We start from the raw sequence: 57671 nt of genomic DNA on the forward strand, positions 1-57671 counted from the left end.
CCCTGATACTGTATCTTCCCGTTGTTCGCCACATCGATGCCCGGCATACGTTTCAATACATCCCCTATGGTCCTGTCCTGCTTCTGGGCGAAGCTGCCTACATTATATGTGATGGTGTCGCCGTTCTCCCGTATCTGGTCCGCCTTTACGACCACCTCCTTCAGCTCGATCGCGCCATCCTCCATGGATATTGTGACGCGTTTCCCGTCGCAGACCAACGGAGCGGAGTAGTTCCTGTATCCCAGCATTGATGCGGAGATTGTCAGGTTCTCCGTGGAGCCGTCCTTCAGTTTGATTGAGAATGAGCCGTTCTCATCCGAGGATGCGAATCCGAGGAGCCGTCCGAAGCCGTTCTTGACCATCACGTTCGCGGCCGCCACCGGTTTACCGGATATAGCCTCTACAACATTCCCGTCTATCACAGTCTCCGCCATTGCAGCCAGCTGGCAGAGTATCATCATAATCAGTAGTATGCCCTTTCTCATATTGTTCAGTATCGGTTATTCGTGAGGGTAGTCGGTCTCCTCGAAATCGAATTTCAGTATAAAGGTCTTCTTCATTTTGCTGACATCCGGAGTCTTGTCACCCAACATGCCTGACGTTGCTATCTTGTAGGCAATGTTCTCATGGTAAGCCTTCCATTTTCTCTGAAGAGATTTTATCCTATTTGTAGACTCAAAGATAGGCTGGGGTCTGTAATCGAAATACTCGACATATCCCGGATTCTTGTCGCTCACCTCCAATGCGGAGAAAGAATAGTCATTATTGGAATCAGATGCATGAAGTATAAGTCCGGGGAGTCCCCACAGTTTCCACGGACCATCCGAAACCGGTATTTCCGGAGTGAACCAGACATTCCATTCCCTGCCCCTAAATTTAGTCGTGGCCATGATACATTCATAGCCCAATATGTTTGCAGTCGAGTCGGTCACATTCCATTCCGGTTTCTCCATATCCTCATCTATATTCCAGCTGCACAGGTCAAAGGAATCATGAGTACTGATTTTCCCTTCAGGATAATTCTTGAAGATTCTAACACGCCACAATTTACCTTTGACATTATAATATTCCTTACCCTTGTATAATGAACGTATATAATCATCGTTCACGTATTCCATAGAATCTATCCACTTCCTTTTAGCTTCATAAAAGGCGCTGTATGATTTTCCTGCCTTTAGGGTCATTGAGGATATTCGAATCTTGTTTTCCCTGTCAAGCGAGTCAGTTACCATTCTCCTTTCATATTTCACTGTGATCAGAGCCGGTTCCAGCTTTATCTCAGTCGCAATCTGGGCTGAGAGAATAAACGGGGAAATGATTGACAGTAAAAATAATAATCTGCAAAACATATTGTGAAATTCTTGTTGTCATTCTTATAGTGGGGTGGATTATAGGTTCATGAAATATATTATGAAGAATAGCATATTACTTAACCCTTTAATCTACCCCACTAATTTGTTACAGTAATCTAAATGACAGGAGTCGTTTAGATATTGCTACCTCCACAGTATTTGTCATATCGTTCAAGCCACTTCTCCCATTGGTCGTAACCGGGGTCATCAGGACTTTCACAAGGGGGAAGTTCAGCGGCTTCTTCCTGTATTTCCTGACATTTCACAGGGTCTATCCAGCCTCCGGTCAAGGAGATGAGCTGTAGTTTAGAAATCTCTTTCATACTGTTGTGTTTTAGGTTTGAAATTGAAAATTTATCGCATCATAACGCGTTGCGACTTACGTTTGTAGGTTGTTTTGCAACCTGCTTTTGAAAAATATATCAGTCACTATTTATTCATGAGGGTAATCGGTCTCTTCGAAATCGTATTTCAGTATAAAGGTCTTCTTCATTTTGCTGACATCCGGAGTCTTGTCACCCAACATGCCTGACGTCGCTATCCTGTAGGCAATGTTCTCCTGAGATGATTTCCATTTTCTCTGAAGAGATTTTATCCTTTTTGTAGACTCAAAGATAGGCTGGGGTCTGTAATCGAAATACTCGACATATCCCGGATTTCTGTCGCTCACTTCCAATGCAGAGAAAGTGTAGTCATTATTGGAATCTGATGCATGAAGAATAAGTCCGGGGAGTCCCCACAGTTTCCACGGACCATCCGAAACCGGTATTTCCGGAGTGAACCAGACATTCCACACCCTGCCCCTGAATTTGGTCGTGGCCATTATACATTCATAGCCCAATATGTTTGCAGTTGAGTCGGTCACATTCCATTCCGGCTTTTCCATATCCTCGTCTATATTCCATCTGCAGATGTCAAAGAAATCATGCACCCTAATTTTCCCTTCAGGATAATTCTTGAAAAGTTTAATGCTGGATGTCTTTCCTACAAAGTCATAATACTCCTTGCCATTGTATTGCGCACGGAAAAAATCATCATACCGATACTCAATTGAGTCAATCCATTTCCGTTTGGCATCATAGAATGCGCTATGATTTTTTCCAGCCTTCAGTGTTAGTATGGTAGTTCTGGCCTTGTTCCCTCTATCAAGGGTGTCCATTTCGACTTTCCTTTCATATTTCACTGTGACCATAGCCGGTTCCAGCTTTATCTCAGTCGCAATCTGGGCTGAGAGAATAAACGGGGAAATGATTGACAGTAAAAATAATAATCTGCAAAACATATTGTGAAATTCTTGTTGTCATTCTTATAGTGGGGTGGATTATAGGTTCATGAAATATATTATGAAGAATAGCATATTACTTAACCCTTTAATCTACCCCACTAATTTGTTACAGTAATCTAAATGACAGGAGTCGTTTAGATATTGCTACCTCCACAGTATTTGTCATATCGTTCAAGCCACTTCTCCCATTGGTCGTAACCGGGGTCATCAGGACTTTCACAAGGGGGAAGTTCAGCGGCTTCTTCCTGCACTTCCTGACATTTCACAGGGTCTATCCAGCCTCCGGTCAAGGAGATGAGCTGTAGTTTAGAAATCTCTTTCATTCTGTTGTGTTTTAGGTTTGAAATTGAAAATTTATCGCATCATAACGCGTTGCGACTTACGTTTGCAGGTTGTTTTGCAACCTGCTTTTGAAAAATGATATCATTTTAGAGTAGCTACTTTGTCAGTAATTATATATTCTAAATCAGAGGAAGTGTAAATGGATGACAATAATCTGTCATTCAAGATAATTCTGGGAAATCCTGAAATATTCATTCCTAAGATCAGTATATTGAAACTCTTTTTGATTTCAGAAATTTCGGTATTCCCTGTATTCAGATCTGATGATGGTAAGTTCGGAATTTTACCGCCACCCCATACCGATAATTCCCTGAAGAAACCATTCTTGTCAGACAGGTATTCTTGAATCCACCTGTCAATTACTTGGGAATCCTTTTTTGAGGTTGCCCCAAGCACTATATCCCATCGGAATCTCAATCCGGTTTTCAGTAATGGGATAAATTCTGCAACAACCTTACGGCAATGGTTACACCCCGGTGAGATTACGGTTGTCACCCTGATTGGAGAATTTTCATCCCCAAACCATATCGGTGATTCAATAGCCTTTATTGGAGTGCTTTCCAATGAAATTATCTCTTCCCGACGTTTTAGCCTCAGCAACGCCATCTCCTCAACGGCATGTTCATTATTTTTTGAACGATAGTCTGAGATAAGCCTTAATGTAAGTGCCGTAATCAGGAATATTCCGGACCAGAGTACACATACCTTTATATTTATGGAATACCGGGACATACCTATAAACATGGCAGCCTCTGCGGCAACACAGGCAGCAACAAGAATACACAACGGACATATCTTGCCGACCTTGAACTGACCATAGACTGAATATCCAATCATCGGAATTATTGCAGCAGCGGAGATGGAATATAAGGAACTTAGATTCCCGGATATTTCCATCAATACCGAGATTGAGGAGGCTGCCAATTGGGATAGGAAGAATACTAAAGACAGACAGCTCATCTTGAATCCTGCGACGGAACTGTAGGAAGATTTATCCACACGTTCACAATCTGTAGCAGTCGATATGTTGCATAGCCTGTCAATCATACCCCCTAAAGGCATATCCGATTTCATATAGAGACAGCAGCTTATTACGAAACCTAAAATCATAGGGATGTAATAGATTGCAGCCATCTTATCATGATGGAGAGAAATGGTTGCAAGTAGGGATATTCCCAATATGATCAGGATAAAAATCCCAAATTGCCAACCATTGGATTCTCTTGTCTGTCGGTCGTTCGTGTATATCACCACCCCATTCCAAAAACGTTCCACATCCGCTCTATCCTTTATAACCCATCGCTTGTTTTTCAGATTATAAGTTTTCAGCGAATGACTGGTATTATCCCATTTGGCGATAATCAGGATTTCCTGTTTGTCATGTTTCAGATGCAGAAGGAATGGAGAGCCGATTTTCTCCAGATATTCCCAATCACATTGACCGGCATTACAGTCTAACCCGACATATTGTAGGGTCTGGATGACGGAGAGAAGGGTCGGATATATAGGAGAGGACTCCAGGAATATCCTGAGACCGTTATTGTCAACACCTTTCAGAAATAGGCTGCTATATTTGATCAATGTTTGAGACAGCATGAGATTTTAAACGTTAATTTTATAAATCCAGATAACCATGAATTACATATCCTTTAATACGGAGTCTGATTTCGATGGTACCTGTTGTTTCATATAAGAATTTGGTGAAGTCTTGTTCTGATGTAAAAGATGCAATACATCCACCATTAGTATCGTACACATCATATAAATATATCTCTTCAGAAGATATTGAGGAAATGTCTACACTTTCATGAGTTATGATGCATACTCCTGGTTTAGATGGCAGACGATGTCTTACCGGACCGTCGTCTACATGTTCCGGGTCTGAGTCAGAGTCTGAGTCAGAGTCTGGACTTTGTGTAACACTCACAACATAGGTCGTGTCGTCAGATGCATGTGCGATTGATGTTGATAATAACATCGCAATGAAGATTGGGAAAGTAAGGAAACCGTTCATAAATGATGTTTTTTGTTTTTCGCAAAATTATTTCATTATTTTCGATATTGCGTAAAAAAGATGTTCAGTTTTTGTTCGAATTTTAAAATTCGAACAAAAACTGAACATTAAATTAAGCTGTATATATCTTATAATAAACGAATTATATCATCAATTATATCTGTGCCTGTTTTCTCATCAAATACCTTGAGTGCAAGGGATTCTCGACGGTAAACGATTGTTGCTTTCGCTCGTCCAACTAATGTAGCAATATTTGTGGGAGAGATTCCACATTTGATTAAAAGTGCAGTATGAATATCTGAAGGTTTTAATTTTCCTACGGTCAAAAGATTTAGCCTTTGTTTGAAGTTTGGAGAAACTTGTAGAATGATTTCCTCAAGTTCTGCCCAAATGGGATTTTTATCCGAAATAACTTTTCCGTTTTTGATATAACTCTGAATCTTATTATAGATTTCTGACTCTAATATGACGGAAGATATAGGAGATGGTTTATAATTGTTACGAATGGATAGAAGCTCATTTCTTAGTTTTATTCTTAAATCCGGTATATCGCCTGAAATTATAGAAAAGTTATTATCTTTATGGGAAATGCTATGTGTATTGCTATTTAAATCATTACTTATACTGAGTTTGGGTAAATATATACATTTATTTCCGAATCCCTTTTCAGCGGAGGCATTTTGAAGATCTGAACTCAGTATCTGTAGCTTATCAAGTGCATAAATTAGATTTAATCGTTGGGAATTATCCTTGTTTTTCATGTATAACAAAGAAATAGACAGGATTCCCGTGATAAGTAAAAAGATAATTATTCCAATTTGCAGTTTGTTATTATACTCTTCAGTCTTGATACGTTCGCGTTGGTGAAGTTGATAATTATAGAATGAGTTTTGCATTAAAGCCTCATTATTCCCATTTTTATTAAGAAGAGAGTTGATAATTACAGAGTAATCATATATATATTTTTGTGCAGAGTCCGGATGAATGTGTCCCTTAAATTCTTTTGAAAGAATTATATGGTATCCTGTATGACGGTTTAGGGAATCTTTGCTTTTGATAAGTTCTGAAGCATACATGATAGCTGTGTCAGCAATACCGGCTTTCTTATAGATATATCCGGCATACGCTAAAGCTACATTTCTTGATATAGAATCAATATTTTTCAACGTAGGGCGAATCAATGTTAATGCAGAGTCAATCTGATTTTTATTATATTTTGTTGCAGCCAGATACATGCATTGCCTTATAGAATCATCCGGGGAAACTCTTTTGGCAATCTTTATTGCTTTCTTGAAAGCAGATTCTGCGGAATCAAACTTCTTTGCATGTAGATTAATCGAACCTAACAGTTCCGTGTCATACATGAGATTTATTGAATCATTAGACAAAGAGTCTGACTTAATAACCTCTGTTACGTATGGAATGGCTTGTTCATACAATCTGAGAGAATTTAACACACCGCTGATTTGACTGAGGATATTATCTCTTATTGAATTATTCATAGATTCGGTTGAAACTAAATCCAATGCATTTTGATAATAGCTTAATGCAGTAGGCATATCCCCCAAGTCATGATATACACGACCTCCGTAATACAATGCTTCTGCGTATCTGCCTAAATGCCGGTTCTTGGATTCATAATTGATAACCTTTAAAATAAGAGAGTCGGAAGTATGAGTTACAAATGCCTTATCGCTGCATTTAACTAATAAGAAATCAAACAAATATTTGTCAGCATCAGACAGTTCTGAATACGGAATGGAATAAATTGAATCTAATGCTTTTTGGGGATTTTTATTAACCAGGTCTGCTACTTCCGTAAGTCTGTTGTCTGGTTGGGTATTCGTGCAACAGAATAATATTGAAGAGAGAACCAATAATAAAAATATACGGGTAATCATCGTATTGATATATATTTAAAGTTATTATGATTATAATAAAGGTAACATTGAAGTTGCAATAATTGAGGAAGATATTTTGTTGGCAACTTACCCTACAAAGATAGGGTAAAAAATTCAAATATACATCAAATGAATATGGTAAAAAATTAACTCTATACTGCCTTGTATATTTCTTTATTTTTTGGAAAACCATAATCAAAATCAGGTACAATTTTGGGGGCGTCATGGGGCAATCGGAGGGAAAATTCCGTGTTTTTTCAAGTTTTTTCTCCCCTCTTCGGCTCATTTATTGGTCAAAAGGTGATTTTTTGGGACGATTTGGGACATTTGATAAAATTTTTTCAAAAAAAATTTGCATTTCTTTTTTTCTCATATTAATTTTGCACTCGAAAACGATAAAACTCTTTTTAGTTTTTTAGTTTTCTAAAAACAAAATGGAAAATTCTCGCTTTCGAGCAGTAGAAATGCACAAATATTTCTTATTTGACGGGTACTGAAACAAATGGATAATTAGGTGTAAATTAAAAATTAGGGAACTGATAAAATCAATTAATTAAAGCGCAAGTTGACGGGACGTCGTGAGACGCTCCGTCAATGATTTTTATATACTTACCTCTCCTTTGATTGCGGGCCACGGATCGTAGTCCTCAAGCGTGAAATCCTCATAACGGAACTTGAATATATCCGTCACCTCCGGATTTATCTTCATCACCGGCAATTTTCTCGGCTCACGTTCAAGCTGCGTCCTGACCTGATCGAGATGATTGAGATAGATATGGGCGTCGCCAAGAGTATGGATAAATTCTCCCGGCTGTAGTCCGCACACCTGCGCCACCATCATGGTGAGCAATGCGTAGCTGGCGATATTGAAGGGCACACCAAGAAAACTGTCGCCGCTGCGCTGGTAGAGCTGCAACGATAGTTTGCCGTCGTTGACGTAGAATTGGAATAGGCTATGGCAGGGGGGCAGGTTCATGTTGTCGAGATCCGCAACGTTCCAGCTACTCACGATTATACGCCGTGAATCGGGATTGGTCTTTATCGTATGTATCGCCTCCGAGATCTGGTCGATGAATCCTCCGTCATAGTCGGGCCATGAACGCCACTGGAAACCGTAGATATGCCCTAAATTGCCATCGGGATCCGCCCATTCGTTCCAGATTCGCACACCGTGGTCCTGAAGATACTTCACGTTGGTATCGCCTGCCAGAAACCAAAGCAGCTCATAGATGACGCTCTTGAGATGCACTTTCTTTGTGGTCAGAATTGGGAAACCTTCCGACAGGTCAAAACGCATCTGATAGCCGAACGTGGAGATCGTGCCTGTCCCGGTCCGGTCGCTCTTCTTGTGCCCCTCATCAAGGATATGACGGAGCAGTTCGAGATATTGTTTCATTTATTTTGTTATTTTTAATCTTCACCTTTACAAAACAGGGAGCACTAATAACCCCACTAACAAACAGGGATCACTCATACCCCTCTCTTCACTTTGCGCACCATGGGGGTGACACGCATGTTACGGTTTACCTGAAAACGTATTGCGTCGTTCGGACAGACTTTCACGCAGTCGAAACATCTCACGCACCGGGAATTGTCGACGTGCCTGCCCACTACCTTTATGCATTGCGAGCGGCATATCTCCTCGCACTTCATGCAGTTGACGCATTTGTCGGGATCAATCTCGATATGATAGAGAGTGTTGTCGCCGAAGCATCCCAATGCCGTCCCTATAGGGCATACCATGGTGCAGAATCCGCGCCCCGTCAGCAGGGAGAAGACCACGAGCAGCAGCAGGGAGACTATCCCGGCAATAATGCCCACGGGGACCCCCACCCCCAGCGTCAGCCATACCGCAGCCATCCTCGACGGATGAAACGCTCCACAGATATTCTGCATGATGTGCCACGGCTCTATCGCAAACGACACCAACGTCACTCCCGCCACAAGGCAGAACAGATAGATGACGAGGAGATGATACCTGAACTGAACCGGCTTCCTATAAGAGTAGGGACGACGCAGCGGACGGATGTATCTGCGTAGGAATATGATAAGATCCTGCAATATCCCCACCGGACATACGGCTGAACAATAGACCCTCCCGAAAAGGAACGTTATGCCAAACCATACCACAATCGCACCGAGTCCGGATGCCAGCAACGATGGGACAATCTGCACTTCCGGCACTATCCTTGCCATCGGATGTATCGTCTCGCTTATCGCGAGATATGCCACCGCACCGATGAAGAACAGGGTGGCAAGAAAAATCCTTATTGTGCGGAGGTCTTTCATATTACAGCCATGTTTATTTTGATTTGACAAAAACGGGGAGCCTGTATGAACACAGTCCCCCCGTAGATATGATTCTATCCGACGTGGCGGCAGAGGATCAGCGACGGTTGTTGCCGCGCTGCTTCTGCTGCTCACGCATCATAGCCTGCTGCTGACGCTGCATCTCTTCAAGGCGTGCCATGAATCCGCTCTTCTTCTTCGGCTTCTTGGCATTCTCTGCCATGGTGCGGCGCACGTCTTCCTCCTTGATCACGAAACGGAAGGCGTAGGTCTGCACGATTGTGATCAGGAGCGAGAGGAAGTAGTAGTAGGAAAGTCCGGCAGCATAGTTGTTGAAGAAGACCATGAACATGACGGGCATCAGATACATCATCCATTTCATGCCTGGCATCTGACCGGGGGTGTTCTGCATGTTGACACGCGTATAGATGATGTTGGTGACGGTCATGAGAAGACAGAAGAGGGAGATGTGGTTGCCGAAATATTCGGTCACGAGCGGGATGTTGCCGCTCCATGAGATTATGGCGTCAGGCGCGGCAAGGTCTTTCACCCATAGGAAGCTCTGTCCGCGCAGCTCTATCGCAGAGGGGAAGAAGGAGAACATAGCGAAAAGGAGCGGCATCTGGAGCATCATCGGGAGGCAGCCTGCCATCGGGTTGGCACCCGCCTTGTTGTAGAGTGCCATCGTCTTCTGCTGGCGTATCATGGCATTCTCGTTGCCGGGATATTTCTCGTTGATTTCCTTGATATCGGGGGCGAGGATACGCATCTTTGCCTGTCCCTTGTAGCTCTTGTAGGTGAGCGGGAAGAGGACGAGCTTGATGAGTATCGTCATTATCAGGATGATTATGCCGTAGTTGGAGATGAACGAGCCGAGGAGATTGAATATCGGGATGACTATGCCAGTGTTGATCCAACGGAAAATTGACCATCCGAGTGGGATCAGCTTGGTGAGGTTGAGGTCTTCGTCTGCCACTGTCTTCTTGTCGAGCGACGAGAGAAGCGGATAGAGGTTAGGACCGATGAAGAGAGAGAACTGTGCCGGCACCTCTGCACGCCAGTCGTAGTCGTTGACCACTGCCTGGGTGTCGAAACGTTTCAGCAGATAGGGGTCGTTCTTCAGGAATGTCGACTGGAAGTCGGCTGTATTGAATGCTCTCTCGCTGACAAGCACTGTAGAGAAGAACTGATTCTTGAATCCGATCCAGCGTATCTTTGCCTGACGCTCTTCGCTGTCGTTCTTGCTCTCAGAAAGATTCTCCACGGAGCCACCTGCAAACTTGTAGTAGAGTGCGGAATTTCTCTCCTCAAACATCTTTCCTTTCTCCTGACGGATAAGGTCCTGATGCCAGTTGATCTGAAGGTTGCGGTTGTTGCTCTCCACCACCTGTGCCATCCCCTGCTGCACAATCTTGATACCAACTACGTAGCTGTCGCCCTTCGGCAAGGTGTATTCTATACCCCAGAATGCACCGTCAGCCACGGGGAGCGACATGAGGATGGTGCTGTCGTTGACCACCTTCGGAGTGAAGTAGAGATCGGCAGAGCTTACCGACTGCGGGAGGGGTAGCTGGAAATCAAATGTATTGGAGCCGTTCTCGAAGATAACCACTCTCTCCTTGCGCTTGAGGCTTTCGTCGGGAGTGTATTCCGTGTCGTATTTCTTCAGCTCGGCACGCGTGATAGAGCCTGATTTTGCGCTCAATTGCAGTTTAAGCACATCATTTTCCAGATTGATGATGGAGTCTGTGCCGGAGAGGAAACGGGAGAACTTGCCGTAGCGTCCCATTGATAGTGAGGCTGTGCGCACCATCTCGATAGCCTTGCGCTGTTCCTGCACCGACATCTTCTTCAGGTCGGCACGGCATATATCCTTCCAGCTGAGGAGTTTGCCATCTACGGCAACTGTCCCACTCACGGAGTCGCCTACGGCAGTGAGATTGATCGCGCCGTCGGAGAGACGGGCTGCGTGGGTGCTGTCGGCAAGCACCACCTGCTCGCCATGTTCAATGATATTTTTCACAAGCCATTCCTGCTCCGTGTCTGACAACGAGTCGACCGAACTTACCTGTGGAGCGGTAGCCTGAACGCTTCCGGAATCTTCCGGTTCCGATTCCGGAGTGTTTCGTGGCGTCAGCCACATGAAACCGAAAAACACTACTGCCATAAGCAGTAATCCTGTGACGGTGTTTTTATCCATTATTCTTTATCTGTTGATGTTTTTGAGTTAATTCCAAGCTGTCATAGTTGCTGAAGTGGCAAAATCTGACTTCTCCCGCCGACATGCGCACTCATCCACAATACTACATTTGCGTTTAAGTTACAAAATTAGTCAGAAATAACGGATTTTCACACCTCCCCACCCTAAAAAATCTATTTTTCCACAAAAAATACGTAAAATCCAATCTCTCCTCCGCTTCTGATTCATATCTATTGTCGCAGAGTCGCCCAAGAAGTCGTATAAACTGATTCCGAAATGTTAAAACGCCATACTTTCTTGTGAATTTCATCAGTCTTTTTAATTGAAGTTGTCTAAACCTCATTATGCTGGAATCCCAACATACATTCAAAGACTTCTAAATTCACTAAAAATTCTGAAATTTCCCATATTTTAATGACAGAATTTAGGGTGAGACACATCATATTTGCGAATGGGGAAGCATTTAATACAAATCGAAATACATTTGATACAATTTTGAAAGTGTCTTTCATTTGAATTGTATAATTTTGCAATATTTTCAAACCCATTAGCATCCGTTTAGACAATACTTCTTAATTTTTCCACGACGAATATATTTATAACAGCCACGTAATCTCAATAAACTATGATGAAAAGAACCTTTTTGATTATAAGCATCGTATTTGCTTATTCATGGATTCCCACAATCGCTGAGATTCATGATGCAGTCCCTGGCTACGACCGACTTGTATATTGGTGTGAGATGTCGAAAGGGAAAACTTCCAATGATGAATATATACATGCCTACAGGGCGTCAATGGATTCGCTCGATGTGGCGGTCAACTCTCCGGAGGGATTCCAAATGACGTCAGATCCTGATGCCGAATCCCGATTGATATTCTCTCCAGATCCGCAATATCGGTCTGACCATTACGATGGTCAGGTCGGCACAAGCCTGCTCGGTCCCGTTTTTGAATCCGATGTAAAGGATGCCCTAATAGTCTATCCGTTGGCAATAGATTTCATCGGCATGTCACCCGACTACATGATGGAGACCGAACTGATCGCAGCCACCGGCAATGATTCCATCAATATTACCCCGCTGATCAACATGCTCCGTAATCCAGATAATACCAACTCCGACAAAACCTTAGTCTATGAGTATGAAGTAAAGAATCCTCTGTGGAGCGACCATAACCACTGCGTGGCATTGGCTTTGAGAAATAAAAACCACTATGCCTTCCCGATAAAAATATTCCTCAATGACGAGGGACTCAAAAATAAAGAGAAGTATATTGAGGTTGCGCTTAACAGCGTAAGATATGGCGACCAACCGAAAGCAGAATGGATCGAGAGTGAGAATCTGGTTCGTCCTGATGAAGGGGTATTTCCAATGAAAAAGCCTGTAAAATGCCACCACCACAAATAACAGTTTGACAATGAAGATATTATCAGTAATTACACTTATCATAGGAATCGTTTCCGTTATTTTTGTATCTTGCAACAATACTAAAAAGGGCAACGGTACAGATTTAACCACTTTATATGAGATTGATTATTCACATTCTGATCAGGCTAATACAATACCAACAATTGTTGATTCCGTGGAATTCATTCCATTGCATGGCTCAATAGAGAATCCCATATCCGGCATTGACGAACTACAGGTGACCGACAAAGGGATATATATTCTTGACAAAAGGAAAAACAAGTTACATGCATATTCTAAGGATGGGAATCAGCTATTCACATTACACTCAATGGGACATGCGCAACAAGAGTATCTTGAGATTGCTTGCATCGCGGTTACAGACTCATCGGTATTTATTGTTGACAACTTCGGGAAAAAGATAAATGAGTATGGCTCCGACAACGGCATGTTCAAAAGAAGCTATAATGCCCCTATTATCATCGGGGCTATTCGCCCATTGGGTAACGGAGGTTTCATTCTTGCAGAGTTGCCAATGGAGGGAGTGAACCAAATAGAGAACTCAGACGGTAATCGGCTATACATCGCTGACAGTTCTTTCAGCATAAAGCATTCAATCTATCCGTATGATAACCATAGAGACAAGATTGGAATGAGACGATTCCTTTCTGATAATGATTCGGTTATTATATATTCATCAACCGGATACAACGGATTCTCAAAGATCTCTGCCAAAGACGGAAACTTTATCGGCAATGTGTCGGTTAACACTGCCCGACCATTCAATAATATAGAGATAGCAGAAATGGATAAATCAAAGGCAAGGGATTATGTGGTAGAAAGGCGGTGGCAATTTCTAACTACAACGCCTATGATGGCAGGAAAGTATATATGCCTTTCGGTAAAGGATGAAGATACGGCAGAGCCTTGTATATACGATGAAAAATCAGGCAAACTGTATTTTAATGACAATATATCAATGCATAATAATATGATTGCTCCTGATGATGCGTATGGAAACAGTTTTTATATTGTATATAATTTCGGAGGAGAGTTTCTGGATGATCAGTTAGATATGGGGTTTAATCGTCCTCCGCTCGTTGCCGATTCAATTATCCGTAATGACGGCGCAGTTTTGTTGCGATATAGAATGAAGATTGACTAACAACCTAAAGTCATCATGTATCTTGGAATGGTAAAGTATCCTGTTCAGAAAAGAGACAGTGTGTTGGCAGTCATTGCGGAAAATTTGGATTTTGAAGGAACTGTTCTATCGTGAAGTCCTCAAATGATTAAACTGAATTTATCAATTTAATTCAATGACTTTTTTATAACCACAATAACCTAAACAAATATTAGATTATGAATAAGAAACAAATTCTATTGTCATCTATGGAAACAGTTGCCTTGACAGCCGCAGGATATCTTGGCATAAAATCATTCAGCCAGAATAAGGATGCCTATTGTTCTCTGCTTATAGAGAATATCGAAGCGCTGACAGATGGTGATGATTTGCCTGAAATAATCATAATTTGTAGTGCTGAATTAGATAGGAGGTGCTTTACTCAAGGTAATCGGATTGCCATGTGTGGGGAATATATGTATTACCGTTGCCAATATGTCGGTAATCCCACATTTGCATGCATCAATCCTCCACGTGGTAATAAAAAATAATTTCTATTACAAAACGGGGTACTATGAATTCTCGATTATATTATCGTATTTCTATTATTATGATGATTACTCTTATTGCAAATTCTTGTAATAAGAGTAATCGTCCGGATTCAATACCAATCATTAACCTTGATGAAGCCACAGATATTACGGTAGATAGCATAATGGACAAACTTGAGGTTATTCCTCTTGAATTAGGCAATAACCATTATCCATCCGGATTCAATAGCATGTGGAGAACCAATGATAAGATTATCTTAATTGATAGCAGAAATGTGGTTTTCGTATATACGTCAGACGGGAAATATTTATCAGATTCTACCAATAAAATAGGGAATGGTGCCGGCGAATATTCAATTGCCACAGCCATATCATATAACAAGCATAGTGACTGTATCGAGGTGGCGACACCTACACAGTTACTGTTTTATGATTTTAAATTTAATCTGATAAAAGCATCCTTATTGCCTACAAGAAGACCGGGGAATGGAACAGATGGTGTATTTTTCGGATTTATTCATGATATTTCCAATCATGAGCATCTGCTTATCCCAGAAAGCGTGATGGAAGATAGTCGGAAAATTATGGTATATGATTCTGAATCAGGCACAGTAATCAAAAATTTTGAGTATGATGACTATATACTGGCAGACATGACAATGCAGACAAACTGTTTCCATGATATGCCTTCGGGAGAAATTGCTTTTTTCCCTCCGGGAATAACGAACTATTCTTTTTTGTTCAATCCGGGTACTCAAACGCTTAACAAACAGCATTATCTGGATTATGGAGAAAAGGGAATTAATAAATCTGATTTGGGAAACCATTATTCAAATTTAGAAAAACTTCGTTTAGAAGTAATCAGTTCAGAAAAAACAATACCTCTTAAGACAATGCTTTGCGGAGACAACTTGGTTATTGTCTTAAAAAGAGGCGACACCCTAAAAGATTTTATAACATTTATTTGGAATGTTGAAATCGGGAAAGGTTATGTCTTGAATGCTTACTTCAACGAAAAAATATCTTTCCCCATAATTGATTATTCTGACGACTCCGGTTTGTACAGTATAGTTGACTCTGAAAATATTGGGAGTCTCACTTCTGTCATCAGTCCCTCCAAAGTTACGATAGCGGATTCTCCAATTAGTGAGGGAAGCATCGTGTTGATAAGATATGTATTGAAAAGCCATATTTAAAAAAGACAGAATTTATATGTACCGAAAGAGATAACAAAATATAAGGAAAGATAACCTAAACAAATATTAGATTATGAACAAGAAACAAATTCTATTGTCATCTATGGAAACATGTTCACCCATGTTGCAATATCTCGAGAACTCCGGCACATGCCATGCTCATGGTTATAACTATTGTTACTAATGAATTATCGCCAATGAAAAATATCATAGTGATTATCGTGTCTGCATTGCCAATTGTAATGCAGACCTCATGCAAGGAGTCTGTAAGGAATTCATGTATTCAGATCGATCTATCTTCTGTCCCCATGGATCCGAGTGAAATTGATTTGGATATACTTACCCGTGAGGTGTCTCTTGATAATGACTCCATCATAATCGGTAATATCGTTGATTTGGTTGCCACGGATTCCGTGTGGTTCATTCTTGACGAAAATGGATCGATTATAAGATATCCGTTGGCAGATGGCATCTCTCCAAAAAGAATCAACTCAAGAGGTCATGGATTTGGCGAGTATATCGCTCCTGTCGCACTTACATCAGACAAGGACACTCTGTACGTATTGGACATTGCCACCGCTTCCATCCTTAAATACGACACAGATCTAAAACCCTTGGAGAACGTGCAATTGGATCATCCTGCTCAAAACATACTCATCTGCGGTGACAACATCCTATCCGACAACCTTGATCTGAAGTCTAATTCAAATATGGTGATAATGTCAGATAGGAAAGGGAACCATATTGACAATCTGATTCCGATTGCAGATGTCGGTGAACTTGATTCATACCGGGTTGGAAACACGTTCATGGAACGTATGCAGGATGATGTATTCGTGCTTGATTCAAAGGGCAATACATTATACATGTATGAAGATGGAGTGATGCATCCGGCATACAGATATGACTTTGGGAAACGTATGATCCCGGAAGGGAAACCTCTTGATGTCGGCAACTTATCCCAATATGCGGTTTCCACTCATTGTTTCATATCCGGCGACATGGTTCTGTTGAGCTATCTTCTGGATAATCAGCGGCAATACTGCTACTATGATGTCAAAACGGGACAGATTAAGAATGGCACAGTCAACGCCACATCGGAAGGGTTCCCCTTCTTTCCAAGATGGCAACACGGCAATGAATTGATAGGCTATCTTGAATCGGAATCCGGAGAAAAGAATGGAAGCCTTCTATTCTATACTCTAAAATGATACTTTCTCTTATCCCTCAGCAAGGATGACAACCATAATTCCAAACAATATGAGAACCATATTTCCAATGTCGCTGAAGACTTCATTCGTATTCGCAGTGATGCTTATTTTGTCTTCATGTATGACTACAAAAACAGAAGATAAGGATATATCTCTTAAGGATACTTCGGAGCATATCGTAAAGGTAAGTGATTTAATCTCCAAATATGAATGGATTCATCTCGACAGCATTCCCAATGCTTCAATCGGAAATGCAGCCCGCATCATTGAACATAATGGAAGAATTTATATTCTTGATCTGACTTCAAGAAAGGAGGTGCTTACATTTGGGGCTGACGGTAAATTCTTGAATACTATTGGCGTTCAGGGGAATGGGCACGGGGAATATCCCGACATACTTGACTTTGCCGTCAATACCACAAACGGAGACATCGCGATTCTTTCACCGGCTTCGACTGTATATGTTTATAACGAAGTGGGAAACTTTATCAGAAGCGTCAAGTTGACCGAGTCTTTGCTTTGGCATATCATATTTACCCAGGGGCATTATATCTGTTCTACAGATCATTGCACTTATACAGAGGGGGATGATGCCTTCCTGATATATACATTCACCTCGGATTTCAAACCCGAAGGTAAGTATATTCCGGTCCTTCCCCAACAAATGCCAAGCACGGCGATGTTTGAGGGATTGCTGTCATCGCAAGGAGATACCGGATATTATATGGATATGTTCACCCATTCCCTCTATGAAATAAATAACAGCGGCATTCCGGATCTTCTGTTCACTTTCTCTTTGCCTGATGCCATGCCAAACTCCGTATTTGGAGAGAGTATGGAATTCTACATGCAGCAGACCAAGCATGACTGGATAAAAACCTTCATCCCTCTTCAGGATTCATTCCTGCTGACGTATGTGGTCAACGGTAATCTATGTATGGCTGAGATTTCAAATGAAGGTAAAATCAAGGTCAGCGGTCTTATTGGCGGCATACTGCCCAAAATGTTTCCGGCTGCCCATGGTTCCATACTGTCACCTGTCACAAGGGAGGAATATCAGACTGAATGGCTCGGTATCCCTGAGGAAGAGTTGACAATAAAAGATATGGAAGGGAATCTTTTGCTTCTAAGATGGCATCTGAATGAAACCACACCTTTCTAAAGGCAAGTCTGTGAATACAATTGTAAAATACTTTTAAAGATGGCTTATTCAAGTGAATAAGCCATCTTTCGTAATGCAGCCGCGAGATTTCGTGGATTCTCTTCCCGCGCTTTCAATTTTTCCCAACTTATCGGCTTACCAAAGATTATACGGAACCGCTTCCCGCCTGCTTTGCAGAGTTCACCGGGGAGCAATGCCTGTTCGACGTTGACCTTCAGTCCGAGTTTCTTGCGCCATTTCGCCGTGCGGTAGAACACCATGGAATTCATCCCTTCGAATTTCACGGGCACGACATCGCGCCGCGATTCTATGGATTTCGCCACGAATGATTTCTGCCATTCAAGGTCGGAGATAGTGCCGTCCGGTTGCAGACGCGACACGAGCCCTGCCGGGAATTGCAATATGTGCATCTCCGACTCCAATGCCTCCTTGATAGCGCGTGTCCTGTCTCGCCCCTGGCGTCCGTATTTGTTGACAGGGATAAACATGTCGCGCAACGGCTCCACATTCATTAGCATGTCGTTGACAAGGAAGCGTATGCCGTCGTCGCCATATCTCTCACCAAGCACGGCTATGAGCGCGATGCCGTCAAGTCCGCCCAACGGATGGTTAGAGGCAAACATCAGACGACGGTGCCCTTCAAGATTCTCCAGACCTTTCACCTCAACCGTCACTCCGAGATGCTCCAGGATCTTGCGTGCAAACGCCGACCCGCGTGCCGGGAAAGCGGCACGCAGCATCTCGTTAAGTTCCTTCTGGCGTATCAGTCTCTCCAGTCCGGAGATCAGAAATCCGGGCACAATCCTCCCGACATTCCTCGGAAGGCGCGACCGCAGAATGCCGTGAAGATCTATCTCTATCGGTTTATCCATTTACGCTGTCTTCCTCGTCCCAGAATTCATCTTCCCAATCCTCATCATCAATCGGGAAGTCTGTATCCTCATTGTCATCCTGATGGAAGATGAACTCATCCTCTTCCTCCACACGATGACGCACGTCGAGATTACGATGGGTCATGGTGCTCTTCACCTGATTCTCCTCAGAATTAATCTCGCGCCAGAGTATATCCTTCAGCTCAGTCAAGCCCTGCCCCGTCACTGCCGATATGAACACTGTCGGGATACCTTCCGGGAGCTCGGCGGCAATCTCCTCACGCAGTTCATCGTCAAGCATGTCGCACTTTGATATGGCGAGCACCCGGCTCTTATCTGCCAATTCCGGATTAAACTCCTTCAGCTCATTTAGAAGAATCTCGTAATCCTTCTTTATGTCGTCGCTGTCGGCGGGAATGAGAAAGAGCAGCACGGCATTCCTCTCTATATGCCTCAGGAAACGGAGTCCGAGACCCTTGCCCTCGCTGGCACCCTCTATGATGCCGGGAATATCCGCCATCACAAATGATTTGTCGCCACGGTAGTTGACAATGCCAAGACTCGGCTCCATCGTCGTGAAGGGATAGTCGGCAATCTTGGGCTTTGCCGCCGACATTGCGGAGAGCAGCGTGGATTTTCCGGCATTCGGGAATCCCACAAGACCCACGTCGCCAAGCAGCTTCAGCTCCAGCACCACCGCCTTCTCAATGGCGGGCTGTCCGGGCTGGGCATAACGTGGGGCGCGGTTGGTGGATGTGGCGAAATGCCAGTTGCCCAGACCACCCTTTCCTCCACGAAGAAGTTTTATCTCCTCGCCGTCTTCCGTTATCTCACATAAAAATTCACCCGTCTCCGCATCAAATACGGCAGTGCCCACAGGCACCTCAATTATGCGGTCCTCCCCATCCTTGCCGAAGGAGCGTCCCGCGCCGCCGCTCTGTCCGTCGGTAGCGAAGACATGACGCTGGTAGCGCAAAGGGAGGAGCGTCCACATGTGGCGGTTCCCTTTAAGTATAATATGACCGCCACGTCCGCCGTCGCCGCCATCGGGTCCGCCTTTTGGCACGTACTTCGCCCTATGGAAATGACGGCTTCCTGCGCCACCCTTTCCTGACCGGCAAAGAATCTTCACATAATCTATAAAATTAGATTCTGCCATGTTTTATTTCGTTTTTGGTTATGTTTCCGTTTATTACGTTCTTATTTGAACCCCACACGACGTTTCATCAGATCGTTGGCATAGCGATAATCGTCGGGCGAGCCTATATCAATCCACGTCCCCTCTATCGGATAGCACCCCACCTCTCCGCCGTCGGCAATCAATGATGTTATAAAATCCGGAGCATCAAGATATTCTCCCGCCACTATACGGCTGAGCAGACTGCTTTTCATAAGATAAACGCCACCGTTGGCAAAATAGTTGTAGGTGGGTTTCTCTTCCAATCCCTTCACCCGCTTCCCCTCCATCTTCATAATCGCGAAGGGGACAGAGACGGTGTAGGGCACCGCCGCCATCGTGAGGTCAGCCCCACTTCTTACGTGATGCAGATACATCTCCTCGAAATCAAGGGTGGTGAGAAGGTCGGAGTTCATCAGCAACACGTTGTCGCTGTGTATCCCGTCAATCAGAGCCATGCTACCCATCGTGCCGAGACGCTTTGGCTCACGGATGCAAGTCACCTTCGCACGCCCCGTGCGCTGACGGAAATGCGACTCTATTTTATGCGCCAGATAGTTGACAGTCACGAATATCCGCTCCACGCCGCAACGTTCCAGCTCATCGACGTTATAGTCTATTATCGCCTTCTCACCTACGGTCAGCAGCGGCTTTGGTGTGTCTTGCGTAAGCGGGCGCAACCTCTCCCCCTTTCCTCCTGCCATAAGCACTGCATCAATGGGCAGACGCGTCTTTATGGCGCTCAGATCAACGATGTCGATTATATGCCCGCACCTCACCACGGGGAGCAGCGTCAGACGCCGGCGTCTCCCCTCCGCAATGCGAAGGCACCAGTCTTCTCCCGGGGTGAGATAAAGATAATCCCTATGCATCACGCTCTCCACGGAGTCAGATATATCGGCGCCGGCTATAAGCGCGCGCCTCACGTCTCCGTCAGTGACCGTGCCCACAAGATTGCCGGCATCATCAATTGCAAACAGCGTCATCGACTCCCCAGACAATCTGTTGATGGCGGCAAGAGCGTCGCGCACGTTTGACCTAACGCTGACAGCATGACGACGAAGCAGAGCGGCACATGATGCCGAAACCTCGCCATATATACTATCCGGCAACTTCCGGTTTCGATTCCCGTTATCCATTATTTATCTTGTTGATATTGTTTTAAAGTCTCCTTCAATTCCGTCTCCACCATCACCCTCAATTCCTGCGGTGCAAGCACCTTAACAGCCACCCCGAGTCCGAGTATCTCATGCACCAACTCATAGTTGAGTTGCAGCCTATAGGAGAAAATCGAATAGCTATCGTGCACCTCCTCCTGCTGCGACACGTGGAGCGGCAATGCCCGGAAATATTTAGCCTGAGTGGGTGTGGCCTTGAGACGCACGTTCTTCACCGGGGCAAGGGAGGTGGTGACGCCCACTATATTGCCGAAATAATCATCCGGATTAAAATCTGCCGGCATATCGAAATAGTCGCGCATTATCCTCATATCGGTCATACGGTCAAGGGCATACGTGCGTATCGCCTCCCCTTTCTCCTTAAAGCCGATCATGTACCACCTCTGCTTATACCTCTTCACGAGATAAGGGCGAAACACAATCCCTCTCTCTGCCCTGGAGCGGTTGAATCCTGCATAGGTGAACACAACTTTCCGACAATAGCGTATCGCCTCAAGCACCTGTGGCAAAAATTGCCTCGCCGACGGCACGTCCTCAATCTCCACACGCTCTATAGGCACGTGGGTATCCTTGAGGGCACTGCTGACCGTATATGAATCAAGCATCCAGTTGGTGAACGCACGTCCCTGACGTGAGGTGTCGGAGTCTATGTAGTAACGTCCGCGACTGTCGCAGCAGATGTCAAGATGGAAATTCTCCTCTATGGCACGACGGTAATGATGAAACGTGCGTTCCGGCAGAGGTGTGCCGTCGGAAAGATGCGACTTCACCCATAGCGCATTCAGTTCCTCACGGGTGAGCCGCTCGTAGCGCGACAGGGTGTCGACTATCCATACGTATCTGCTTATAAGGTCGCGTGCCATAATACTAAATATTTGATTTACATTCCTCTATCAACCTTATATACTTATCCACCACCACCTGCGGTGAGAATCTGCGTCTCACCTCATATTGCATCACCTTGCGCATCAGCTCCATCTCCACCTCGTCAACAACTTTGCTGCACGCCCACAATATGCCAACAGAAAGGTTCATCGCCGCCTGACGCATATCAGATGAATATGGCGCGATATAGCCGGTCTGCAGATGATCAATAATATCGCTCTGCCCCCCCCGGTTAAAACTTACAGGTATGCACCCGTAAGCCTGTGCCTCCACAAGAGTGCCAGGCAATGTCTCGTAGCTTGACGACGACACGACTATATCAACCTCCTCATACACCTTGCGTATGGCATCCTCCCCACTCACAACGCCGAGATGACGATGGCTTATCGCTATCTCTCTGAACAAGGAAGCATCCTTGATGCCTCCGAACGTGACCAATTCCAACTCATCCGCTATTTCGGAATACATCTCTTTCAGCACCCGAGTCATATCTATAAGCACAGGGAAACCCTTTATAGGATCGTCAAGACGGGCGGCACCGAATCCTATACGTATCTTTCTACCCTTCAGCGGGGGATGGTTCACCTCCTTGATACGGTCAATGGGGAAGACGTTGGGTATGACGTATACGCCCTTATTATATCTCAACAGTGAGCTCTCCTTTGACCGATTATAAAGCCAGTTGCTCACTGCCACAAATTTCATGTAGGGATACGTGTCGTAGATCCGGTTCTTGTCTGCCCATACCATCGCCGACTCTATTTTGTCGGGACTCAGTCTGCCAAGCAACGGACAATAGTTGCAAATGGAATGGTAGCCCGTGCATCCCCCTGCATGATGACATAGGCTGGTCATGCACCACATATCATGCATCGTCCATATCAACGGCTTGTTCAGACGCTTCATCCGCTCTATACCAGAGAGGGAGAGCATCCCCTGATTGACCCAGTTGAGCAACACCGCATCCGCCTCCTTCACCAACGGATGACGCCACAATGGAAGCCCCTTCGCACCGGTATCTATCTTAAACAGTGTGTCGCGCCGGAAGCCGTTAAGAATAAAAATCTTAAGTCGTTCTACGAGAAATTTCCATTTTATCTTAAGCGATCCGGCAGCCTTCACCACATAGGGAGAATCCGTCAGTTTCTCGACCACCAGCATACGGGCATCTATACCGGCATCACGCATAGCCTGCATAAGACGCATGCTGACCATAGCTGCCCCTCCCGTGCGATCACTTTTATTTATTATCACTATTTTCATCGTAGAAGTCTTGTATTCAGAATTATTACTATCTGTAAGTCGCGGCGACGTATTCCGTTTAACACTTGGTCTGTATTTTCTCGTAAGTCACGTATCTGTAGGCAATGCCATCCGGTGTATGCTCAATCTCACCGACCTCTTCGGGACGCCATTGCCCGGAGTCGGGAGGGAACAGCAACCATGCATCAGCATCGTCACAGGAGGCATCAATCTCCGTCAGATATATCCTTGTGGCGTATGGCAGGAATATCCTGTAGATCTGTTCGCCACCCATCACAAATGGAGTTTCCCCTTCCGTCAGATGCAATGCTGCCTCGGGAGAATCCACAACCTCCGCTCCGGGAGCGTCAAGACCGGCGTTTCTGCTCATCACAATGTTTCTTCTGCCGGGGAGCGGCTTCTTGGAGAGCGAATCCCAAGTCTTTCGTCCCATTATTATGGGATGACCCATTGTAAGACTGCGAAAACGCTTCAGGTCAGACGATATACGCCAGATAAGGTCACCCTCTCGCCCAATCTCTCCGTTTCTTCCTGCCGCAACTATTATATTCAAATCCATATCTATATTGTTTCCATCACTGATAATGCCCCATTTAATAAAAATCAGGGTCCAAATTCATCGGCAAAAATAGCCAATTCTACCCAAACCGCCAAATCCTCTTGCCAAGTTCTAAAATTTTAGTTAAATTTGCCACAAACAAATTATCACACCATCTCCGATGAACTATACAATTATTGACTTCATCAGTCTATTAGGCGCCGTCTGCCTCTTCCTTTATGGTATGAAGGTGATGAGCGAGGGTCTTCAGAAAGTTGCAGGCGACCGTCTGCGTAATATCCTGGGGATCATGACAAAAAACAGAGTCACCGGCATTCTTACCGGCATCGTAATCACAGCTCTGATACAAAGTTCGAGCGCATCCACCGTTATGGTCGTCAGCTTTGTCAACGCAGGCCTAATGAGCCTCGCCCAATCCATGGCGGTCATTTTCGGCGCAAATGTAGGCACAACCGTCACGACGTGGATCATCTCCGCTTTCTCTTTTGAGGTCAGCATATCCGACTATAGCATCCTGCTTCTCGCTGTCGGTGTCCCGATGCTGTTCATGAAAAAGAGCACCTACAAATCGTTCGGTGAGTTCCTGATTGGCTTCTGCTTCCTCTTCATGGGTCTTGACCTCATCAGCAAATACGTGCCTGACCTGAAAGCAAATCCCGAAATGCTCAGTTTCGTGACAAACTATACTACCCTCGGATATGGTTCCGTACTAATCTTCTTCTTCATTGGCATAATACTCACAATGGTGGCACAAAGCTCGGCAGCCACATTCGCTATAACCCTTATAATGTGTTCTCAGGGATGGATATCATTCTCTCTCGGATGCGCGATAATCCTTGGCGGCAATATCGGTACGACCATCACTCCTATCCTTGCGTCACTCAGCGGTAATCTTGCCGCAAAACGCACCGCTATGGGGCATGTGCTATTCAATGTGATAGGATCCATTATCGTGCTGTGTATCTTCCATCCGTTTATGGAACTGGTGGCAAACATCACCCAATGGTGCAACGGCATAAATCCACTCGACATCGATGCCATGCAGGAGTCTGCCATGGCAGACTCCACCCTGCTTGATCCCAAAGGCGGACTCACTTCAAAAGCCCAGGCATCCGTAGCCTTCGGACTCGCGATGTTCCCCACCGTATTCAATGCCTGCAACCTTATGATCATGATATGGTTCACCAAGCTATACGTGAAGATAGTATGCTGGATAATGCCCGCCAAGAATAAGGATATGGAGGAGGAATTCTCTCTCAAATATATCGGACGCGGAATGCTTTCTGCCTCCGAGTTAAATATAACCCAGGCACAGAAGGAGATCGTAGTCTACGGCGAGCGCGTATCCCGTATGCTTAAAATGGCAAAGGATATCCTGCATCTTCCGGAAAAAGATTCCGCATACTCAGAGACCTACAACCGTCTTGAGAAATATGAGGAGATCTCCGACAGAATGGAGATTGAGATCGGCAACTATCTCAACCATGTGTCGGAAGGACGTCTCAGCCCCGAAGGCAAAATGCGTATAGCCGGCATGCTACGCGTGGTGAGCGAGATCGAATCAATCGCCGATGGATGCTTCAACGTGGCAAAGACGGTGGCTCGCCAGCATCAGAACCATGTCAAGTTCACTCCGGGAGTGTTCAATGAAATCGACAATATGTTTGTGCTTGTGGACGATGCCTTCGCCAACATGATGCAGATATTGAAAGAGATGGAGACCCCCGACGACTCTCTCATCATAAAGGCCTATAACAAGGAGCGGGAAATCAACAATCTCCGCAACAATCTCCGAGACTCCAACATATTTAACATCAATAATAAGGAATACGGCTATCAGGAGGGTATCTTCTTCATGGATCTAATCAATGAGGCTGAAAAACTCGGCGACTACATGCTTAATGTGGTTGAAGGCGTGAAACATCAGTTCCGGCCCGCCACAGAAGCCTGACCTATTGACCAAATGAATGCGGAACCACTGCTCCGCCATTTATAACTAAAAAAACAGGACAGTATGAATTCTCATCGCTATTGCGTAATCATGTGTGGCGGTGTCGGCTCCAGATTCTGGCCTTTCAGCCGCAACGACCGCCCGAAACAATTTTTAGATTTCTTCGGCACAGGCAAAAGCCTGCTGCAACTCACTGTCGACAGGATATCGTCAGTGGTGAAACAGGAGAACATAATCCTCGTCACCAACCGTCAATATGCCGACATAATCCGCGAACAACTCCCGGCAATCCGAGAGTCGAACATACTCCTTGAACCATCCCGACGCAACACCGCACCATGTATCTGCTGGGCGGCACGACATATCTGCGCACTTGATCCACACGCCTCTATAGTCACCCTACCGTCAGATCATCTCGTGCTGAAGGAGAAGGAGTTTGAGAAGGCTATCAGAGAAGGGTTTGAGTTTGTTGAAAACGGCGACCGCCTACTGACTCTCGGCATACAGCCTACCGGTCCGAACACCGGATACGGCTACATACAGCAAGGTGCGCCCGAGGCATCCTATCCCGGCATAAAGAAGGTGAAATCTTTCACGGAGAAGCCCGACCTGAAGATGGCAGAGATGTTTCTGGCAAGCGGGGAATTTTTCTGGAACTCCGGAATCTTTCTATGGTCGGCAGAAAGCATACTGAAAGCCTTCGAGAAATATGACCCCGACACCTACCAGCTATTCACTCCTAATCAAGAGGGAGTCTACGGCACGCCTGCTGAGCCGGCATTCATCGACAGCATATTCCCGAATGCCACATCTATCTCCATCGACTATGCTATTATGGAGAAAGCCGACAACGTGTTTGTAAAGACTGTAGATCTCGGATGGAGTGACCTCGGCACATGGAAAGCCCTCTATGAGGCATCCCCGAGAAATTCCGATGGCAACGTGACACAGAACTGCAAGGTGCTCGCCAACGGATGCTCCGGTACAATGTTTGCCGCCAACGGCGACAAGATAATTGTAGCCGCCGGGTTGAAAGACTATATTGTGGCAGACACAGAGAATGCCCTACTGATATATCCTATAGCTGACGAACAGAAAATACGATTAATCGTAAATGAGGTAAAATCCAAATTCGGAGATGACTTTGTATAAGGAATATGTGATAAGGTTGCTTACACACCCTAAATATTACATATTATTTTAATAAAAATGTTTAAACATCGCAAAAAACAGAACGAATCTTTGTCGTTCTGTTTTTTTTAGCTACATTTGCGTTCAGAAAGCAGTTATTTAAACTTATGTTTGAGATTGTGTAAAAATCTGGCACATATCAAGATTCACACATGATGCTCAAAAGTCAATCAGTTTTTACAATTTTGAAATGAAACGCGACTTATTTCGAAGATATGTATGGCTCGTAGACACGATACGACATGCAGAAAAAATACAATTCGAGGAGATTGCCGAATGTTGGCTATCTTCCGCTCTCAACGAGGACAATTCCCCCTTGGCCCTCCGCACGTTTCATAACCATAGGCATGCCATCGAACAACTTTTCGGAATACGAATTGAATGTGATCGTAGCGACCACCACAGGTATTACATCTGCGGAGATCCCTATTCCAACTCCACGCTGCTGAAGATATGGATGCTTCAACGGCTCGGCTATTCCGACCTTGACAATGATCTGCGAAAATTAGGCAAAAGAATTTACCTTGATGCCCTTCCGGAGGATAAATTCGGACTATATGACGTGGTGGAGGCGATGCACAACAACAACGTGCTGAACTTCGTGTTGAGACGACCTGACGAGAATGGCAAATTCTCTATCTTCTTCGCCCCTTACGGCATAAAATTCGTCAACAACAGATGGTACGTGATCGGCACGAACGTCGAGACCGGAGTATTGACCGAACTGCCTCTCGACTTGCTTGCGTCTGCATCAATTACTCAGGCATCCTTCTCCCTTCCTGATGATTTTGAAATTAAAGAGGGGTGATTTTATCCCAATAGGACCGTATTTTTTTTATTCTCCGTTATTTCTCGGTTGCGAGACTTAAATAAATATGTTACTTTTGCGTATGATTTCTATTATACGCATTTTTTTCATATCCATTCTATTGCTCACTGCCGCATGCAGAAACAATTCATTTTCATTGGAGTTTGAGCTTTCGCCCGAGATAAACGCCAATTACAAGATTGCATACTATGCATCCGACAGCAGAGGCGGAATGTTGATCGAGACGGTAGCTCCCGTGGTCGGGGGTAAAGCCGTAGTGAAAGGACGGACCGTAAGACCATCCATCGTGTATATCTCCGGAACCGGAAAAATCCCTATGGCAATATATGCCCAACGCGGACATGACATAAAAATCACAGGGAAAAGCCCTAACCCCTATTCATGGGATGTGGATGGCAACGATATAAATAAAGAACTGTCGGCATGGCGGCAACAGAATGCCGAGATCCTGGCATCTGACAATATGGCGAAAAGGAATGAGGCTGTCGGTGAGTTCGTCATGAAGGATCCATCATCGCCCCTGTCAGCACTCTTGTTGCTCACCGAATTTTCAAGAAAAGAGAATGAACATCTTTTCAGAAGGCTATGGCTCGCTCTTGAGGATGACGCCCGCCATCCGAAATGGACCGACATGATCGGACGTGCTGACCAACCGGATAATTACGTGAAGACGCCGGGGAAACTTAAGACAATGGCGGTAAGGTCATTGCATCATGGAATAGACACAATACGGACAGAGTCCGTGAACGCCACCCTACTTTTCTTCTGGAATTCAGGATTCGGGCAACGAAAAGAGTATGTAGATTCAATAAGAAAACTCGCCGCTGAATATCCCGACTCCACGACAAGAGTGATTGCCGACATCTGTCTTGAAGCTGATTCCATAGCATGGAAATCACCTCTTCGTAGCGACTCGATTAAAGCCGTGATAAGAGGATGGATGCCTGCCGGGCTCGCCGACAGCCGGCTGATTTCTCTTAATGTGACGCGTTCCCCTTTCTTCATAGTATTCTCCCCCGACGGCAACCAACGCTATCGTGGATCGGATCCTGCCGACGCACTGTCTTCATTTCGGGAAGTGTACCCTCCCTCCAAAAAGCATAAATGAGCCAATATCCCCAATCACCTGAATCTTATCCTGATGCTCACAAAAGTATATTCCGCCTCAATACAGGGCATTGATGCATTTCCCGTCACTATAGAGACCGACGGAGGTGCCGGATCGATTTTCTCCATTGTCGGTCTGCCCGACACTGCTGTGAAAGAGAGTCATCTGAGAATGGTCTCCGCCATCACCCACAGTGGCGTAAAATTCCCCCGACGTGGAACGACAATCAATCTCGCGCCCGCCGATATAAAAAAGGAGGGTGCCGCGTTCGACCTCCCTATGGCAATCGGGGTTCTGTCTGCGCATAATATGATTCCATCCGAGCATCTCGCCGATTATATGGTGATGGGGGAACTCTCGCTCGACGGCTCTGTGCTCCCGGTCAAAGGTGCTCTTCCCATGGCGGTGAAAGCCCGTGAACTGGGATTCAAGCGACTTATCGTGCCTGTTGAGAATGTCACGGAAGCGGCTGTCGTGAATAAGATTGAGGTATATGGGGTAAAGAATCTCATGGAAGCGATATCCCTCATTTCCGACAATTCCGACATGCAACCCGTAAGAATCAACACACGTGAGCTGTTCGCGGCAGGAATACAGTCATTTGACCTTGACTTCTCAGAGGTGAAAGGACAAGAGAGCGTCAAGAGGGCTTTCGAAGTGGCTTGTGCCGGCGGACACAACCTCCTTATGATTGGTTCGCCGGGATCAGGGAAATCAATGATGGCAAAGCGGATACCTTCGATACTGCCGCCACTCAGTCTTGCAGAAGCCCTTGAGACCACCAAGATACATTCGGTGGCAGGGAAGCTCGCACGCGGATCAATGCTCATGACGAGCCGTCCGTTCCGCACGCCCCACCATACGGTCTCCCCGGTGGCTCTCGTCGGAGGTGGGGCATCACCTATGCCGGGAGAAATATCTCTCGCCCACAATGGGGTCCTGTTTCTCGATGAATTCCCGGAATTCCCTCGTCACGTTCTTGAAGTGCTGCGCCAGCCTATCGAAGACCGTATAATCACCGTGTCGCGTGCGAAATATACCGTCAACTATCCGGCATCGTTCATGCTCGTGGCTTCAATGAATCCATGTCCATGCGGGTATTACGGTCATCCCACGAAACGATGCACGTGTGCGCCAGGGGCAGTAAGCCGATACATGAACCGAATTTCCGGTCCGTTGCTCGACAGAATCGATCTTCAGATAGAGATACAGCCTGTGGCGTTTGACGATATGGCAGACAAGACTCCGGCAGAGAGTAGCGAGGAGATACGCAAGAGAGTAGTAGCGGCGAGAAGCATTCAGCAACTCCGGTTTCAAGGTGAGAAAGGGATACACTGCAATGCACAGATGAACTCCCGCCTGCTCCATAAGTATGCATGGCCCGATGAGGAGGGACTCGCCAAACTGAAGGAGCGCATGACTCGGCTCAACATGAGTGCACGTGCCTTTGACCGCATCCTTAGGGTGGCGCGTACAATCGCCGACCTCGACAACTCGGAGAATGTGCTTGCCCGCCACATCGCGGAGGCAATCGGCTACCGCTCTCTCGACCGTGCCTCCTACGGCTCAGCATTCTGAAATCAAAATGCCGAATCGGTATCAGCCCCCCAAAAAAACAGTCAAAATCCACATATTATTAATATATGAGGCAAATAAAACAGGGATTGAAAAAATTTATTGAATTTTTATTTCCCTAAATTTTTTCTTAATAAAAAAAGTTTCTAACTTTGCGCGACAATCTATTGACAGATTGCCAGTGTTTTTTAAACCTAAATCTAACCAAACACATGCTACAGTCAACAAATGTAAAGACTATAGAGAAGGTAGTGATCCGTTTCGCCGGTGATTCCGGCGACGGCATGCAGCTCGCCGGAAATATCTTCTCAAACGTCTCGGCAGGCGAAGGTAATCTAATCTCCACCTTTCCCGACTATCCGGCAGAAATCCGTGCCCCGCAAGGCTCCCTAAGTGGCGTTTCCGGATACCAAGTGAGCGTTGGCAAAAACGTCCATACTCCCGGCGACAGTGCCGACGTGCTCGTAGCGATGAACCCCGCTGCCCTGAAAACTAATCTGAAATATCTGAAACCGGATGGAATCATAATCTGCGACGGAGATTCTTTCACGCCTGCTAATCTTAAGAAGGCTCTCTATCAGACAGAAGATCCGATCACAGAATTGGGCATCAATCCAGACAGAATCATGCTCGTGCCCATGACCACTCTGCTGAAGCATACTCTTGCTGACTCCGGGATGGACATCAAGGCCATCATGAAGTGCAAGAACATGCTTGCCCTCGGTCTGCTATGCTGGCTCCTCGACCGTCCGGTTGATAAGGTGCTCGCCAAACTGAAAGCTAAGTTTGCTAAGAAGCCCGCAGTATATGAGGCTAATGAGAAGGTGATACATGCCGGTTGGGACTATGGTCACAACACTCACGCATCCATGCCGACATACCGCATAGAGACCGAAGCAACTGTGCCCGGCACATATACCGACATCAACGGTAACACCGCAACCGCATGGGGTCTTATCCTCGCATCAGAGAAAAGCGGACGCCCGTTGTTCCTCGGATCTTACCCAATCACTCCCGCTACCGACATCCTTCACGAACTTGCAAAACGCAAGGATCTCGGCGTGAAAGCATGCCAGATGGAGGATGAGATCGCAGGCGTATGCTCTGCAATAGGTGCATCATACGGCGGTCATCTTGCCGTCACCACTACTTCCGGTCCGGGTCTCGCACTCAAGAGCGAGGGTATCGGTCTTGCAGTAATGGCTGAGTTGCCGCTTGTCGTAATCGACGTGCAGCGTGGTGGTCCGTCAACAGGTCTGCCAACAAAGACTGAACAGACCGACCTCATGCAGGCTCTATACGGACGCAACGGCGAAAGCCCGCTTTGTGTAGTGGCTGCCGCAAGCCCGACCGATTGCTTCACTATGGCTTTCGAGGCTGCAAGAATCGCAATCGAGCACATGACTCCGGTGATTCTTCTCACCGATGCGTTCATCGCCAACGGTTCTTCTGCATGGAGAATACCGGAAGAGTCTGATTTCCCGGAAATCAAACCCAACTTCGTGTCAAAAGAACAGCTTGAGAATGGCTGGAAACCATTTGACAGGGATATGGAGACTTTAGCCCGCTACTGGGCTATCCCCGGCACGGAGAAAGGTATGCACCGTGTAGGCGGTCTGGAGAAGGATTTCAAGACTTCCGTAATTTCCACAGATGGTCCTAACCATGAGCACATGGTAAAGGTGCGTAAGGAGAAGATCGCACGCATAGCAAACGATATTCCCGAACTTCAAATTCAAGGCAATCCCGATGCCGACACAATATTGGTGGGCTGGGGCGGAACCTACGGACATATACTGACCGCCGCCACCGAACTCAATGCCGAGGGCATTCCGACAGCTGTAACCCATTTCCGCTACATCAACCCGCTGCCCAAGAACGCATTGTCCGAACTCAAGAAATACAAACGCGTGATTGTAGCTGAGCTCAACACCGGTATGTTTGCCGACTATCTACAGCAGCACCTTCCCAACAAGGAGATTCTGCGCATAAACAAAATCGAGGGACAGCCATTCCTCGTAAAAGAGATTGCAGACGGAGTGAAAAAACATATAGCTGAAGCATAAACCTTATGGAAGAGAACATGACAAAGACTTTCGCGGCAAGCGATTTCAAAAATGAACAGACAGCACGCTGGTGCCCCGGATGTGGCGACCATGCCATCCTGAATGTGCTCCACAAGGCTATGGCTGAAATCGGAGTGGCTCCCAAAGACACCGCTGTGATATCCGGTATCGGATGCTCGTCACGCCTACCTTATTATATGAATACTTACGGTATGCATACAATCCACGGGCGTGCGGCAGCTATATCCACAGGTCTGAAGACAGCACGTCCTGACCTTACCGTATGGCAGATCTCGGGCGATGGCGATGGTCTCGCTATCGGCGGCAACCATTTCATTCATGCATTGCGCAGGAACATCGACATAAATATACTCCTTTTCAACAATAAGATCTATGGTCTGACAAAAGGACAGTATTCTCCCACCTCCGACAGAGGTTTCGTATCGAAATCCTCACCTTACGGTACAACGGAAGATCCGTTCATCCCGGCTGAGCTGGTGTTTGGCTCACGTGGCAAATTCTTCGCACGCGGTTTCGACATATCACTCGACACCACACGTGAAATCATGGTGGCAGCCGCACGACACAAGGGCACAGCAGTGGTGGAGGTGCTTCAGAACTGCGTAATCTTCAACCACGGCATCCACACATGGCTTTCAGATAAAGAGGTACGCGCCGAAAGGACAATCACTCTCCATCACGGCGAGAAGATGCTCTTCGGAAAGAATAATGAGAAAGGTCTGGTGCGCGACGGCTTCAACATCAAGGCAGTCGTGATAGGCGAGGATGGATACACGATCGACGATGTGCTCGTGCATGACGCCCATGCAGTCGATGACATCCTACACCGCCAGCTTGCCCTCATGGACGGACATGACCTGCCTCTGGCACTCGGCGTAATCCGCGACGTGGAGGCTCCGACATACGAACACGACGTAGAGGCACAGGTGGAGGAAGTGAAAGCCAAGAAAGGCTTCACCTCACTGAAAGATATGGTGCTCAAGACCTGCGAGACTTGGACCGTCTGAACAATATCAACAGCATAAATAGTAAAAAAGGCGCATTGAATGCGCCTTTTTTTGCACATAATCCAAATTTACGTGCAATTTTTAGCGAAAAATTTCATCAATTGAAAAATTTTCGCTTACTTTGCAATCTGAAATAAGGAAAAATAAATATTAACAACAAATTTAATTTTGCAATTATGGCAGATATCGAGTCAAGAGTAAAGGCTATCATCGTAGACAAACTCACAGTAGACGAGAACGAAGTTACACCCGCAGCAGAGTTCAGCAAAGACCTCGGTGCAGATTCACTTGACACAGTAGAGCTCATCATGGAGTTCGAGAAAGAATTCGGCATCACAATTCCCGATGAGGACGCAGAGAAGATCACAACTGTAGGTGACGCCATCACATATATCGAGCAGCACGCTAACTAATTAACCCTATCCCCACACCAACTTCCCGATATGGAATTAAAAAGAGTTGTAGTAACCGGACTCGGCGCGCTCACTCCCATTGGCAATGATGCCAAGACAGCATGGGAAAATGCTGTCAACGGCGTAAGCGGAGCGGGGCCTATCACGCATTTCGATGCGTCGAAATTCAAGACTCAGTTTGCATGTGAGGTAAAAGGCTTTAATCCTGCCGATCATTTTGACCGCAAGAAAGCCCGCACCCTCGACCTCTACGCAATGTATGCCCTTGTGGCAGCCGACGAGGCAATCAATGATGCAAAGCTTGAAAATGAAAATGTAGACAAAAACCGCGTAGGTGTGATATTTGCTGCCGGCATCGGTGGTCTCCACACTTTCGAAGAGGAGGCCGGATATTTTGCCCTCCACGGTGAGGAGCAGGGTCCTAAATACAACCCTTTCTTCATTCCTAAAATGATTGCCGACATCGCTGCCGGACATATCTCCATAGAGCACAGCTTCCGCGGTCCTAACTTCGGCACCGTTTCTGCTTGTGCCTCTTCAAACAATGCACTCGTAGATGCTTTCAATCTGATACGTCTCGGAATGGCTGACGCTATTGTGGCAGGTGGCGCGGAAGCTGCCGTATTCCCTGCCGGGGTAGGTGGTTTCAACTCAATGAAAGCACTTTCCACCCGCAACGATGACCCTGCAAGTGCGTCTCGCCCATTCTCCGGCTCAAGAGATGGCTTCGTAATCGGAGAAGGTGCTGCTGCTCTCGTGCTTGAGGAACTTGAGCACGCAAAGGCTCGCGGCGCTCACATCTATGCAGAAGTCGCCGGCGGCGGCATGAGTGCGGATGCTTATCACATCACTGCCACTCATCCCGAAGGTCTCGGTGCAAAACTTGTGATGGAGAATGCACTCAAGGATGCTGGAATGAAACCGGAAGATATTGATTATATCAATCTTCACGGCACTTCCACTCCCGTAGGCGATATCAGCGAGGCTAAGGCTATCAAAGAAGTGTTTGGTGACCACGCTTACAAAGTGAGTCTCAGCTCCACTAAATCAATGACCGGACACCTTCTCGGTGCAGCCGGCGCTATCGAGGCTCTTTTCAGCGTGAAAGCGATTACTGATGGTATCGTGCCCCCGACTATCAACCATGTAGAGGGTGACAATGATCCTGAAGTGGACTATGACCTTGATTTCACTTTCAACAAAGCGAAAAAACGCGAAATCAATGCCGTTCTTTCAAATACGTTCGGCTTCGGAGGTCATAACGCAGCCATCATTTTTAAGAAGTATAAAGAATAATTATAATTTATCTTTATATCAAAAAGGCGTTTCCGATGAAACGCCTTTTTCTTTTCTGTGACGTATAATCTATGACGTATAATTTGCGGGGAAATAGTGAAAAATTGTTATTTGAATAGCATTTTTTTTGTTTTCTCACATACAGAGATTAACTTTGCATCTTCATTAATGGTCAAATGATGACGTTGTTAGCAATTTCTCATCATGGGCCACTAAACAGTACATACCGATATGTCATATAATCTAAGGAAAGCCAACGCTTTATTCTGTTGCGTATTAATCTCCGCAATAGCTTTTATCTTCTCGTCATGCAGCGACGATGATCCTGTCGTAAGGACTGAATCCGATCTTGTCGGAGTATGGACCAATTCCCCTGACCACTATCTATATATAAAGTCTGACACGAAAATTTATAGCCTTTATCTACAGGAATATGAAGGGGAGACTGTAGGCATGATCGAGCCGGACGGCTATGTGTATGAACCTGCATACAATTTCATTGTATATATGGACCGAAACAGTGAGCCAGACGTATACCAGCTCATAAGCCTTGACGAAGATGAGATGGTGTGGTGCTGGGTCGATAATCTTATGGACGAGAAGTATGAGGATATGTCAAAGACAGAGATCCTGGGACAGCTAATCATGGAAGCTGACAAGGGATTCACCTTAGACATGTCGAAGACCGTCACCTATAAGAGGGTGCCTGATGAGGAATTTCAGGCAATGCTCGACAAATTCGGTCTTGAAATCTGATTTTACAACCGAGAATATATGAAATCGCCCCCATCCTACGACTGAAGGATGGGGGCGACCTATATTCACGAGAATCCAATATTTTAAACGAATCTTACAATCGGACGGATTTTTTAGAATCTCAGAAATATTTCTGTTCCTCTCCGGTCATGACAGAAAGAAGATTGTTGGCAAGACTGCTTGCCCCGATACGGAACAGATCGCGGTTGAGCCATTCATCGCCCAGAACCTCCTTTACAATCGCATAGTAGTGCACAGCCTCTTCTGTGGTGCGGATACCACCCGCAGCCTTGAAACCAACCTTTCTGCCGGTCTGCTCATAATATTCCTTGATGCACTCACACATTACATAAGCCGCCTCAAGCGATGCGCCGGGATAAATCTTGCCCGTGGAAGTCTTGATGAAATCCGCGTCGCTCCACATTGCAAGTATCGACGCCTCCTTGATTGCCTTAGCGGTCTTCAACGCTCCCGTTTCAAGAATCACCTTTAGTTTCGCATCCTTGGCGGTATGCTTCAATTCTATCAGCTCATCACAGAGTTCCTCATAATTCTTATCGCGAAGATAGCCAAGATTCATCACCACGTCAACCTCATTGGCACCTCCTGCCACGGCAAGTGCCACGTCTGCCACCTTCACAGCCGTGAATGTCTGACTTGAGGGGAAACCACCCGCCACAACTGCCACGTCAACACCTGTGACGTCAAGATTTGAGCTGACCACCTCTGCGAAATTACTATAGACACATATCGCAGCCACGCTATCGTATTGCGGATAATCATTGTCGAAATCGTTTACACGGCGAGTGAATGCAGCGACGCTCTCCTGGCTGTCTTCTGTGCTCAATGTCGTGAGATCTATCGAACTGAAAAGAAACTTATAGACATCGGGGGTGGCATACGTCGCAGATTTCTCAACTATCTTGCTGACTTCAGCTGCTACCGATGCATCGTCTGCGACAACCTTGCTGTCGCTCAATGTTTTCTCATATCTATCCATATTTTCTGTTTTTATGGTACCAAATATATTTTCTTAACACACGAATCACACTATCGTTTATACCGGTGGGGTCAACACCATCTTATTTCCGGCGCGGGGCTATGCGGTCCGGATTCTGCTTCAGGAACTGTTCCCATGATTTCGCACCCTTCTCCACCTTAGGCTTACCCGTCTCATAAAAATGGGTCAATGCCGCCGCAAGTGCATCTGTGGCATCAAGAAGACGCGGCATATTCTCCTGAGGTATCCTAAGGATATGGCGGAGCATGTTGGCAACCTGTTCCTTTGACGCCGACCCGCTTCCCGTGACAGATTGCTTTATTGAAAGAGGGGCATACTCGCAGATAGGTATGTCGCGCGACAATGCCGCTGCCATAGCCACTCCCTGCGCACGTCCAAGCTTGAGCATTGACTGCACATTCTTTCCAAAGAAGGGAGCCTCTATGGCAAGCTCATCCGGCAGATATTGCTCCACAAGACCCGTGACACGTTCAAATATCCTTGCCAAACGCAGGTAATGGCTCTCAAACTTACTGAGCTGTATCACTCCCATCACTATCACCGATGGTTGCTTTCCGTTTATGCCGAGCACTCCATACCCCATGACGTTGGTGCCAGGGTCTATACCCATTATCACCCTTTCGAAATCATGTTCCGGTCTGATCTTACGGGTTATTGTGTGAGTTGACTGAGTTTCCACTCCTGAGCCGGTTTTAAGCCCGCTGGAACTATTTTCATTCATAGGACAAGACTTCCATCAACGTGATGAAAAAAGCGGCGTGTGGACCAAATTTTGCATTGAATCTTCCCAACACCTCCGGCAGACGGATGTCATGCCAGTCATGAGCCTCTTTTTCTGTGTAAAATTCAGCCTGAAGTGCGATACTCAGACCATGCTCCGGTCCGGGTTTCTCTCCCCCTGCCTCAACCACGGTCTGCAGACGTGGATTGCACGCCGACCCCTCAGACGGAAAAAGAAGAGGCAACGCCTCCGTTCTTATCCATCCGAGAAAATTCTCCTTCATATAGGGGGCAATGACAAATGTAATATTATAGATATACATATTTTCTGATTTAAATAAATTCCCTGCAAATCCTGCTTGAACATAAAAAAACGGCATGCTTTCACAAACACGCCGCCAAAACAAAATTATGAAAAACATTCAACGCTATGCTGCAAGCAGCATTTCCTGAGCCTCTTGTCGGATTCGAACCAACGACCCCGAGATTACAAATCACGTGCTCTGGCCAACTGAGCTAAAGAGGCAAGTGGATGAGCGATCTGCATCGCACAGCTCAACCCGCTACCCTTGCTTCGGTCAAGATCTGGGGGATTTACGGGGAGCACGTCGTGCAGGACTCACCCACTGCAAAGTTAGACATTATTTCGATACTGACCAAACATTTTTCCATATTTTATTTGCTAAAAAACATAAAAGGCTGATACATCTCTTTGTATCAACCTTTTCCATTTTCTTATTTTTTACGCATTTTTTAGCTATTGTTGCCACATTTCAATGAGGATCGAGGATTATCTGCGTATGACGGGACGCTCCCCCTTTTCCGTCGGATGTCCGGATGCAGTGCGGGGCCAGCCATTTTCGTCCCAATATATCCGATCGAGATATACCTTACGCCCTACTTCATAGTCTGCCTTATCCCAACCATGATAGAGCATCCATTGCTGTCCGGCATCATCTGTCACGAAGTTGGCATTGTGTCCGGGACCCGCCACCTTGTCATCACCCTCATGCATAAGGGAGAATCCATTATCAAGTGCCGGACGTCCATCCTTGTCAACATACGGCCCGAAGAGTTGCTTGGAACGAGCCACAACCACGTGATACGTGCTCCTGTCCTCGTCACAACAGCTGCCTGCCGAACCGACAAGATAGTAATATCCGTCATGCTTCAAGATATTGGTGCCTTCCGTAAGCGTTCCGGCTATACGCACCGGAGCGGCACCCGGTTTGACACGGAGCCCGTCTTCGGTAAGTTCTATGCCGTAGATACCCCTGAAGCTACCCCAGAAGAGATATTTCTTCCCGTCATCCTCAATGTAAAACGGATCTATACTGTTCTGCACCCCGATCTCTTTGCTGATAAACATCTTCCCCATGTCGGTGAATGGTCCTTCCGGTGAATCTGACGTGGCTACTCCTATGCCACATTCCCATTCCCCTCCCCATCTTGACTTGGAATAATAGAGCACATATTTATCGCCGATCTTCTGGATGTCGGGTGCCCATATCATTCCGTCGGGCACCATCTGCGGACGTGTCTCTTCAGTAAATGCCGTCCCCACGAATTTCCAGTCTACAAGATTGTCCGACTTAAAAATAGGCAGGTTTCTCGTGTTCTCGGTAGCATAGAGATAGTATGTTCCCTTTCCGTCGCGTATCACCGTCGGGTCGGGTGCACTTACTGATATGACAGGATTCGTGTAGTGCTTAGGTTTCTTTGCCGATACAGGCAATACCGCTCCGGCAATTAATACTGCTGAAATAATTCTGATTTTAGATCTGTCCATAATGTTCTCTTTTTTTTATTTTATGAAGGATAAAATTAAAAAATATAAGACGACAGGATTAGGGACAAGTAAAATTAGAGATAATTATAATAAGCAATAGTTAAAAGCAAGAGAGAGGGAAAAGACGCCTTGGGTCTCTTCCCCCTCCCTATTTGCAGATCACTTCACCCTTTCTATGACCACGCCGTCGATAAGGGCGTGGTTAGTGTGAAGGTTCATGTTCTCATCTTCCGGATTCAGCACAAGTTTTATTTCGTGTGTGCCCGGCGCAAGCATCACTCTTACGCTGTTGGTCATTCCCCAATCATTCCAGTTGCCGACACCTCGGTGGGGCATGACGATTGTGCCCACATCTTTGCCATCTACATAAAGACTTCTGACGGCTGCCTTATTCTCTGTATTTACAGGTCCGTTTCCATTGGCATAACGGAATGAGAGCGCATACTCTCCACCGGGCAGTTCTGCATCACCGGTCTTTATAGTCATGACCACCGGGGCTGACGAATGATCCGTCTCCACGAATCCATTTCCACGATACCCCTCAACCTTATTGTTTTCGGGCGCGTATGACACTTCAGGAGATGCCACTGAAAGCTTCTCCCCCGCCATGTCGAAGAATCCATGCAGACGATTGCTACGCGGCTCTGAGGCGAAGCTTTGTGTGCCGTTTGACGACACGCCTATTACCTGCCATTCCCCCTCTTCCGTTGCCGGCCATGAAGTCTGGCGAGTGCGTCCCACCTCCTTGCCGTCACGTAGCACAATGTATCCGGCGATATACTCTATCGGGTTCCATTCAAGTATATTCAAGACCGGCACGCCTGCCTTTGCCAGTCGGCTGTCGGTGGAGAGCCAAGTCTGAGGCGTGAGCGGTGCCTTGGAATTATTCACCTTATTAATCTTCATCGGAGAGATCGGCTCGTCTGCCATTGTCACGACAATATCCACATTCCCCTTCAGTTTCTTCGCAGGGATAAGAGTGCCGTTCTTTATGTCAAACTCCTTTCCGTCTACAGTCATTGACTTCACCTTATCTCCATACCCTTTCACAGTCACGTTGAGCCGTGCTCCACGATAAGGGAAATCCGACAATGTGCGATCGGCTGCAAGAGCTTTCGGCACAAACGGATATATTCTGAGACCATCCTTCTCGAAGTTCAGTCCGAAAAGGATGCGGTTGGTGAGCGCGAGATTTCCGGCAAGACTCCAGAGCATGTTGGAGGAGTTCAGCTCGGTGAATATATCGCCATTATCAAGATTGAAATTCTCCTTATTAGTTGCGAAAAGAGCAGCCGGGCGTATGACGCTTCCGATACCCTCCATCACACCCTGTTCGTTACCGGCCTTCGCCTGTGCGAGTGTCCAGTAAGATGCCACGAAGGGCCACAGGGCATTATTATGGTAATTGGGCATGTCGGCAATCTGCGGATAGAATATCGCCGGACCAAACTTCGTGGTCGGGTTATTCTCCGAGATTGATTTCTGACGGTCGGCGGGCGCAATGTCATAAAGTATGGCAAGAGCCTCACCGAGAGTCTCGGCACGCGGATTGAGAATCTTATTGTCGCGTCCGTAAGTGTACATACCGTAGTAGCCCTTGTCAGGCATCCAGAAAGTTTTGTCGATTGCAGCCGACAATGTCTCCGACTCCTTCTTATATTCGGCACTCTCCACCTTCTTACCGAGTTCGGCAGCCATCTCCGACGCGCAATTGAGGGCAGCCGCATACAGCACGTTTGTGCCCATCGCCTCGCTCTGGGATATGTCTGCCACCTGCATCCATTTCGGATAGCTCTGCTCTCTCCAGTCGATAAATGATGTCTCACCCTTCACAAGCCCCTTGTCGCTCATGACTGTCTTGGCATCCTTTGCCAACGAACGCTGCACGATGGGATATACCGTCTCAAGCCATTTCTTGTCGCCGGTCACTTTATATATCTCCCATGCTGCCACGGTCCATATCATCCTGTCGGTAGAGATTGGCCATGCGCCACCCGATCCGGTGTCCTGTATGATCTGCCCCTCCTTATTGACCTTCTTCATCAGAGAGATCATCGATGCTTCCGGCTGTAGAGCTGCCATGGAGAGGATGATGGAGTAGCTGACGTCACGAGTCCACACGCCTGCCCATTCCTTACCGGTGCGGAGAGTCGTGTCTGGCTCTACGGCATTCACCATCTCATCGAGACCCATATTATAGATAGCCTCCATCAGACGGTTTCCACCACTCACTTTCGGATATGCGGAGAGATCGTTCTTCCTCTTCCATACCTGATCTATGGGCATGAAGTAGCCGGGACGCCCCTTATACGTGGAGCGTATCTCGTATGGGTTGACTGTCCATGCCTTGAATTCATCCTGGTAGAGAGTATCCCCTTTCCAAGTATAGGCATCGGTAGCCACCACCACATCATCTGATGCATGAGCGGCGCCACACCCGCCAATGAGTGCGACGCCCCCCATAAATGTTGAAATGTTCTTTCGATTCATTATTCAGGATTATAAAATTTAGGTATACTATTATTGAGGTCGGTTAACCTTTATTTATTCCATCAGTCATTTCTTCTGACGACGCTTGTTGCCGCCATGCGAACGACTTTTCTTCTTGTCGTTGGGAGTGTGTCGCGGATTGCTCTTCTTCGGCTCTCTCAACGGCTTGTTGGGATTACCGTCGTCAGAGACAAGTGCGAAGTCAAGTTGCTTCCTGTCGAGGTCGGCACGCGCCACCTGCACCTTCACCTGGTCTCCGAGAGTATACTTATTGTGGAATTTTCTTCCGATAAGACAATAGTTCTTCTCATCGAAGTCATAATAGTCATCGGCAAGATCTCTTACCGGCACGAGTCCCTCACACTTATTCTCGTCAAGTTCAACGTAGAGTCCCCACTCTGTCACTCCGGAAATCACGCCCGAATAAATCTCTCCGAGTCGGTCCTGCATGAACTCCACCTGCTTGTAGCGTATTGACGCGCGTTCGGCATTAGCAGCGAGCTGCTCCATGTCGGAGGAATGGCGGCACTGGTCTTCGAGTTTCAGTTTGTCGGTGCTACGTGCACCATCGGCATATTTGGCAAGAAGACGGTGCACCATCATGTCGGGATAACGGCGTATCGGCGATGTGAAGTGGGTGTAGTAGTCAAGGGCAAGACCATAGTGACCCACATTGTCGGTGGTATATGTCGCCTTAGCCATACTGCGTATCGCAAGCATCGCGAGCATATTCTCCTCTCCCCGACCCTTCACGTCTTTAAGCATCTTGTTAAGGCTCTTGTTGACCTCCTTCGCCGTTCCTTCCGATTTCACCTTGAAGCCGAATCGTAGTGCTATCTGCGAGAAGTTGGTAATCTTTTCAGGATCCGGATTGTCATGCACACGATAGACAAATGATTTTGCCTTCTTACCTTTCGGCACCTTGCCGATGCTCTCTGCCACGGTGAGATTGGCAAGGAGCATAAATTCCTCTATAAGCTTGTTGGCATCTTTCGATTCCTTGAAATAGACACTGACCGGCTTGCCGGTTTCATCGATTTCGAAGCGCACTTCAGCACGGTCAAATTCAAGCGCACCGTTATCATAACGGCGACGGCGCAACTCCTTGGCAAGTTTGTCGAGAGTCAGTATCTCCTTTGCGAAATCACCCTCGCCACCCTCTATGATTGCCTGTGCCTCCTCGTATGTGAAGCGACGGTCAGAGCGTATCACTGTTCTGCCGATACGGTAGTTGATCACGTTCGCCTTTGAGTCAAGCTCAAATATTGCGGAATATGTCAGTTTATCCTCATCCGGGCGCAAGGAGCATATACCGTTGGAAAGATGCTCGGGGAGCATCGGGATGGTACGGTCAACGAGATATACGCTCGTGGCACGCTGCTGTGCCTCCCGGTCTATGATGGTGTTGGGCGTGACGTAATGCGTAACGTCTGCGATGTGCACACCTATCTCCCAATTACCATTGGCAAGCTGACGGATGGAGAGCGCATCATCGAAATCCTTTGCATCACGCGGGTCAATAGTGAAGGTGATGACATTACGGAAATCCTCACGTTTAGCCACCTCTTCCGGCGTGATTCCGGCATCAATCTTATTAGCTGCCTTCTCCACATTCTCCGGATATTTATACGGGAGTCCGAACTCTGCAAGTATGGCATGCATCTCGGCTGTGTTCTCCCCTTTCCTACCAAGGATGTCGACCACCTCGCCACGCGGGTTCATCTCCTCATCTCTCCATTGCGTGATGCGGGCTATTGCCTTGTCGCCCGTCTTGCCACCCTTCAGTTTCAAGCGTGGTATTATGATGTCGGCGGCAAGGAATTTAGAATCCGTGACGAGCGAAGCATAGTTCTTCTCCACGTTAAGGGTGCCGATGAACACTTGGTCTTTCGGCTCCAATATCTCGATCACCTTTGCCTCCGGCTCCTGACCTTTACGGCTTGCAGAAATCTCCACACGCACCTTGTCGCCATTGAGCGCATGCATTGAGTTGCGTTCTGCCACGAGAATTGTGTCATCATCTATCATGACTCCGTTCTTGCCGTTGCTGCGACGAACAAAGATACCGATATTCTCCGACACACGATTGCTGTTTGCCTTATATTTTCCCAAATCCACTTCAAGAATCACTTCTGCCGCCGCAAGCTCGTCAAGCATGTTGATGACATCATTGCGGTTTGCCGGATGACCCGCGCCTATTGCGAAAGCCACCTGCTTATAGTTGAAAGCCTGTTTCTTCTCCTTCTCAAGAAAAGCCAATATCTTTTCCTGGAGTTCCGACTTCTTCATACGTATTGCCTTTTTAGGCTTATCATTATCTTTCCTTTTCATAGCGTTTGATTTTTTCTTTTTTATTCAGCAGCCACCACCCCCTATTGTTATAACGCAAATCTATGATTTTCGTCTATTTTTAATTACAAAGTTTCATCATTTTTCAGGAATCGGATCTTTCCCTTCAGTGTCCGCAGGATGGAAATGGGTGTAGACTATACCACCTTTTGACTTACCCACCGCCTCCTCAAGGCTCTCCCTACTTGCCTCGCGGATACGCTTGACGCTTTTGAATACCTTCATGAGGGTCTTTGCCGTAGCCGTACCGATCCCTTTTATGCTGTCAAGTTCGCTTGACACCTGTCCTTTTGAACGCCGGAGCCTGTGATGGGTGATGCCGAAGCGGTGAGCCTCGTCGCGCAACGCCTGAACCACCTGAAGACTGCGGCTTTTCTTGTCGATGTAAAGCGGCAACTGGTCGCCGGGGAAATAGATCTCCTCAAGCCGTTTTGCTATACCGACAAGTGCCACTTCACCTCTTATTCCCATTTCATCGAATGCCTCCACTGCCGCACTGAGCTGACCTTTTCCGCCATCGACCACCACAAGCTGCGGCAACGGTTCCCCCTCTGCCATCATCCGGGAATAACGACGATGAAGCACCTCCTTCATTGAGGCGAAATCATTTGCCCCCACCACCGTCTTTATGATAAAATGACGATAATCACGCTTCGCGGGCTTACCATTACGGAAGACCACGCAGCTTGCCACCGGATTCGTGCCCTGTATATTGGAGTTGTCGAAGCATTCTATATGGCGTGGCTGCACATTAAGACGGAAATCGCTTTTCATCTGTTCCATCAGTTTCTCCACCCCTTTCTCAGGATCAAGTTTCTCCGCCAATTTCTCCTTATCAAGCATGTATTGCCTTACATTCTTCATGCCCACATCAAGAATCTTCCTCTTATCCCCTCTCTTGGGAACTATGAACTCCACTCCGGCAAATTCCACGTCCGGTTCAAACGGCACAATGACCGTCTTGAAAGTGCGGTCAAACCTGCGGGCTATCTCCCCTATTGCCATTGAAAGGATTTCCGATGGAGTCTCCGCAAGTTTCCGTCTGAACTCCATATTTAAGCTCTGAACGACCGCCCCGTGATGCAGGTGCATGAAATTAACATAGGCGGAATCCCCGTTTTCATCGTAGGCAAACATGTCGGCATCCTCCTTTTCCGTGACGGCTATGACCGTCTTGGAGTTGTAGCTTCTGACCGTCTCATACTTCTCCTTCATAATCTGTGCCTCCTCAAATTTCCATTCCCCACTGAGTCGGTCCATCTCCTCTTGAAGATATTTCTCAAGCACATCGGTCTCTCCTGAAAGTATCTGACGCACCTGCGATACATACTCCCCATACTTTTCCGGACTTATCAGACCACGGCACGCGCCTCCGCATTTCTTTATATGATAGTCGAGACATAGGCTGAATTTATTCCTCACAATCCCTTTCTCATCCAAGGCATGACGGCAACTGCGCAAGGGATAGACATCGCGTATCAGCTGCAACACCACTTTTGCCGACTGCTGGTTGGCGTATGGTCCGTAGTATTTGCCATCCACGTCCCTCTCTCGCGTCATAAAGACACGTGGATACAGTTCCTTCGTGACCACTATCCACGGATAGGATTTATCATCCTTCAGCAGGACGTTGTAGTGAGGCTGATAGGATTTTATCATCGCGTTCTCAAGATGAAGGGCATCCTCTTCGGTAGCGACCACTATAAACCGCATGTCGACTATATTTCTGACAAGAAGATTCGTCTTAACTGAATCATGACGTCGGTTGAAATAAGAAGACACGCGACGTTTAAGACGCTTTGCCTTGCCGACGTATATGACTTTTCCATGACGGTCGATATACATATAGACTCCTGGAGATTCCGGAAGATTAAGAATCTTCTCACGAAGGTGAGCTCCCGGACGATTATTGAAAAGATCATCCCTTGTCCTGTCGGGAGTAAATTCTATCTCAAATTTACCGGTGCCGTCAATGTCCCGCCCTACCCCGGTCAATAAGGGGGAATTCGGGAGATTATCTGTATCTTGATTTCCCATATTGAATTTTTCAGTGATTTCAGAATTGAAATCTATCAAGAAGGAGCCATCGAATCTATTTCGGTGGCTCCTTCGGAATCCATTCATGCCGAGGATTCATTCAAGATTAGATCTGTCCGCAATATAGTTTTTCAGTAAAAACGATGCGCTACAATTCCAAAATCACGATGAATACGGCATTTTTCAGCAGACTTGACTCCACTTAGTATTTCAGCAGAGAAGTCACTTCACAATCCTGTGGAAGAGTGTCACGCCCATTCAGGGCTGTAAGTTCAACAATAAAGTTTATATACACCCTCTTCGGATTCATACTCTTCACGAGCTCGTAGCAAGCCTGCATTGTGCCACCGGTAGCAAGCAGATCGTCATGGATCACCACTACATCTTCTGAGGTGATTGCATCACTATGAAGCTCTATCGTATCAACCCCATACTCCTTGGCATACGCCTTCTTTATCGTCACCGACGGCAATTTGCCAGGTTTACGGGCAGGCACGAAACCAGCTCCAAGTTCATACGCAAGGATGCTTCCACCGATGAATCCACGCGATTCTATACCGACAACCTTAGTTATGCCCTTATCACGATAGAGAGCGGCAAGCTCCTTACTCATGACACGCAATGCCTCGCCATTTTTCAGCATCGTGGTCAGGTCTCTAAAAATTATACCCTTCGAAGGGAAGTCGGGCACATCCCGAATCAGGTCTCTCAGACTCTCAAGTTCCATATTATTTCAATTTTAATTATTCAGCAGAATTGTTCCACGTGGAACAATTTCACTCTATCTTATTATTATTCCGCACTTAACGCACGATTATTTTTTCATCGTTTCAACAGCACAAGCAGAATATTTATATCCGCCGGTGAAACGCCCGGAATACGCGATGCCTGCCCGATGGTCACGGGACGAATCTTACTCAATTTCTGCCTTGCCTCCGTGGAGAGCGACAACAAGGAGAAATAATCCATATCTATAGGAAGCTTCACATATTCCAATCTCTCTGCCTTCGCAGCGAGCTCTCTCTCTCTCGCAATGTAGCCGTCATACTTTATAAGTATCTCCGCCGACTCCACGATCTCTTCACGGCGGCACTCCTCTATCTCTCCTATCCTCTTGCGAAGACGACCGATAATATTTGCGAGATTTGAGAAATTCAGCTGAGGTCGCTTCAGCAGCTCGACAAGACGAAGTGATGACGTCATAGGCGAAGTGCCCAATCCCTCCAATGCCTCATTTATCTTGTCTCCCATCTTGACAGTGAATCCGGAGCACCATTCTATGAGGGCATCCCGTTCCTGACGCTTACGCTCCATCGCGTCATAACGCGACTGCGTGACAAGACCGATCTCATATCCCCTTGGAGTGAGACGCATGTCGGCGTCATCCTGACGGAGAAGAATCCGGTATTCCGCACGCGAGGTAAACATACGGTAAGGCTCATCCACACCCTTAGTCACGAGATCATCTATCAGCACTCCGATATATGCCTCATCTCGTCCGAGCAACAAAGGCGACCCCCCCTTTGAAGAACGCGCTGCATTTATGCCGGCAATAAGACCCTGCGCCGCCGCCTCCTCATATCCGGTGGTACCATTGATCTGACCGGCGAAATAAAGACCATCCACAAGCTTTGTCTGCAAATCATGAGTCAGCTGAGTCGGATCAAAGTAATCATACTCTATGGCGTAGCCGGGTCGGTAGAAATGCACGTCTCGAAGTGCCGGCACATTCTGAAGTGCCGACAGCTGCACCTCCCACGGCAACGAACTGGAGAAACCGTTGATGTAGTATTCATTCGTAGTGGCACCCTCCGGTTCAAGAAAAAGCTGATGGCTATCCTTATCTGAGAACGTGACTATCTTAGTCTCTATGCTCGGGCAGTAACGTGGACCGATACTCTGTATCTGCCCATTATAAAGTGGAGAGGAATCCAGATTATCATGAAGCACCTTGTGCACCTCCGGATTAGTGTGCACAATATAGCAGCTGCGCGGAGGAAGCACCCTACCGACTTCCGGAAGGAATGAGAATTTATGGAAATCTCTTTTCACAAGTTCTACCCTCGTCTCCTCTCCGGGAGCAGTCGCCTCTATTGCGACTACTTCATCATCACCATCCTGACGATCTGCCAATGAGAAATCAATCGACCTTCCGTCAATTCGTGCGGGTGTGCCGGTCTTCATTCTCAACACCTCAAAACCCATGTCGCGCAGCTGGTCAGACAATCCCGTTGAAGCAGGTTCGGCAATACGTCCGCCGGATATTTTGGTAGCCCCGAAGTGCATAAGTCCGTTAAGGAATGTCCCGTTTGTAAGAACCACCCTCTTGGCATTAAATTCAAAACCCAGGGAAGTCCTCACCCCGGACACCACCGGTTTTTCGCCCGACATATCGAAATCAAGAGATTTGACCATATCCTGAAACAAGTCAAGACCCGGTGTGGTTTCAAGCACGTGATGCCATTCAGCAATATATTTCTCTCTATCCGATTGCACACGCGGAGACCACACTGCCGGACCCTTCGAGCGATTGAGCATACGGAACTGTATCGCAGTGCGGTCAGCCACTATACCCATCTGCCCACCAAGAGCATCTATCTCCCTGACAATCTGTCCTTTTGCAATTCCGCCTATGGCTGGATTGCATGACATCTGAGCCACTCGGTTGAGATCCGTAGTAATCAGAAGCGTAGACGCGCCAAGCCGAGCCGACGCAACCGCCGCCTCACAGCCTGCATGACCTGCCCCTACAACTATTACATCATAATTGAATTTCATCGTAATTATTCTATCGTTTCCCAAATTTCAAGGGCGGCATCCTCATTTGCCTCCATTATCTCACGTTCGCCCGGTCCTTTGTCGTCGATACCGCACAAATGCAGCAGACCATGCACTATGACCCTGAGCAGCTCGCGTTCATAAGCCACACCCAATTCCTCCGCATTGCTACGCACCGTGTCAAGAGAGATAAACAGATCTCCTCCTACCCTGTCGCGGTGAGAATAGTCGAATGTGATGATATCCGTGAAATAATCATGATGCAGAAATTCTCGGTTCACCCGGATAATCTCATCATCATCACAGAACAGATAGTTCAGATTGCCTATCCTCCTGCCATGAGAGGCAGCCACCTCTCCGAGCCATTTCTCCACCTTGCCAAGATCAAGAAGAGGCATCTCCACATCCTTTGTCTCGAATTCTATCATAATACTTTCAATTTATATTCCCTTCCCTCCCCATGTCAATTTCAATATCCATATCCATGCAGGAAGAAATCCATTCTTCATCATCTGCAAAAGTACAAAAAAACCTACAAACTACCGCTAATCATTCAATTTATATGCCAAAACGCGGCAAACTTTTCCATATATGCAATTTTAGCATTTTTTCAATTTTTCGGACACTCTATTATAATAATATTCCATATCTACATAATATATTAATAACCATATATTTATGCCTATATTTAAATATAATTAACCGCCATGAGATTGAAAAATTCAATTCCATACGGCAAATTACCCGTAATTTTAAAATTCTCAATCCTCATAAAACCGGCTTAAAATCACCATGAAACGTATTAAAAACGCCAAAATGTTAAATATTATTAATTTAATAAATCTCTATTGTATATCTAAAATAAAACATCTAATTTTGTAGACTAATCTTCAGAGGAAGATAACTTACCGGGGGTAACTGGATTTGACAGCACGTAGAAACGGTAAGTAAGCATGCAGAGCTTTGATGTGCAAGCTCTATAATAACAACGCATCGAACTATAATTGGCGAAAATAACAATTACGCTCTCGCTGCCTAAACCGAAGTATAGTAAGTTGGCTTTATTCGCGTCACAGTGACGTGAACGAGACATCATCCCATTGCCCGGTTCCGAGACGTTTGGACAAGATGGTGCAGAGTAAATCGGAAATAGACTTTCAGGAGCCTTGACTGGAAGTTGAATTTTAAAGGATAAGGAACTGATTGGTCGTCGCGAGCCTGTCAGTTCTCGAAAACCAATTCGATGACTAAGCATGTAGAAAGCTTATTGGGTCCGTGATTGGACGAGGGTTCGAACCCCTCTACCTCCACCCTGCATCCGAACCATATTCGGACGACATAGCCTCAGAACCGCACGGTTCCGAGGCTTTTTTCATCCCCTCCACTCCTACTAATACAATTTCACATCTCAGGATTCATTTTATGAGAATTTCTCATAAAATGAATCCTGTTTTAATTTTTATTGTTATCTTTATCGTGAAAACAGAATATACCTTGTTAGTAAATTAGTTGTGGATTTTGCAAAAGCCTATTCAGCGTGCTCTTTGAGCCATTGCAAACGACGTTGGTCAGGAAGATGCTTTACTGTAAAGTTCTCAAACTTGGCCTTGAAGCCTTCACCATCGGGACAAGCAGCCATCACCCCGACCTGCATAGGTGTGTTGTCCTGCATCCATGCGTTGCGCATCATAGTGTACTCCTTGTCATCAAAAGAATAGAAAATCTCAACCGCATCAAGGCGACGCACAGCTTTCAACCAGATATACTCCACCGGCTTATCAAGTGTGATGACACTCCAATCGGATGTGTGATGTGTCACTACTACCGACAGATTGTATTTGCCGTCCACATACTCTATGCCACATTTGATATAGTTCTCCGGATCGATGCGCAGCATAAGTCCTGCTTGGTCAAACCTGACCTTATAGTCTCCCGACACCTTTACCTTAGCCTCGAATTCACCCCCGTAGTTGGCATAATAAAAGGGGGCGTCATCAACGGTAAATCCATAATGTGATATGCGCCAATAATCGGAATATGGGGTAACATCCATTATGAGAGTTTTTCCATCGATTTCCCATACGGCAGGCTCATTAAACCAGTTCATTTTCTCAAGGGTCTGGGCTTCTGCAGCGAAAGATGTCATCACCGCTGCCAAGAGTAATGCAAATTTATTCATTATGATATGACTATTATAGTTTTCTGATTACCTTACATGGATTACCGACGGCGAGTGAATTGTCAGGTATATCTTTGGTCACTACACTGCCGGCTCCTATCACACAATTGTCACCAATGACAACACCGGGCAACACAGTCACATTGCCGCCAATCCACACATTGTTGCCAACAATGATTGGCTTGGCGTATTCAAGTCCCGCGTTACGTTGCATCACATCAAACGCAACTCCTCTCTGGCTTCTTCATTTGCCGGAATGATTGCGTTAAATGCATGGAGAAGAATCTTGCACTCTCTACGTTCGTCTATCAATGACGGATCATTATTAGCGTCATATAGTTCTCCTCTGAGCATCTTTTCTTTTTCTGTAATCATTGAATAACCATAGTTTGTTATTAACTTTGCAAAGTTAACACCCTTTAAACGAATGTACAATAGTCAAAATTAACCATTTTATGAATGTAAGGAGCAAACTCGACATGGAATTTTCCAAGCAGAAGGGGCTGTACAGTTCTGAAGACGGTGCATGTTTGCAAAAGAGTATCATTACAGCCGAAGGATATGCCATTACTGAATGTGCACTGGCAGTATTGAGCGACCTTAAAGAACACAAGAGCTATATTTTTGACGGCGGGTTCGCTCAAACACTTGATATTGATGCTTCTGTATGCAACGGGGAAATCAATTCAATATGGGAGCAGAATATCCTCGATGTTATACATCCTGATGATTTGGAAATGAAAATGCTTAATGAGCTTCTGTACTTTCACCATATACAGAAGGCTTCCGGTGCAATGCGTTTCAGACAGAATTTGTGGCAACAGGTAAGGATAAGGAGACATGACGGAGACTATATGACTGCAATGCATCGTCTTTACTACATACCGGACAGCGATGGCAATACGGTCAGATTCGCACTCTGTCTCTATGGTCCGTTATTGTTTCCGATGCAGAACTGTGCAGTAGTCATCAACAATATCAACGGCACGAACATGAGTCTTGATGTATCGACCGGCAAAGATATTCTATCACATAAGGAGATTTCCGTACTTCAAATGATTGCCAACGGTATGAGCAGCAAAGAGATTGCACGACAACTGAGCATAAGCGTCCACACAGTGAGCCGCCATCGTCAGAACATCAATGCAAAACTACAAGTTCACAACTCAATGGAGGCGTATAGAATAGCAAGATCATTAGGAATTGTCATCTGATGGAGAATTGTTGGCGGATCTTCGGGTAAAGAAAGAAAATAAAAATATATTTAACTAAGCATTTTAGTTGCATAACTAAAATATTTAGTTTATCTTTGCACAAAAATTAATGATCATGAAGAAACTAACACCAAGAGAAGAGGAATTGATGCAGATATTTTGGGAGCGTGGTCCGCTCTTTGTCAAAGATATCGTGGCGGGCATGCCTGATCCGAAGCCCCACACCAATACTATATCAACTTTTGTAAGGATATTGGAGGAGAAGGGATTTCTCAGCCACAACAGCTTTGGAAAGTCGCATCAATACTATCCTATTATTTCGTCAGATGATTATCAGTGCTACACCATCAAAGGGATAATAAACAAGTTCTTCAACAATTCTTTCACTCAGATGGTGTCAACCTTATTCAAAAAAGAAGACATATCTGAGGAAGAGCTCAGAGAGCTGTTACAAAAAGTAGAAGAAGCACATAAAAACAAAGAATAATGCTGACCCATATTGCCCAATTTATTACGTATATGGCGTATTCTGGAATAATCCTGATATGCCTGTACTTCATCTACAAGCTTTTCCTCTGCAACACGACGCACCATGGATTCAACCGTCTGTATCTGATGCTGTCGTATGTTGTGGCATTCGCGCTTCTTCCATTGCAGATGTTTTTTGACAATGCAATGCGGCAACCGGTCGCACACGGCCGTACGGGAGTATCCATATCAGACTCTGACGCCCTCTCTCTTCCGCAATGGATGGTATTGTCGGTAATAGGGATCTATATTGCAGGGGTGGCAATAATGCTTGCCATCACCTTGGCAAACATGGTTAAGATCGCGAGGATTAACCGTGGCGGCACAAGGCACGATGGCAACATAGTGTTCACTGCAGACGACAGATTCACTCCTTTCGGATGGGGAGGACGCATATTCATAAGTGAGAAAGATTATGCTGAAAACGGGGAAGCTATCCTAATCCATGAATCCTCACATATTTCACACCATCATTGGATCGACATTATGCTCGCCCAGCTGGCAATTATTTTCAACTGGTTTAATCCGGCTGCGTGGCTTTTGCTCCGCGAACTGAAGAATGTGCATGAATACCAGGCGGATGCTGCCGTTGCCGACTCAGGACTCAACATAAAGCAATATCAGCTCATGCTAATCCGTAAGACAGCCGGAATAAAATTCTCAATGCTGGCAAATTGCCTCAACCACGGACTGATAAGCAAACGCATTAACATGATGTTGAGCAAGCCTACACCCAAGAGATCGATGATGGGTGCCTTTCTAAGCATCCCGGCTGTAGTCGCAGTGATTATGTTTGTAAACTTTGACTCGATGGCGACATCAATGACCCACTCGTTAAGACCGACCACGGACTGGGATGAAACGGAATGGATCATCGACGGTAAGCCGGTAGACTACGAGTCGTTGGAAGGACTGGATCCCGACCGGATAAAGTCAATAACTGTTACAAAAGATCCGAAGACCCATGTCATCATTGAACTAAAAGATAAATAATCACATAATTATGAACAACTACAAGTTTATTCTGGCGACAATACTCATATTGCCGCAAGGGGTTTCGTATGCCTCTCAAAATCAAGCTGACGGTCCACAGATCAAAGTTATTGGCGTGGAATCTAAAGAGAAGGACAGTATCCTGCCGGATCCCACCCCTCGCAAAGTGGAGATATCAGGAATGTCAAGATATGACTGTGTGTATGAGTATAAGATAAACGTGGGGGGAGGCGAGACCTATGCTACCATTCTGCAGATAGGGGAACCGCTTTCCAAATTCACCGACTATACCTCATATCTACTTGACTCTATCGCAACCGCCCCGGTCAGCAACGCCGCCCTCATTGAAGAAATGCAGCAAAAGAAAACGAACTCCGTCTTCTTCTTTGATACCGAAGTATGGCAGAATCTACCGGAAGGCTCCATGACCGTGACGCAAGAAATCGCACCTAACATAATGGGATACGAAGAGCCAATGGGGCAAATTGAATGGTCTCTGCATGAAGATTCTACTAAAAATATATGCGGATATAGTTGCAACAGGGCAACTGCCTCTTACGGTGGACGGGAGTGGACAGCCTGGTACACGCTGGATATCCCTGTCAGCACCGGACCCTGGAAGCTAAACGGTTTGCCGGGACTTATCATGGAGGCTGCCGACTCTGAGGGTCTGCACACCTTCACTGCCATCGCATTCCGCGAAGAGAACGTGCCGATTGTCTTGCCCGACAAACTGAATGTGCATTTTTCCAACCGTGACAAGGTGATAAAGCGCAAACTCAATTCAGAAGCAACCGGCATGGAAGGGATAGACCCATCAATGATTGAAAGCATCACCGTGACTAAATCAGCAGCCGGAGGATCCAACATCATAATCAATGGTATCACTTTACGCCAACGTCCCAACGGCTATACACCTCTGGAAAAGGAATGAAAGCTTTACTGTTGTTGTTATGTGCCATGATGGCACCCATCTGCATCGACGCCCGCAACGTGATTGATGGTAAGGTGTGGGATGAGGGGGGAATTCCCCTCTCCCATGCTATTGTAAAGGCGACGTCCGGCAAAACCATCAAAGCCTTTGCCAATACAAAAGCCGACGGCTCATTCTCGCTTGCGATCGAGCCGGACACTGACAGTCTTACAATAACCGTTGACAAACTGGCATTTGAAAGGCTGACACTACGTGTGCCCAATGCGAATCAGACCCTTAAGCTGCGTATGCAGCCTAATACCACACAACTGCGCGAGGTGGTGGTGAGCGCCCCTGCGGTTTACCAGCACGGCGACACTCTCCGCTTCAACCTTGCGCAATTTCTAGGGAAAGGGGATGTGCCGCTCGACGAGGCATTGAGAAAAGTGCCGGGCATTACGGTCGCCGACAATGGCAAAATCAGCTATATGGGTAAAGATATCAGCAATTTCTATATCGAGGGATTGGAAATGCTTGGAGGCAACTACGCTCTTGCCACACGAAACCTCGCTGCAGCCAATGTCTCGAGCGTGGAGGTGCTCAACAACCACAACGAAGCCAAGATGGATAAGGGGAAACTGTCGGATAAGGTCGCTCTCAACGTGCGTCTGAAGAGGAGCACCATGTTCCGTCCGGCAGGCACTTCGGAGGCATCAGCCGGCGTGGGGGTATCCGCAGACAAGGTGACAGATAAATTCCTGTATGCCCTGGGTACCACAGGAATGATGTTCACGCCGAAGTTCCAATGCACTGTGTCTGCAAAAATGGGAAATATCGACGAATTTGCACTTCCACATTCCGGACCGGTCACCGTAAGGGGCTATGGAGCCGAAAGTGCCGTCTCAGGAGCCGAGGATGTGATCGGCACGCTCCCCGCCAGCTCACCCCCACTCAGTAGCAAAAGATACCTGAATGTCAACGACCGACTGGTGTCGGCAAATTCCATATTCAAGACAGGCAAGGAAAGCACTCTCAGGATCAACGCCTCTTACGCTTACCATAAGCAGGACAATACCTCCGCATCTTCCGTAGACTATTATCTGGGCGACGACCGCTGGCTGACCGTCAACAACGAAAATTTCTCTTGCCGCCACAGGCATTTGCCAATGCTCAGCGCACAATATGAACTCAACTCAGACCACATGTATTTCAGCAACGATTTCTCTTCGGCTGCCGACTTCAACAAGATCGACATGCCAGTAATCGCTGACGGATCGGCTGTTAGCCAATATGAAAAATTTGATAAATTCAAGATTGCAGATGCTGTTTACCTACGCTTCCGTATAGGACATCTGGAATGGCATTCCACTACCGACATCAGCTGGGACAAGACACCTTCGCTTTCGCTTGACATATCCACCACTGAAGGCAACATCTTGCAAGAAGCCCGGAGCAGCCGCTTGAAAGCCGTGCAAAGATTTGGCTCCACCATTCGTGCCGGTCTTTCGGAATGGGACATCTCACTGAAAGCCGAAGGGAGTCGCGAGAAAGTGGCAACCTCCCTTACCCGTATCGGCTCCCAAAGCGACAACGACATGCTGGGTCACACATTCCTATTCTCCGCGACACCGTCATATCAACTCACTACCCGCGACAAGCGCATGAACGTCAATGCCCGTGTGGATTTTAAAGCCGTGGCAATAAGCGGCGACAACCGTGTCGGGAAGGGGGCGCGTCTGCGTTTCAGCCATTTCTATGCCGACCCATCGGTGCAGTTCAAATACACAGCCACACCATCATCGAAATGGACATTCTCATCATCTTTCAACCACACCCACGGCGACTTACTGACACTGCTTGACAATGAAGTGATGCACGACTATCGCCGAGAATCCGCCAACTCAGGAATCCTCGCACGCAGTTCCTCATTCTCGACAAGAGGTCAATACGAATACCGCGAACCCGTCAACTTATGGTTTGCATATCTCTCCGCCAGCTATTCCATATCAAAACATAACCTGATGCAAGGGCAGTATATAACAGACTCGTCTTCCTCCTCATCATCGATTGCCGCCGATAACAATGGGCAGGATTTTACCCTCAGCGGCTCAGCTTCAAAAAACGTGATGTCAATCCGCTCCAAATTCACGCTATCATCGGCATACTCCATCAATAAGAGACGCATTATGCAGCAGAATGCGCCCACAGAATACTATTCTACGGACGCCTACGTGAAGGCAAGTGCCAACGTGCGACCGCTTTCATGGATAGAGACTGATCTCGCAGCAGAAATCAGCTTCACGGAATCACGGTTTGCCAACGTGCGCAATGACTACCGCACCCTCAACGCCCGCTTAAGTCTCTCCTTTTTCCCAATCGACAACCTTGAACTTAAAACAAACGCAGACTATTCCGACCGACAGCTCTCCAAGAACCAATATAAACGCAATCTTCTTTGGGACTTCAGAGCCACATATAA

At 46.3% G+C, this 57671-nt stretch carries 50 protein-coding genes, 1 tRNA gene, 1 other RNA gene and 1 pseudogene (1 of these 53 running past the window's edge); 22 read left to right on the forward strand and 31 right to left on the reverse strand.

Features of this window, described 5'->3' with window-relative positions:
• The 11 genes from E5331_RS14750 to yidC all read right to left on the reverse strand — a co-directional run.
• The coding region (locus tag E5331_RS14750; protein WP_275441240.1) for a carboxypeptidase-like regulatory domain-containing protein at positions 1 to 485 on the reverse strand (485 nt) is incomplete at its 3' end.
• A 15-nt stretch (positions 486 to 500) separates the two neighbouring features.
• Positions 501 to 1349 carry a GLPGLI family protein gene (locus tag E5331_RS14755; RefSeq protein ID WP_135985619.1) on the reverse strand — a complete coding sequence of 283 codons (849 nt, stop codon included), beginning with the start codon at positions 1347 to 1349 and terminating at the stop codon, positions 501 to 503.
• Between the two features lie 137 nt (positions 1350 to 1486).
• The gene (locus E5331_RS14760; protein WP_123484181.1) at positions 1487 to 1675 is read right to left on the reverse strand and encodes a hypothetical protein; all 189 of its coding nucleotides are present in this window, start codon (positions 1673 to 1675) and stop codon (positions 1487 to 1489) included.
• Between the two features lie 110 nt (positions 1676 to 1785).
• The gene (locus tag E5331_RS14765) at positions 1786 to 2634 is read right to left on the reverse strand and encodes a GLPGLI family protein (protein ID WP_123484182.1); all 849 of its coding nucleotides are present in this window, start codon (positions 2632 to 2634) and stop codon (positions 1786 to 1788) included.
• A 137-nt stretch (positions 2635 to 2771) separates the two neighbouring features.
• Positions 2772 to 2960 (reverse strand): hypothetical protein, encoded by a 189-nt coding sequence (locus tag E5331_RS14770; protein ID WP_123484183.1) that lies wholly within the window; start codon positions 2958 to 2960, stop codon positions 2772 to 2774.
• Between the two features lie 100 nt (positions 2961 to 3060).
• Positions 3061 to 4575, reverse strand: a complete 1515-nt coding sequence (locus E5331_RS14775) for a vitamin K epoxide reductase family protein (RefSeq protein WP_123484184.1) — start codon at positions 4573 to 4575, stop codon at positions 3061 to 3063.
• A 19-nt stretch (positions 4576 to 4594) separates the two neighbouring features.
• The gene (locus tag E5331_RS14780) at positions 4595 to 4993 is read right to left on the reverse strand and encodes a hypothetical protein (RefSeq protein WP_135985621.1); all 399 of its coding nucleotides are present in this window, start codon (positions 4991 to 4993) and stop codon (positions 4595 to 4597) included.
• Positions 4994 to 5121: 128 nt separating this feature from the next.
• Complete coding sequence (locus E5331_RS14785) at positions 5122 to 6894, reverse strand: tetratricopeptide repeat protein (RefSeq protein WP_135985623.1); 1773 nt, start codon at positions 6892 to 6894, stop codon at positions 5122 to 5124.
• 601 nt (positions 6895 to 7495) lie between these two features.
• A complete protein-coding gene (locus E5331_RS14790; RefSeq protein ID WP_123484186.1) occupies positions 7496 to 8290 on the reverse strand; it encodes a thymidylate synthase in 795 nt (264 codons plus the stop codon).
• Between the two features lie 74 nt (positions 8291 to 8364).
• Positions 8365 to 9183, reverse strand: a complete 819-nt coding sequence (locus E5331_RS14795) for a 4Fe-4S binding protein (RefSeq protein ID WP_123484187.1) — start codon at positions 9181 to 9183, stop codon at positions 8365 to 8367.
• A 97-nt stretch (positions 9184 to 9280) separates the two neighbouring features.
• The gene (gene yidC, locus E5331_RS14800; protein WP_123484188.1) at positions 9281 to 11383 is read right to left on the reverse strand and encodes a membrane protein insertase YidC; all 2103 of its coding nucleotides are present in this window, start codon (positions 11381 to 11383) and stop codon (positions 9281 to 9283) included.
• Between the two features lie 625 nt (positions 11384 to 12008).
• Between yidC and E5331_RS14805 the strand changes: the two genes are divergently transcribed.
• From E5331_RS14805 to E5331_RS14830, 6 genes are all read left to right on the forward strand, one after another.
• Positions 12009 to 12791, forward strand: coding sequence for a hypothetical protein (locus E5331_RS14805; RefSeq protein WP_123484190.1), 783 nt, complete (start codon positions 12009 to 12011; stop codon positions 12789 to 12791).
• Positions 12792 to 12801: 10 nt separating this feature from the next.
• Positions 12802 to 13956, forward strand: a complete 1155-nt coding sequence (locus E5331_RS14810) for a 6-bladed beta-propeller (RefSeq protein ID WP_123484191.1) — start codon at positions 12802 to 12804, stop codon at positions 13954 to 13956.
• 197 nt (positions 13957 to 14153) lie between these two features.
• A complete protein-coding gene (locus E5331_RS14815; RefSeq protein WP_123484192.1) occupies positions 14154 to 14465 on the forward strand; it encodes a hypothetical protein in 312 nt (103 codons plus the stop codon).
• Positions 14466 to 14488: 23 nt separating this feature from the next.
• Complete coding sequence (locus tag E5331_RS14820) at positions 14489 to 15661, forward strand: 6-bladed beta-propeller (RefSeq protein WP_135985625.1); 1173 nt, start codon at positions 14489 to 14491, stop codon at positions 15659 to 15661.
• A 197-nt stretch (positions 15662 to 15858) separates the two neighbouring features.
• Positions 15859 to 16872 (forward strand): 6-bladed beta-propeller, encoded by a 1014-nt coding sequence (locus E5331_RS14825; RefSeq protein ID WP_168355253.1) that lies wholly within the window; start codon positions 15859 to 15861, stop codon positions 16870 to 16872.
• Positions 16873 to 16921: 49 nt separating this feature from the next.
• Positions 16922 to 18034, forward strand: coding sequence for a 6-bladed beta-propeller (locus tag E5331_RS14830; RefSeq protein ID WP_168355254.1), 1113 nt, complete (start codon positions 16922 to 16924; stop codon positions 18032 to 18034).
• 44 nt (positions 18035 to 18078) lie between these two features.
• Here the strand turns inward: E5331_RS14830 and glsA are convergent, their stop codons facing one another.
• Genes glsA through E5331_RS14860 form a run of 6 tightly spaced genes read right to left on the reverse strand, consistent with a single transcriptional unit; the run spans position 18079 to position 23968 of the window.
• On the reverse strand, positions 18079 to 18906 hold the full coding sequence (gene glsA / locus E5331_RS14835; protein ID WP_123484196.1) for a 1-acyl-sn-glycerol-3-phosphate acyltransferase: 828 nt from the start codon (positions 18904 to 18906) through the stop codon (positions 18079 to 18081).
• Positions 18899 to 20065: a GTPase ObgE gene (gene obgE / locus E5331_RS14840; RefSeq protein WP_123484197.1), complete on the reverse strand. Its 1167-nt coding sequence runs from the start codon at positions 20063 to 20065 to the stop codon at positions 18899 to 18901. The genes glsA and obgE overlap by 8 nt, the downstream gene beginning before the upstream one ends.
• A gap of 41 nt (positions 20066 to 20106) precedes the next feature.
• Positions 20107 to 21222 (reverse strand): nucleotidyltransferase family protein, encoded by a 1116-nt coding sequence (locus E5331_RS14845; RefSeq protein WP_275441243.1) that lies wholly within the window; start codon positions 21220 to 21222, stop codon positions 20107 to 20109.
• Positions 21222 to 22124, reverse strand: a complete 903-nt coding sequence (locus tag E5331_RS14850; protein WP_123484198.1) for a helix-turn-helix transcriptional regulator — start codon at positions 22122 to 22124, stop codon at positions 21222 to 21224. The genes E5331_RS14845 and E5331_RS14850 overlap by 1 nt, the downstream gene beginning before the upstream one ends.
• Before the next feature lie 4 nt (positions 22125 to 22128).
• A complete protein-coding gene (locus tag E5331_RS14855; protein ID WP_123484199.1) occupies positions 22129 to 23409 on the reverse strand; it encodes a glycosyltransferase in 1281 nt (426 codons plus the stop codon).
• A 58-nt stretch (positions 23410 to 23467) separates the two neighbouring features.
• A complete protein-coding gene (locus E5331_RS14860) occupies positions 23468 to 23968 on the reverse strand; it encodes a dihydrofolate reductase (RefSeq protein WP_123484200.1) in 501 nt (166 codons plus the stop codon).
• A gap of 160 nt (positions 23969 to 24128) precedes the next feature.
• Between E5331_RS14860 and E5331_RS14865 the strand changes: the two genes are divergently transcribed.
• From E5331_RS14865 to E5331_RS14910, 10 genes are all read left to right on the forward strand, one after another.
• Complete coding sequence (locus E5331_RS14865) at positions 24129 to 25919, forward strand: Na/Pi cotransporter family protein (RefSeq protein ID WP_123484201.1); 1791 nt, start codon at positions 24129 to 24131, stop codon at positions 25917 to 25919.
• A 63-nt stretch (positions 25920 to 25982) separates the two neighbouring features.
• Positions 25983 to 27071, forward strand: a complete 1089-nt coding sequence (locus E5331_RS14870; RefSeq protein ID WP_123484202.1) for a mannose-1-phosphate guanylyltransferase — start codon at positions 25983 to 25985, stop codon at positions 27069 to 27071.
• 229 nt (positions 27072 to 27300) lie between these two features.
• Complete coding sequence (locus E5331_RS14875) at positions 27301 to 27918, forward strand: WYL domain-containing protein (RefSeq protein WP_123484203.1); 618 nt, start codon at positions 27301 to 27303, stop codon at positions 27916 to 27918.
• An 82-nt stretch (positions 27919 to 28000) separates the two neighbouring features.
• A complete protein-coding gene (locus E5331_RS14880; protein ID WP_135985627.1) occupies positions 28001 to 29047 on the forward strand; it encodes a hypothetical protein in 1047 nt (348 codons plus the stop codon).
• Between the two features lie 33 nt (positions 29048 to 29080).
• On the forward strand, positions 29081 to 30625 hold the full coding sequence (locus tag E5331_RS14885) for a YifB family Mg chelatase-like AAA ATPase (RefSeq protein WP_123484205.1): 1545 nt from the start codon (positions 29081 to 29083) through the stop codon (positions 30623 to 30625).
• Positions 30626 to 30834: 209 nt separating this feature from the next.
• Positions 30835 to 32688, forward strand: a complete 1854-nt coding sequence (locus E5331_RS14890) for a 2-oxoacid:acceptor oxidoreductase subunit alpha (protein WP_123484206.1) — start codon at positions 30835 to 30837, stop codon at positions 32686 to 32688.
• A gap of 5 nt (positions 32689 to 32693) precedes the next feature.
• Complete coding sequence (locus E5331_RS14895) at positions 32694 to 33716, forward strand: 2-oxoacid:ferredoxin oxidoreductase subunit beta (protein ID WP_123484207.1); 1023 nt, start codon at positions 32694 to 32696, stop codon at positions 33714 to 33716.
• Between the two features lie 176 nt (positions 33717 to 33892).
• On the forward strand, positions 33893 to 34129 hold the full coding sequence (locus E5331_RS14900; protein ID WP_123484208.1) for an acyl carrier protein: 237 nt from the start codon (positions 33893 to 33895) through the stop codon (positions 34127 to 34129).
• A gap of 30 nt (positions 34130 to 34159) precedes the next feature.
• On the forward strand, positions 34160 to 35425 hold the full coding sequence (gene fabF, locus E5331_RS14905; RefSeq protein ID WP_123484209.1) for a beta-ketoacyl-ACP synthase II: 1266 nt from the start codon (positions 34160 to 34162) through the stop codon (positions 35423 to 35425).
• A gap of 231 nt (positions 35426 to 35656) precedes the next feature.
• Entirely contained in the window at positions 35657 to 36181 is a 525-nt protein-coding gene (locus E5331_RS14910; protein WP_123484210.1) for a hypothetical protein, read from the forward strand.
• Between the two features lie 121 nt (positions 36182 to 36302).
• Here E5331_RS14910 and deoC read toward each other — a convergent pair whose 3' ends face one another.
• From deoC to ybeY, 11 genes are all read right to left on the reverse strand, one after another.
• Positions 36303 to 37181, reverse strand: a complete 879-nt coding sequence (deoC, locus tag E5331_RS14915) for a deoxyribose-phosphate aldolase (RefSeq protein ID WP_123484211.1) — start codon at positions 37179 to 37181, stop codon at positions 36303 to 36305.
• An 82-nt stretch (positions 37182 to 37263) separates the two neighbouring features.
• The gene (ruvC, locus tag E5331_RS14920) at positions 37264 to 37812 is read right to left on the reverse strand and encodes a crossover junction endodeoxyribonuclease RuvC (protein WP_275441248.1); all 549 of its coding nucleotides are present in this window, start codon (positions 37810 to 37812) and stop codon (positions 37264 to 37266) included.
• A 103-nt stretch (positions 37813 to 37915) separates the two neighbouring features.
• Positions 37916 to 38245, reverse strand: a complete 330-nt coding sequence (locus tag E5331_RS14925) for a DUF4286 family protein (RefSeq protein WP_168355255.1) — start codon at positions 38243 to 38245, stop codon at positions 37916 to 37918.
• A 129-nt stretch (positions 38246 to 38374) separates the two neighbouring features.
• A tRNA-Thr gene (locus tag E5331_RS14930) sits at positions 38375 to 38448 on the reverse strand.
• A 264-nt stretch (positions 38449 to 38712) separates the two neighbouring features.
• A complete protein-coding gene (locus tag E5331_RS14935; RefSeq protein ID WP_123484214.1) occupies positions 38713 to 39711 on the reverse strand; it encodes a family 43 glycosylhydrolase in 999 nt (332 codons plus the stop codon).
• A gap of 159 nt (positions 39712 to 39870) precedes the next feature.
• On the reverse strand, positions 39871 to 42201 hold the full coding sequence (locus E5331_RS14940) for an alpha-L-rhamnosidase-related protein (RefSeq protein ID WP_123484215.1): 2331 nt from the start codon (positions 42199 to 42201) through the stop codon (positions 39871 to 39873).
• A 66-nt stretch (positions 42202 to 42267) separates the two neighbouring features.
• Positions 42268 to 44532, reverse strand: a complete 2265-nt coding sequence (gene rnr / locus E5331_RS14945) for a ribonuclease R (protein WP_123484216.1) — start codon at positions 44530 to 44532, stop codon at positions 42268 to 42270.
• Between the two features lie 96 nt (positions 44533 to 44628).
• Positions 44629 to 46587, reverse strand: coding sequence for an excinuclease ABC subunit UvrC (gene uvrC, locus E5331_RS14950; RefSeq protein ID WP_123484236.1), 1959 nt, complete (start codon positions 46585 to 46587; stop codon positions 44629 to 44631).
• A 202-nt stretch (positions 46588 to 46789) separates the two neighbouring features.
• Entirely contained in the window at positions 46790 to 47314 is a 525-nt protein-coding gene (locus E5331_RS14955) for an adenine phosphoribosyltransferase (RefSeq protein ID WP_123484217.1), read from the reverse strand.
• Positions 47315 to 47409: 95 nt separating this feature from the next.
• Positions 47410 to 49365, reverse strand: a complete 1956-nt coding sequence (gene mnmG / locus E5331_RS14960; RefSeq protein WP_123484218.1) for a tRNA uridine-5-carboxymethylaminomethyl(34) synthesis enzyme MnmG — start codon at positions 49363 to 49365, stop codon at positions 47410 to 47412.
• Between the two features lie 5 nt (positions 49366 to 49370).
• Positions 49371 to 49793, reverse strand: a complete 423-nt coding sequence (ybeY, locus tag E5331_RS14965) for an rRNA maturation RNase YbeY (RefSeq protein WP_123484219.1) — start codon at positions 49791 to 49793, stop codon at positions 49371 to 49373.
• Positions 49794 to 50275: 482 nt separating this feature from the next.
• On the opposite strand from ybeY, the gene ssrA reads away from it, so the two are divergent.
• Positions 50276 to 50678: a transfer-messenger RNA gene (gene ssrA / locus E5331_RS14970) on the forward strand.
• Positions 50679 to 50893: 215 nt separating this feature from the next.
• Here ssrA and E5331_RS14975 read toward each other — a convergent pair.
• The 3 genes and pseudogenes from E5331_RS14975 to E5331_RS21015 all read right to left on the reverse strand — a co-directional run bounded on the left by E5331_RS14975 (position 50894) and on the right by E5331_RS21015 (position 51919).
• Positions 50894 to 51544, reverse strand: coding sequence for a DUF1349 domain-containing protein (locus tag E5331_RS14975; protein ID WP_123484220.1), 651 nt, complete (start codon positions 51542 to 51544; stop codon positions 50894 to 50896).
• A gap of 13 nt (positions 51545 to 51557) precedes the next feature.
• Positions 51558 to 51764 (reverse strand): annotated as a pseudogene (locus E5331_RS21010) (DapH/DapD/GlmU-related protein); the annotation flags it as partial.
• Positions 51758 to 51919 carry a maltose acetyltransferase domain-containing protein gene (locus E5331_RS21015; protein WP_420813830.1) on the reverse strand — a complete coding sequence of 54 codons (162 nt, stop codon included), beginning with the start codon at positions 51917 to 51919 and terminating at the stop codon, positions 51758 to 51760. The pseudogene E5331_RS21010 and the gene E5331_RS21015, both read right to left, overlap by 7 nt.
• Before the next feature lie 80 nt (positions 51920 to 51999).
• Here E5331_RS21015 and E5331_RS14985 point away from each other — a divergent pair, with 80 nt between their 5' ends.
• From E5331_RS14985 to E5331_RS15005, 5 genes are all read left to right on the forward strand, one after another.
• Complete coding sequence (locus E5331_RS14985; protein WP_123484221.1) at positions 52000 to 52758, forward strand: LuxR C-terminal-related transcriptional regulator; 759 nt, start codon at positions 52000 to 52002, stop codon at positions 52756 to 52758.
• 115 nt (positions 52759 to 52873) lie between these two features.
• A complete protein-coding gene (locus E5331_RS14990) occupies positions 52874 to 53245 on the forward strand; it encodes a BlaI/MecI/CopY family transcriptional regulator (protein ID WP_123484237.1) in 372 nt (123 codons plus the stop codon).
• Positions 53246 to 53277: 32 nt separating this feature from the next.
• The gene (locus E5331_RS14995; RefSeq protein WP_168355256.1) at positions 53278 to 54279 is read left to right on the forward strand and encodes a M56 family metallopeptidase; all 1002 of its coding nucleotides are present in this window, start codon (positions 53278 to 53280) and stop codon (positions 54277 to 54279) included.
• A gap of 10 nt (positions 54280 to 54289) precedes the next feature.
• Positions 54290 to 55213, forward strand: a complete 924-nt coding sequence (locus E5331_RS15000) for a GLPGLI family protein (protein WP_135985629.1) — start codon at positions 54290 to 54292, stop codon at positions 55211 to 55213.
• Positions 55210 to 57671: the 5' portion of a TonB-dependent receptor gene (locus E5331_RS15005; RefSeq protein WP_135985631.1), read on the forward strand. It continues 151 nt past the right edge of the window; only the first 2462 of its 2613 coding nucleotides appear in the window; the start codon lies at positions 55210 to 55212; its stop codon lies beyond the right edge, outside the window. Before E5331_RS15000 ends, E5331_RS15005 begins: the two co-directional genes overlap by 4 nt.

The organism is Lepagella muris (genome assembly GCF_004793975.1).
GTDB lineage: Bacteria > Bacteroidota > Bacteroidia > Bacteroidales > Muribaculaceae > Lepagella > Lepagella muris.

Excerpts from the sequence above, each read along its gene's own strand:
- E5331_RS14755 (WP_135985619.1), bottom strand. The coding sequence starts at position 1,349 with ATGTTTTGCAGATTATTATTTTTACTGTCAATCATTTCCCCGTTTATT.
- E5331_RS14760 (WP_123484181.1), bottom strand. The coding sequence starts at position 1,675 with ATGAAAGAGATTTCTAAACTACAGCTCATCTCCTTGACCGGAGGCTGG.
- E5331_RS14765 (WP_123484182.1), bottom strand. The coding sequence starts at position 2,634 with ATGTTTTGCAGATTATTATTTTTACTGTCAATCATTTCCCCGTTTATT.
- E5331_RS14770 (WP_123484183.1), bottom strand. The coding sequence starts at position 2,960 with ATGAAAGAGATTTCTAAACTACAGCTCATCTCCTTGACCGGAGGCTGG.
- E5331_RS14775 (WP_123484184.1), bottom strand. The coding sequence starts at position 4,575 with ATGCTGTCTCAAACATTGATCAAATATAGCAGCCTATTTCTGAAAGGT.
- E5331_RS14780 (WP_135985621.1), bottom strand. The coding sequence starts at position 4,993 with ATGAACGGTTTCCTTACTTTCCCAATCTTCATTGCGATGTTATTATCA.
- E5331_RS14785 (WP_135985623.1), bottom strand. The coding sequence starts at position 6,894 with ATGATTACCCGTATATTTTTATTATTGGTTCTCTCTTCAATATTATTC.
- E5331_RS14790 (WP_123484186.1), bottom strand. The coding sequence starts at position 8,290 with ATGAAACAATATCTCGAACTGCTCCGTCATATCCTTGATGAGGGGCAC.
- E5331_RS14795 (WP_123484187.1), bottom strand. The coding sequence starts at position 9,183 with ATGAAAGACCTCCGCACAATAAGGATTTTTCTTGCCACCCTGTTCTTC.
- yidC (WP_123484188.1), bottom strand. The coding sequence starts at position 11,383 with ATGGATAAAAACACCGTCACAGGATTACTGCTTATGGCAGTAGTGTTT.
- E5331_RS14805 (WP_123484190.1), top strand. The coding sequence starts at position 12,009 with ATGATGAAAAGAACCTTTTTGATTATAAGCATCGTATTTGCTTATTCA.
- E5331_RS14810 (WP_123484191.1), top strand. The coding sequence starts at position 12,802 with ATGAAGATATTATCAGTAATTACACTTATCATAGGAATCGTTTCCGTT.
- E5331_RS14815 (WP_123484192.1), top strand. The coding sequence starts at position 14,154 with ATGAATAAGAAACAAATTCTATTGTCATCTATGGAAACAGTTGCCTTG.
- E5331_RS14820 (WP_135985625.1), top strand. The coding sequence starts at position 14,489 with ATGAATTCTCGATTATATTATCGTATTTCTATTATTATGATGATTACT.
- E5331_RS14825 (WP_168355253.1), top strand. The coding sequence starts at position 15,859 with ATGAAAAATATCATAGTGATTATCGTGTCTGCATTGCCAATTGTAATG.
- E5331_RS14830 (WP_168355254.1), top strand. The coding sequence starts at position 16,922 with ATGAGAACCATATTTCCAATGTCGCTGAAGACTTCATTCGTATTCGCA.
- glsA (WP_123484196.1), bottom strand. The coding sequence starts at position 18,906 with ATGGATAAACCGATAGAGATAGATCTTCACGGCATTCTGCGGTCGCGC.
- obgE (WP_123484197.1), bottom strand. The coding sequence starts at position 20,065 with ATGGCAGAATCTAATTTTATAGATTATGTGAAGATTCTTTGCCGGTCA.
- E5331_RS14845 (WP_275441243.1), bottom strand. The coding sequence starts at position 21,222 with ATGGATAACGGGAATCGAAACCGGAAGTTGCCGGATAGTATATATGGC.
- E5331_RS14850 (WP_123484198.1), bottom strand. The coding sequence starts at position 22,124 with ATGGCACGCGACCTTATAAGCAGATACGTATGGATAGTCGACACCCTG.
- E5331_RS14855 (WP_123484199.1), bottom strand. The coding sequence starts at position 23,409 with ATGAAAATAGTGATAATAAATAAAAGTGATCGCACGGGAGGGGCAGCT.
- E5331_RS14860 (WP_123484200.1), bottom strand. The coding sequence starts at position 23,968 with ATGGATTTGAATATAATAGTTGCGGCAGGAAGAAACGGAGAGATTGGG.
- E5331_RS14865 (WP_123484201.1), top strand. The coding sequence starts at position 24,129 with ATGAACTATACAATTATTGACTTCATCAGTCTATTAGGCGCCGTCTGC.
- E5331_RS14870 (WP_123484202.1), top strand. The coding sequence starts at position 25,983 with ATGAATTCTCATCGCTATTGCGTAATCATGTGTGGCGGTGTCGGCTCC.
- E5331_RS14875 (WP_123484203.1), top strand. The coding sequence starts at position 27,301 with ATGAAACGCGACTTATTTCGAAGATATGTATGGCTCGTAGACACGATA.
- E5331_RS14880 (WP_135985627.1), top strand. The coding sequence starts at position 28,001 with ATGATTTCTATTATACGCATTTTTTTCATATCCATTCTATTGCTCACT.
- E5331_RS14885 (WP_123484205.1), top strand. The coding sequence starts at position 29,081 with ATGCTCACAAAAGTATATTCCGCCTCAATACAGGGCATTGATGCATTT.
- E5331_RS14890 (WP_123484206.1), top strand. The coding sequence starts at position 30,835 with ATGCTACAGTCAACAAATGTAAAGACTATAGAGAAGGTAGTGATCCGT.
- E5331_RS14895 (WP_123484207.1), top strand. The coding sequence starts at position 32,694 with ATGGAAGAGAACATGACAAAGACTTTCGCGGCAAGCGATTTCAAAAAT.
- E5331_RS14900 (WP_123484208.1), top strand. The coding sequence starts at position 33,893 with ATGGCAGATATCGAGTCAAGAGTAAAGGCTATCATCGTAGACAAACTC.
- fabF (WP_123484209.1), top strand. The coding sequence starts at position 34,160 with ATGGAATTAAAAAGAGTTGTAGTAACCGGACTCGGCGCGCTCACTCCC.
- E5331_RS14910 (WP_123484210.1), top strand. The coding sequence starts at position 35,657 with ATGTCATATAATCTAAGGAAAGCCAACGCTTTATTCTGTTGCGTATTA.
- deoC (WP_123484211.1), bottom strand. The coding sequence starts at position 37,181 with ATGGATAGATATGAGAAAACATTGAGCGACAGCAAGGTTGTCGCAGAC.
- ruvC (WP_275441248.1), bottom strand. The coding sequence starts at position 37,812 with ATGGGTATAGACCCTGGCACCAACGTCATGGGGTATGGAGTGCTCGGC.
- E5331_RS14925 (WP_168355255.1), bottom strand. The coding sequence starts at position 38,245 with ATGTATATCTATAATATTACATTTGTCATTGCCCCCTATATGAAGGAG.
- E5331_RS14935 (WP_123484214.1), bottom strand. The coding sequence starts at position 39,711 with ATGGACAGATCTAAAATCAGAATTATTTCAGCAGTATTAATTGCCGGA.
- E5331_RS14940 (WP_123484215.1), bottom strand. The coding sequence starts at position 42,201 with ATGAATCGAAAGAACATTTCAACATTTATGGGGGGCGTCGCACTCATT.
- rnr (WP_123484216.1), bottom strand. The coding sequence starts at position 44,532 with ATGAAAAGGAAAGATAATGATAAGCCTAAAAAGGCAATACGTATGAAG.
- uvrC (WP_123484236.1), bottom strand. The coding sequence starts at position 46,587 with ATGGGAAATCAAGATACAGATAATCTCCCGAATTCCCCCTTATTGACC.
- E5331_RS14955 (WP_123484217.1), bottom strand. The coding sequence starts at position 47,314 with ATGGAACTTGAGAGTCTGAGAGACCTGATTCGGGATGTGCCCGACTTC.
- mnmG (WP_123484218.1), bottom strand. The coding sequence starts at position 49,365 with ATGAAATTCAATTATGATGTAATAGTTGTAGGGGCAGGTCATGCAGGC.
- ybeY (WP_123484219.1), bottom strand. The coding sequence starts at position 49,793 with ATGATAGAATTCGAGACAAAGGATGTGGAGATGCCTCTTCTTGATCTT.
- E5331_RS14975 (WP_123484220.1), bottom strand. The coding sequence starts at position 51,544 with ATGAATAAATTTGCATTACTCTTGGCAGCGGTGATGACATCTTTCGCT.
- E5331_RS21015 (WP_420813830.1), bottom strand. The coding sequence starts at position 51,919 with ATGATTACAGAAAAAGAAAAGATGCTCAGAGGAGAACTATATGACGCT.
- E5331_RS14985 (WP_123484221.1), top strand. The coding sequence starts at position 52,000 with ATGAATGTAAGGAGCAAACTCGACATGGAATTTTCCAAGCAGAAGGGG.
- E5331_RS14990 (WP_123484237.1), top strand. The coding sequence starts at position 52,874 with ATGAAGAAACTAACACCAAGAGAAGAGGAATTGATGCAGATATTTTGG.
- E5331_RS14995 (WP_168355256.1), top strand. The coding sequence starts at position 53,278 with ATGGCGTATTCTGGAATAATCCTGATATGCCTGTACTTCATCTACAAG.
- E5331_RS15000 (WP_135985629.1), top strand. The coding sequence starts at position 54,290 with ATGAACAACTACAAGTTTATTCTGGCGACAATACTCATATTGCCGCAA.